49 protein-coding genes and 1 tRNA gene (2 of these 50 running past the window's edge) are annotated in these 57,671 nt (G+C 42.1%); 28 read left to right on the top strand and 22 right to left on the bottom strand.

Annotation, left to right across the window (positions count from 1 at the left end; translation table 11 throughout):
* The 4 genes from L6773_RS08035 to L6773_RS08020 form a co-directional block, all read right to left on the bottom strand.
* A protein-coding gene (locus L6773_RS08035) for a D-alanine--D-alanine ligase family protein (RefSeq protein WP_237853356.1) crosses the window boundary here: on the bottom strand, positions 1-1,155 show its 5' portion. It extends 30 nt beyond the left edge of the window; only the first 1,155 of its 1,185 coding nucleotides appear in the window; its start codon is at positions 1,153-1,155; the stop codon falls past the left edge of the window.
* Positions 1,156-1,443: 288 nt separating this feature from the next.
* Complete coding sequence (locus L6773_RS08030; protein WP_237853355.1) at positions 1,444-2,631, bottom strand: DmpA family aminopeptidase; 1,188 nt, start codon at positions 2,629-2,631, stop codon at positions 1,444-1,446.
* Positions 2,632-3,022: 391 nt separating this feature from the next.
* Positions 3,023-3,916, bottom strand: a complete 894-nt coding sequence (locus tag L6773_RS08025; protein WP_237853354.1) for an MBL fold metallo-hydrolase — start codon at positions 3,914-3,916, stop codon at positions 3,023-3,025.
* Positions 3,917-3,930: 14 nt separating this feature from the next.
* Positions 3,931-4,308: a co-chaperone GroES gene (locus tag L6773_RS08020; protein ID WP_237853353.1), complete on the bottom strand. Its 378-nt coding sequence runs from the start codon at positions 4,306-4,308 to the stop codon at positions 3,931-3,933.
* Positions 4,309-4,698: 390 nt separating this feature from the next.
* On the opposite strand from L6773_RS08020, the gene ggt reads away from it, so the two are divergent.
* Both ggt and L6773_RS08010 read left to right on the top strand, forming a co-directional pair.
* Complete coding sequence (ggt, locus tag L6773_RS08015) at positions 4,699-6,438, top strand: gamma-glutamyltransferase (protein WP_237853352.1); 1,740 nt, start codon at positions 4,699-4,701, stop codon at positions 6,436-6,438.
* Positions 6,439-6,518: 80 nt separating this feature from the next.
* A complete protein-coding gene (locus L6773_RS08010; protein ID WP_237853351.1) occupies positions 6,519-7,439 on the top strand; it encodes an L-lactate dehydrogenase in 921 nt (306 codons plus the stop codon).
* A gap of 150 nt (positions 7,440-7,589) precedes the next feature.
* Here L6773_RS08010 and L6773_RS08005 read toward each other — a convergent pair whose 3' ends face one another.
* A complete protein-coding gene (locus L6773_RS08005; protein WP_237853350.1) occupies positions 7,590-8,063 on the bottom strand; it encodes a hypothetical protein in 474 nt (157 codons plus the stop codon).
* 152 nt (positions 8,064-8,215) lie between these two features.
* Here L6773_RS08005 and L6773_RS08000 point away from each other — a divergent pair, with 152 nt between their 5' ends.
* The 7 genes from L6773_RS08000 (at position 8,216) to cdaA (ending at position 16,677) form a co-directional block, all read left to right on the top strand.
* Complete coding sequence (locus tag L6773_RS08000) at positions 8,216-8,848, top strand: TIGR04282 family arsenosugar biosynthesis glycosyltransferase (protein ID WP_237853349.1); 633 nt, start codon at positions 8,216-8,218, stop codon at positions 8,846-8,848.
* The gene (locus tag L6773_RS07995; RefSeq protein ID WP_237853348.1) at positions 8,845-9,543 is read left to right on the top strand and encodes a TIGR04283 family arsenosugar biosynthesis glycosyltransferase; all 699 of its coding nucleotides are present in this window, start codon (positions 8,845-8,847) and stop codon (positions 9,541-9,543) included. Before L6773_RS08000 ends, L6773_RS07995 begins: the two co-directional genes overlap by 4 nt.
* 215 nt (positions 9,544-9,758) lie before the next feature.
* Positions 9,759-12,971, top strand: coding sequence for a TonB-dependent receptor (locus tag L6773_RS07990; protein ID WP_237853347.1), 3,213 nt, complete (start codon positions 9,759-9,761; stop codon positions 12,969-12,971).
* A gap of 121 nt (positions 12,972-13,092) precedes the next feature.
* Positions 13,093-14,340, top strand: a complete 1,248-nt coding sequence (locus L6773_RS07985) for an alkaline phosphatase family protein (protein WP_237853346.1) — start codon at positions 13,093-13,095, stop codon at positions 14,338-14,340.
* A gap of 151 nt (positions 14,341-14,491) precedes the next feature.
* Positions 14,492-14,830 carry a ferredoxin FdxA gene (gene fdxA, locus L6773_RS07980; RefSeq protein ID WP_237853345.1) on the top strand — a complete coding sequence of 113 codons (339 nt, stop codon included), beginning with the start codon at positions 14,492-14,494 and terminating at the stop codon, positions 14,828-14,830.
* Positions 14,831-14,929: 99 nt separating this feature from the next.
* Positions 14,930-15,784: a dihydropteroate synthase gene (gene folP, locus L6773_RS07975; RefSeq protein WP_237853344.1), complete on the top strand. Its 855-nt coding sequence runs from the start codon at positions 14,930-14,932 to the stop codon at positions 15,782-15,784.
* An 80-nt stretch (positions 15,785-15,864) separates the two neighbouring features.
* The gene (cdaA, locus tag L6773_RS07970; protein WP_237853343.1) at positions 15,865-16,677 is read left to right on the top strand and encodes a diadenylate cyclase CdaA; all 813 of its coding nucleotides are present in this window, start codon (positions 15,865-15,867) and stop codon (positions 16,675-16,677) included.
* A 260-nt stretch (positions 16,678-16,937) separates the two neighbouring features.
* Here the strand turns inward: cdaA and L6773_RS07965 are convergent, their stop codons facing one another.
* Together L6773_RS07965 and L6773_RS07960 are read right to left on the bottom strand one after the other, a co-directional pair.
* Positions 16,938-17,426, bottom strand: a complete 489-nt coding sequence (locus L6773_RS07965) for a copper chaperone PCu(A)C (RefSeq protein WP_237853342.1) — start codon at positions 17,424-17,426, stop codon at positions 16,938-16,940.
* On the bottom strand, positions 17,423-18,025 hold the full coding sequence (locus tag L6773_RS07960; protein ID WP_237853341.1) for an SCO family protein: 603 nt from the start codon (positions 18,023-18,025) through the stop codon (positions 17,423-17,425). Before L6773_RS07960 ends, L6773_RS07965 begins: the two co-directional genes overlap by 4 nt.
* 151 nt (positions 18,026-18,176) lie before the next feature.
* Between L6773_RS07960 and L6773_RS07955 the strand changes: the two genes are divergently transcribed.
* The 4 genes from L6773_RS07955 to L6773_RS07940 all read left to right on the top strand — a co-directional run bounded on the left by L6773_RS07955 (position 18,177) and on the right by L6773_RS07940 (position 26,694).
* Complete coding sequence (locus L6773_RS07955; RefSeq protein ID WP_237853340.1) at positions 18,177-20,117, top strand: autotransporter assembly complex protein TamA; 1,941 nt, start codon at positions 18,177-18,179, stop codon at positions 20,115-20,117.
* Positions 20,117-24,574, top strand: coding sequence for a translocation/assembly module TamB domain-containing protein (locus L6773_RS07950; RefSeq protein ID WP_237853339.1), 4,458 nt, complete (start codon positions 20,117-20,119; stop codon positions 24,572-24,574). Before L6773_RS07955 ends, L6773_RS07950 begins: the two co-directional genes overlap by 1 nt.
* A gap of 542 nt (positions 24,575-25,116) precedes the next feature.
* Complete coding sequence (locus tag L6773_RS07945) at positions 25,117-25,551, top strand: SRPBCC family protein (protein ID WP_237853338.1); 435 nt, start codon at positions 25,117-25,119, stop codon at positions 25,549-25,551.
* Positions 25,552-25,746: 195 nt separating this feature from the next.
* Positions 25,747-26,694: a matrixin family metalloprotease gene (locus tag L6773_RS07940; protein WP_237853337.1), complete on the top strand. Its 948-nt coding sequence runs from the start codon at positions 25,747-25,749 to the stop codon at positions 26,692-26,694.
* Positions 26,695-26,902: 208 nt separating this feature from the next.
* On the opposite strand, the gene L6773_RS07935 is transcribed toward L6773_RS07940, so the two are convergent.
* Positions 26,903-27,811 (bottom strand): LysR family transcriptional regulator, encoded by a 909-nt coding sequence (locus tag L6773_RS07935; protein WP_237853336.1) that lies wholly within the window; start codon positions 27,809-27,811, stop codon positions 26,903-26,905.
* A 102-nt stretch (positions 27,812-27,913) separates the two neighbouring features.
* Here L6773_RS07935 and L6773_RS07930 point away from each other — a divergent pair, with 102 nt between their 5' ends.
* Both L6773_RS07930 and L6773_RS07925 read left to right on the top strand, forming a co-directional pair.
* Positions 27,914-29,380, top strand: coding sequence for an NADP-dependent isocitrate dehydrogenase (locus tag L6773_RS07930; protein ID WP_237853335.1), 1,467 nt, complete (start codon positions 27,914-27,916; stop codon positions 29,378-29,380).
* Entirely contained in the window at positions 29,334-30,020 is a 687-nt protein-coding gene (locus L6773_RS07925; protein WP_237853334.1) for a DUF6671 family protein, read from the top strand. Before L6773_RS07930 ends, L6773_RS07925 begins: the two co-directional genes overlap by 47 nt.
* Positions 30,021-30,063: 43 nt before the next feature.
* On the opposite strand, the gene L6773_RS07920 is transcribed toward L6773_RS07925, so the two are convergent.
* From L6773_RS07920 to carA, 5 genes are all read right to left on the bottom strand, one after another.
* Positions 30,064-30,666, bottom strand: a complete 603-nt coding sequence (locus L6773_RS07920; RefSeq protein ID WP_237853333.1) for a carbonic anhydrase — start codon at positions 30,664-30,666, stop codon at positions 30,064-30,066.
* 34 nt (positions 30,667-30,700) lie between these two features.
* Positions 30,701-31,003, bottom strand: coding sequence for a P-II family nitrogen regulator (locus tag L6773_RS07915; RefSeq protein ID WP_369431519.1), 303 nt, complete (start codon positions 31,001-31,003; stop codon positions 30,701-30,703).
* 2 nt (positions 31,004-31,005) lie between these two features.
* The gene (locus tag L6773_RS07910; protein WP_237853331.1) at positions 31,006-31,962 is read right to left on the bottom strand and encodes a sodium-dependent bicarbonate transport family permease; all 957 of its coding nucleotides are present in this window, start codon (positions 31,960-31,962) and stop codon (positions 31,006-31,008) included.
* Positions 31,963-32,061: 99 nt separating this feature from the next.
* Positions 32,062-34,890 carry a carbamoyl-phosphate synthase large subunit gene (gene carB, locus L6773_RS07905; RefSeq protein WP_369431535.1) on the bottom strand — a complete coding sequence of 943 codons (2,829 nt, stop codon included), beginning with the start codon at positions 34,888-34,890 and terminating at the stop codon, positions 32,062-32,064.
* Between the two features lie 219 nt (positions 34,891-35,109).
* Positions 35,110-36,231, bottom strand: a complete 1,122-nt coding sequence (gene carA / locus L6773_RS07900) for a glutamine-hydrolyzing carbamoyl-phosphate synthase small subunit (protein WP_237853329.1) — start codon at positions 36,229-36,231, stop codon at positions 35,110-35,112.
* A 301-nt stretch (positions 36,232-36,532) separates the two neighbouring features.
* Between carA and epsC the strand changes: the two genes are divergently transcribed.
* The 3 genes from epsC to L6773_RS07885 all read left to right on the top strand — a co-directional run bounded on the left by epsC (position 36,533) and on the right by L6773_RS07885 (position 39,513).
* The gene (gene epsC, locus L6773_RS07895) at positions 36,533-37,378 is read left to right on the top strand and encodes a serine O-acetyltransferase EpsC (protein WP_237853328.1); all 846 of its coding nucleotides are present in this window, start codon (positions 36,533-36,535) and stop codon (positions 37,376-37,378) included.
* 220 nt (positions 37,379-37,598) lie between these two features.
* Positions 37,599-38,477 (top strand): cysteine synthase CysM, encoded by an 879-nt coding sequence (gene cysM, locus L6773_RS07890; RefSeq protein ID WP_237853327.1) that lies wholly within the window; start codon positions 37,599-37,601, stop codon positions 38,475-38,477.
* 40 nt (positions 38,478-38,517) lie between these two features.
* Positions 38,518-39,513 carry a nucleoside hydrolase gene (locus L6773_RS07885; RefSeq protein WP_237853326.1) on the top strand — a complete coding sequence of 332 codons (996 nt, stop codon included), beginning with the start codon at positions 38,518-38,520 and terminating at the stop codon, positions 39,511-39,513.
* A 199-nt stretch (positions 39,514-39,712) separates the two neighbouring features.
* Here the strand turns inward: L6773_RS07885 and L6773_RS07880 are convergent, their stop codons facing one another.
* Both L6773_RS07880 and L6773_RS07875 read right to left on the bottom strand, forming a co-directional pair.
* A complete protein-coding gene (locus L6773_RS07880) occupies positions 39,713-41,287 on the bottom strand; it encodes an MFS transporter (protein ID WP_237853325.1) in 1,575 nt (524 codons plus the stop codon).
* Positions 41,288-41,593: 306 nt separating this feature from the next.
* Positions 41,594-42,358, bottom strand: a complete 765-nt coding sequence (locus tag L6773_RS07875) for a 3-keto-disaccharide hydrolase (RefSeq protein ID WP_237853324.1) — start codon at positions 42,356-42,358, stop codon at positions 41,594-41,596.
* Positions 42,359-42,515: 157 nt separating this feature from the next.
* On the opposite strand from L6773_RS07875, the gene L6773_RS07870 reads away from it, so the two are divergent.
* The 3 genes from L6773_RS07870 to L6773_RS07860 all read left to right on the top strand — a co-directional run bounded on the left by L6773_RS07870 (position 42,516) and on the right by L6773_RS07860 (position 46,073).
* Positions 42,516-42,589, top strand: a tRNA-Pro gene (locus L6773_RS07870).
* A gap of 209 nt (positions 42,590-42,798) precedes the next feature.
* Positions 42,799-45,432 carry a M14 family metallopeptidase gene (locus L6773_RS07865; protein WP_237853323.1) on the top strand — a complete coding sequence of 878 codons (2,634 nt, stop codon included), beginning with the start codon at positions 42,799-42,801 and terminating at the stop codon, positions 45,430-45,432.
* 152 nt (positions 45,433-45,584) lie between these two features.
* Positions 45,585-46,073 carry a YajQ family cyclic di-GMP-binding protein gene (locus L6773_RS07860; protein ID WP_237853322.1) on the top strand — a complete coding sequence of 163 codons (489 nt, stop codon included), beginning with the start codon at positions 45,585-45,587 and terminating at the stop codon, positions 46,071-46,073.
* Positions 46,074-46,256: 183 nt separating this feature from the next.
* Here the strand turns inward: L6773_RS07860 and L6773_RS07855 are convergent, their stop codons facing one another.
* The 5 genes from L6773_RS07855 to L6773_RS07835 all read right to left on the bottom strand — a co-directional run bounded on the left by L6773_RS07855 (position 46,257) and on the right by L6773_RS07835 (position 49,854).
* Positions 46,257-46,802, bottom strand: a complete 546-nt coding sequence (locus tag L6773_RS07855; protein ID WP_237853321.1) for a tetratricopeptide repeat protein — start codon at positions 46,800-46,802, stop codon at positions 46,257-46,259.
* Positions 46,803-47,028: 226 nt separating this feature from the next.
* Positions 47,029-47,676, bottom strand: coding sequence for a deoxynucleoside kinase (locus L6773_RS07850; RefSeq protein ID WP_237853320.1), 648 nt, complete (start codon positions 47,674-47,676; stop codon positions 47,029-47,031).
* A gap of 42 nt (positions 47,677-47,718) precedes the next feature.
* Positions 47,719-48,207: a 2-amino-4-hydroxy-6-hydroxymethyldihydropteridine diphosphokinase gene (gene folK, locus L6773_RS07845; protein WP_237853319.1), complete on the bottom strand. Its 489-nt coding sequence runs from the start codon at positions 48,205-48,207 to the stop codon at positions 47,719-47,721.
* Positions 48,195-48,635 (bottom strand): dihydroneopterin aldolase, encoded by a 441-nt coding sequence (folB, locus tag L6773_RS07840; protein WP_237853318.1) that lies wholly within the window; start codon positions 48,633-48,635, stop codon positions 48,195-48,197. The genes folK and folB overlap by 13 nt, the downstream gene beginning before the upstream one ends.
* A gap of 208 nt (positions 48,636-48,843) precedes the next feature.
* Positions 48,844-49,854, bottom strand: a complete 1,011-nt coding sequence (locus L6773_RS07835; protein WP_237853317.1) for a hypothetical protein — start codon at positions 49,852-49,854, stop codon at positions 48,844-48,846.
* A gap of 232 nt (positions 49,855-50,086) precedes the next feature.
* Here L6773_RS07835 and L6773_RS07830 point away from each other — a divergent pair, with 232 nt between their 5' ends.
* The 4 genes from L6773_RS07830 to L6773_RS07815 are packed head-to-tail and all read left to right on the top strand — an operon-like array spanning position 50,087 to position 52,320.
* Positions 50,087-50,830 (top strand): Spy/CpxP family protein refolding chaperone, encoded by a 744-nt coding sequence (locus L6773_RS07830; protein ID WP_237853316.1) that lies wholly within the window; start codon positions 50,087-50,089, stop codon positions 50,828-50,830.
* 55 nt (positions 50,831-50,885) lie between these two features.
* The gene (locus tag L6773_RS07825; protein WP_237853315.1) at positions 50,886-51,401 is read left to right on the top strand and encodes an RNA polymerase sigma factor; all 516 of its coding nucleotides are present in this window, start codon (positions 50,886-50,888) and stop codon (positions 51,399-51,401) included.
* Positions 51,398-51,850 carry a hypothetical protein gene (locus L6773_RS07820; protein ID WP_237853314.1) on the top strand — a complete coding sequence of 151 codons (453 nt, stop codon included), beginning with the start codon at positions 51,398-51,400 and terminating at the stop codon, positions 51,848-51,850. Before L6773_RS07825 ends, L6773_RS07820 begins: the two co-directional genes overlap by 4 nt.
* Positions 51,851-51,861: 11 nt before the next feature.
* Positions 51,862-52,320 carry a hypothetical protein gene (locus tag L6773_RS07815; protein ID WP_237853313.1) on the top strand — a complete coding sequence of 153 codons (459 nt, stop codon included), beginning with the start codon at positions 51,862-51,864 and terminating at the stop codon, positions 52,318-52,320.
* A gap of 63 nt (positions 52,321-52,383) precedes the next feature.
* Here the strand turns inward: L6773_RS07815 and L6773_RS07810 are convergent, their stop codons facing one another.
* Together L6773_RS07810 and L6773_RS07805 are read right to left on the bottom strand one after the other, a co-directional pair.
* Complete coding sequence (locus tag L6773_RS07810) at positions 52,384-52,758, bottom strand: response regulator (protein ID WP_237853312.1); 375 nt, start codon at positions 52,756-52,758, stop codon at positions 52,384-52,386.
* A gap of 156 nt (positions 52,759-52,914) precedes the next feature.
* Entirely contained in the window at positions 52,915-54,213 is a 1,299-nt protein-coding gene (locus L6773_RS07805) for an NCS2 family permease (protein WP_237853311.1), read from the bottom strand.
* Positions 54,214-54,431: 218 nt separating this feature from the next.
* On the opposite strand from L6773_RS07805, the gene L6773_RS07800 reads away from it, so the two are divergent.
* The 3 genes in view from L6773_RS07800 to L6773_RS07790 are tightly spaced (at most 53 nt apart) and all read left to right on the top strand, a layout consistent with a single transcriptional unit that may run on beyond the window.
* On the top strand, positions 54,432-55,436 hold the full coding sequence (locus L6773_RS07800) for a hypothetical protein (RefSeq protein WP_237853310.1): 1,005 nt from the start codon (positions 54,432-54,434) through the stop codon (positions 55,434-55,436).
* Positions 55,437-55,489: 53 nt separating this feature from the next.
* On the top strand, positions 55,490-56,311 hold the full coding sequence (locus L6773_RS07795; RefSeq protein WP_237853309.1) for a hypothetical protein: 822 nt from the start codon (positions 55,490-55,492) through the stop codon (positions 56,309-56,311).
* A gap of 15 nt (positions 56,312-56,326) precedes the next feature.
* A protein-coding gene (locus L6773_RS07790; protein ID WP_237853308.1) for a hypothetical protein crosses the window boundary here: on the top strand, positions 56,327-57,671 show its 5' portion. Its footprint extends 1,028 nt past the window's final position; the window shows 1,345 of its 2,373 coding nt (coding positions 1-1,345); its start codon is at positions 56,327-56,329; its stop codon lies beyond the right edge, outside the window.

The following is a 57,671-nucleotide window of genomic DNA, read 5'->3' as shown; positions in this document are numbered from 1 at the left end:
TTTAACAGCTTTTTGACTTAAAAGGTTTGTGTCGTAACTCTGGATGCGCCGTGCTTTTTGATTCTGATCTTCAACGGCTATATCAATTAACTCCAATAATAATTCCTTAAAAGTAATATCTGTCTCTTCCCAAAGATAAAACGAAAACGAGCCCGGTATGGTGTTAATTTCATTAAAATAAAATTGATGCGTCTCTTCATTTACTAAAAAATCAAGGCGAGCCAATCCACTGCAAGAGAGTAGCTTAAAAACTTCGATAGATGTTTCCCGGATTGCAGTTGTAAGTTTATCAGGTATTTTTGCAGGAATTTCGCGATCGGCTGATGCCATTCCCTTCGCCTCCTGGTCATTCATATATTTATCCTGGAAGGAGAGAAGTTCTTCTTTTCCCAGAGGACGTTCACATACGCTGGTACGTTGTTCCCTGGACGAGCCCAATACGGAGCAATTAATTTCCATTAACGGGGCAACAACCTTTTCAACCAACAGATGATCATCGTATTTAAAAGACGATTCAATAGCACGAATCAGTGCGTCCCGCTCTTTAACCACCTCAACACCAATACTGCTTCCTAAATGGACCGGTTTTACAATGACCGGGTAATCAAGCGATTCAATATTCTTGATAATGGATAATTGATTATCGATCCAGTTCTTCTCGACAAAATTAACACCTTCAACAACCGGAATACCATGAGTACGGCAGATCTCTTTGGCCATCACTTTATCCATTCCAATGGATGACCCCATCACACTACTTCCGGTACAAGGAATATTGAACATCTCGCAAGCTCCCTGGAAGGCCCCGTTTTCACCTTTCGATCCGTGAAAAGCATTTAAAACCGCATGTATGGGATGTGATTTTGATTTTGAGAACAAACCGGTCTTCTGTTCAATTAACACAGGTTGGCCAAAATCATTTTGACCAAAGAAACAGGCTATACTACTGTTTTCAAGTTTCTTGAGGTCCTCAAAATTTTTCAGGTCAAGTAGGTTTTCTCCGGTCAGCCACCGGCCATTTTTTGTGATATAAAGTGGGGTGACTTGATACTCGGAATCCTGGAGTGCGGCAATGGCCTGGTGAGCCGTAATTACAGAAACTTCATGTTCGGGTGAAGCACCTCCAAATGCTACCAATACAGTTTTTTGATCCATAAAAAAAGAAATCTTGTATGTCTACAGATGATACGAAGTTAGCCTGTGAATTGACAACGGGAGTCGTTGGTTGTTTGTAGTTCGTTGTGTGTTGTTTGTTGCAGTGTAGAATTAATTTACGAAGATAGCGCGATCGTCTCGCTCGTGCTCCTAACAACATGCACAAACAAAGATGTTTGCGCCATCCTTTACTCGTTCCCGAAGGTCCTCCTTCGGAACGTAAACCTGGAAGCTCTTGCTTCCATTCTTTAAACTCTAATAAACTATAACAGATAAAAGTCTCTAACCTTAATCCAAATTGTATCTCTCTAAAATCTCCATCACTTTATCAACAGGTAGTGCTTCCTGTGTATGTCCATTCCAGCCAGTCATGGTTTTGGCTTGAAAGAGGGAATTAAGGATCGCTTCTTCTGTGGCTTCCACAGCGGCGAGAAATAGTGGTGTCATTTCACTGTTTTTCAATTTGTTGATGGAATATACTGCTTCATCATCCTGATGAATACGAACTTCTTTATGAGTCGAAAATGCAATGACGTAATCACCACTTCCGTTTGATGCAAATCCGCCGACCCGGACTACTCCAAGAAATGCACGTTTGGCGAGGCGTTCCAGGTTTCGCGATGTGATCGGAGCATCCGTTGCGACGATGATCATGATTGATCCGTCTGTATCATAACTATAGCCGTCTGACCGCCGGGAGGGTTCTGGTGGCGCAATTGAAGCCAGATCATACGGAATCTCATTTGCCATGTAATGATTTTTGAGTTCTTCCCCTACAGGCGCTCCGTTGATCGTCAGGATTCCACCAAAATTGGACTGAACCAAAACGCCAACGGTATAACCCCCGCGACCTGAAGGTAAAACTCGGGATGCCGTGCCAATTCCTCCTTTAAATCCCAGCGCCCGGGTTCCCGTTCCGGCTCCTACATTTCCCTCTTCAACTGTACCGGTTTTGGCATTTCCGATTGCTGCGTATACATCATCAATGGTTACGTTTCTCGCTCGGATCTCGTTCAGCCAGCCGTCATTCGTCTCACCAACTACGGGATTGACCGATCTTACATTCTCATTTCCGGGTTGATTGAGTACATAATCAGAAATACCATTGGCAACTGTATGAATGCTGAGAGTATTGGTGAGGCCGATGGGCGTTTCTATCTCTCCAAGCTCGCGAACCTGGGTAAAGCCAAGTGCTTTGCCAAATCCATTTCCCACGTATACTGCCGCCGGGACTCGTTCCTGAAAAATATTTCCGTCATGCGGAAGAATAGCAGTAACACCGGTTCGAATGCCATCTCCTTCAATAATCGTTTGATGTCCCACTTTTACCCCGGCTACATCGGTAATTGCATTAAACTCACCCGGAGTTAGAATGCCTGTTTCAATTCCAAGATCACGAGCTCGTTGTGAATGGGCTGAATCGGCGAAGAATAGAAAAATGAGAACTGCAAAAGGGAAAAGTAGTCTATGCTTCATGCAAGTAGTAGATAGATTTTAGTAGACCGTTGATGGAAAGGAACTGCAACTCAAAGTAATTGTCAACTTTATGCACTCCACATTCCTCAAATCGAAACAAAAAACTATCCACCTAAAAACAGATACTTTGGACTAGTTAAAATCACAATTCTCGCCACGACAACACTCCTCTACGTTAATTCCGCACGAAGAACATTGTCCATGGCCGTGTACCCAAACTAAAGGAGCAAGCTGTCCACAGTATATGCATCTTCGCTGCCCATTAGTTTTGGAGATAGAGTTAGAGTCCTCGGTCGAAGAAGCTTTGGCGTAGTTGACTCGCTTGTACTCGTCGGATGATGGCACATATGAAGACCTTTGCGCCATCTCACTGTCTGTGTCTGGTCTTTCTTTATTCTTCTTCAGTAAGTTCACGATAGGCTACATCCACATTTCTTGAGAGTGAAAGAAAATCGCTCGGGCTGATAAAGTTAGGGAATTCATCGAATGATTCAATATCCATCAGTTCCTCTTTGCTATGTCCTTCTGCAATTCCCCGGCGGGTGTATTCCATCAGATGGGAGAGGAAATCTCGCATGTGGAGCAAATCATCGCCGCTTCCGGTTACACCGAATTCAGGGTTTCCATGTCCAAAAATAAACTGTGTGTCAGAATTCGCTTCAGAAACGACATTTTCTAACGTGGTAATCCAGTTTGCAATCAAAGCACCACCACCGCGATCGATGAAAGGATAGAGCCGATTGAACATCAGGTCTCCCATGTGGGCAACATTGGCATTTTCAAACCAAATCACGGAATCGCCGCCGGTATGAGCCGGTCCATAGTGTTTAGCGTGAATAGTTTCATTGCCCATATCCATATCATATTGCTCCTCAAATGTGGTGCCGGGAACGGTTGGTTGATTGTCGGAACCTTCAGCTGACATCCGCATTAAATCCGGTACATTAGCATGACCAATAATCTGGTAACTGTTCTCTTCAAAAACGGAGTTCCCGCCGGTATGATCACCATGATGATGCGTATTAAACAACACCTTTTCGGGCCCGCCACCAAAATTGGAAATGCCGCTTATAAAATTACCGGCTGGATCCGGATATTGAGAGTCAATCGCCACAATCGCATCTTCAGTTGTAAACCAGCCGATGGTTCCACCCTGCATGGTAAAAATACCAACGCCATTTCTGAGTTCAGTAAAGTTAGAGTCCTGTAGAAATTTTAGTTTTGGCAAGAAAGCTGATCCGGCCAAGAGTAGTGCAACCTGTTTTAAGAAATCAATGCGTTTCATAAGTTATATGGATTTTATTCGAGGTGGTGTTCGTCGCGAATCAACAAAAGTATGGCTGCGTGAGGAACGATCAGGAAATTCTCATTTTCAAATTCAATTTCATGTGAACGGCTTTTCAGAAAAATAGCGAGATCGCCTTCTTTGGCCTGCATGCCGATATATTTCGGGTCAGAAGTTTGATCTTTCCAGGGCTCATCTATTTCCTGTGACGGTATTGGGTATCCCGGCCCGGTTTTGATAATATAGCCACTCTGAATCTCTTCTTTCTCTTTCACGGTTGCGGGAAGTACAAGTCCGCTTTTGGTACGGGTTTCCATGTCACGCGGTTTGATGAGAACCCGATCGCCAATAATGATAAATTTGTCAACTGAATTAAGGTATTCCTGGATCATTCAAATGTTGATTGATTTCAAATTAAAACAAAAAGCTGAACAGAAAGTTCGCAAAAAGTGTATTGAATACAAATTTTACGTCCCGGAGTAGCGATTGTATTTTTTCGAAATTGCAAGATATTCAGTAAAGTTGAAATGATTATAGTTTATTTCGAGTATTGAAATAGTATACTATAACGCGTTTACCGGTTCAATGACCTTCAAGCGTCCGAAGGTTCTTGAAGCGTCTTTTTTGGTGATTTTCAATAAGAAGACGTGACGCTTGAAGGACTTCCGCTCTGCCTGTCTGCCGAAGCCTCGGCACAGGCAGGCTTCAGACTCTTCAAGGACACTTCTTTATAAATACTTGAAGCGGTATACTATAAGCATTTTAACAAAACCAAATTTCTAATGATCACCAGCAAAACGTTCCTCTCATCCATATTTATATTAATCAGTTTTGTAACTATCCCGCCCTCTGTATTCGCACAGATCGATCGTGAAGCCGGGCCCATGAATATGACTCGTTCCGAGGTAATAGCGGAAAACGGGATGGTTGCAACCAGCCACCCATTAGCTACACAAATTGGACTGGATATATTGAGGCAGGGTGGGAATGCCATTGATGCCGCTATAGCAGCCAATGCCGCTACGGGTTTGATGGAACCGACGGGCAATGGAATTGGGGGAGACCTTTTTGCAATTATTTGGGATGCAGAAACGGAGCAGTTATACGCCTTGAATGCAAGCGGCCGATCGCCAACGGGGCTTTCATACGAGGAACTTATAGCTGAACTGGAGAACCAAGGAGCAGAATCTATTCCGTCTTATAGCCTGCTTTCCGTTTCTGTGCCCGGCGCTGTAGATGGCTGGTTTGAAATGCACGATCGTTTCGGGTCAATGTCCATGACTGATATTTTAGCCCCTGCCACTCATTATGCCGAGGAGGGTTTTCCAGTTACAGAAGTGATCTCCGCAAGTTGGAGACGAAGTGTTCCTTTTCTCAAAGATCAGCCCGGAGCATTCGAAGAGACATTTACGATAGACGGGGAGGGTCCTGAAAAAGGGGAGATTTTCAAAAATCCGGACTTGGGTAACACCTTTCGACTTTTGGCCAGGCAGGGGCGTGATGCTTTTTATTGTGGCGAAATTGCAGAAAAAGTAGATTCATACATGCGCGAACATGGTGGATATCTCCGATACGAAGATTTTGAAAAACACCACTCTGAATGGGTTGATCCTGTATCGACAAACTATCGCGGATATGATGTATACCAGGTTGGCGGAAATGTTCAGGGAACTGCGGTTTTGCAGATGCTGAACATCCTGGAGGGTTTCGACTTGGCCTCCAAGGGATTTGCCAGTACTGAAACACTTCACCTGCTTATTGAGGCAAAAAAATTGGCGTTTGAAGACCGTGCAAAGCATTATGCAGATCCCGACTTTCAGGATGTTCCGTATGATGTTTTACTCTCCAAAGAATATGCTGCCGAACGCCGTGAATTGATCGGAGATGAAGCTTTGGCAGATCTCAGTTCCGGTGTGGAGCAGCTTGAGGAAGGTGATACGATCTTCTTAACAACAGCTGACAAAGACGGAAATATGGTTTCACTGATTCAGAGTAATTTCCGGGGGATGGGTACGGGGTTTGTCGTTCCGGGAACCGGATTCAGTTTTCAAAATCGCGGTGAACTTTTTTCACTTGATCCGGAACATCCCAATGTTTACGAGCCCGGTAAAAGGCCGTTTCATACTATCATTCCTGGTTTTGTAATGAAAGATGGAAAACCCTGGTATGCTTATGGAAATATGGGAGGTGCATATCAACCTGTCGGTCATGTTAGTTTACTGACTAATATCATAGATTTTGGAATGAACATTCAGCAGGCGGGTGATGCTCTACGGTGGTCGCATTCCGGATCAACCCAGCCAACTGACAGTTTATCTGAAAGGCTGGATGGCCCGGGACAAGTAAGTATTGAATCTTCTATAGATTTCGAGGTAGTTCGTGAGCTGCGAGCGAAAGGACATAATGTGCAGATTGGTAACAGCTTTTTTGGCCGCTACCAGGGAATTATGCGAGATCATGAGAAAGGAGTCTATTTCGGAGCATCTGAATCCAGGGTAGACGGTCAGGCTGCAGGGTATTGATTTTTCAGACAACTCTTGAACGTTTTCATAGCTCAGAGCTTTTTATATAAATGAAATTCTAAAAGAAAGCGAGATTACAGATGAAGACGAAAAGTGTAGGAATCATCGGAATGGGATGGGTCGGTTCTAGTGTAGCCAGCTCGATATTGCAGCAAGGTGTGTGCCGCGAACTCCTGCTGAACGACATCAATGAAGAGATTGCAGAGGGTGAGGCGATGGACCTCAATCACGGCTCGCCATTTTATCCGAGTGCTAATGTAAAGGCGGCAACAGTAGAGGATATGCTTAAATGTGATGCAATAGTAATTACAGCGGGAAGAGGTGGTGAATCGGATGAATCGAGATTAAATTTGTTAAATGAGAACATTAAGATTGTTCGTACTATTTCGAAGCAGTTGAAAGGATATGAAGGAATATTGATCGTCGTGAGCAACCCGGTTGACGTGATTACCTACTATTATCAAAAATTGACTGGAATTCCATCAAATAGGGTTATGGGAACTGGTACTATGCTCGATACTGCACGGTTGATGGATATAGTGGGAGATAAAATTAATGTCGATTCCAAAAGCATTAAGGCAGAGGTAATTGGTGAACATGGTGATTCTGAAGTGGTTCTTTGGTCAAAAGCTCTGGTAGGGAATACGCCACTTCAAAGTTGGGAGGGATGGAGTAAAGAGTATGAAAATGAGATTACCGAACAGGTAAAAAATGCAGCCTATGAAATCATAAAAAGAAAGGGAGCCACCAATCACGCTATTGGAATGGTAACGGCAACACTCATCAAATGGATTATGAGAAATGAAAACAGGATCATTACCGTCTCTTCAGTGGTCAACGGTGCCTATAGCTTGAATGATGTTGCGATTTCACTGCCATGCCTGATATCATCAAACGGAATTGAACGGATACTAGAAAGTGAAATCAGCATGGAAGAGATGGAGAATTTGCGACACTCGGCATCAGTGATTCATGATGCCATCAATTCTGTTAAAAGCTGAGATAAATCGCCGGTTCAAATTCAAAAAAAGCTAATTTGCCGGATATAGTTATAGATAAGTCTCAGCATATTTTTTAGGCCATCGTCTTTTGAAAATGAACGATGTAAATTTTTTTGGACGCTGACAGGTTAATAGAGCTGAAAATATATTTCACAAAAAGTACCGAACACCGATTCCACCATTTACATCAAAATCTGTGCCTGGGACGAGATCAAAGATCGGAGCAACTTCAAAAAACACGCTGAAACGGCTATGAGGTATTACATAATGCAGGCCTAACGGAAATCGTGGGCCAAATTTCGCATCATCTGCTAAAATAGCCCTGGCGCCAATTCCATAGAAAAAGGTGAGAGATCCGCGATCGACACTAAGCTGGTCGTGTTTCAGGTAGTCGGCGTGGACATGAATTTTATCATCTCTTCCCAGCGACCAAGCCAAGGCCCCATCGATCGCTCTTGTGCCCGACTGCCAAACCTGGATGCTTACACCGGTTGGTTCCCCTAAAACCACACCGAGTTCCGTACTGCCGGAGCGATATTGAGCATGAGCGTTGTCCAAAAACGAAAAACATACAAGAATAAGAGCTGATAAAAGAGTCGACTTCAAATAATTGAGATCATTCATGAAGCGAAAAAACTGATGATAATTAATGTGTATTCTGTAACTGAACTTTAACAGGAAATATCATGAAAAGTTTCAGATTTGTGAAATATAGTGCCTATCATTTGACGAGTTTACAGAGAACAAAAATCATCGTTTGAAATGTATATGTAGTAATGGATAAAAAACTTCTTCTTATTTTTGTGAAGAATCCCGAGAAAGGAAAGGTAAAAACCAGGTTGGCCAAAACAGTAGGAAATGATAAAGCCTATAATACCTACCTCAGGTTGTTGGATTATACGATGAAGGTAGCCGCAATGACAGAAGCACAAAAGCAGATCTGGTATTCTTCGTTTATTGATCACGAGGATGGATTCGAAAGTCAGCCGACAGGCCGTCCAAAGCATTCAGGCGGCTCAGTGACCAAATTTGAAAAAAAATTGCAAAGGGGTGAAAATCTTGGTGCACGAATGCAAAACGCTTTTCAGGATGGTTTTAAAGGAGAATACGGGAAAATTGTTATTATCGGGAGCGACTGCCCAGGAATAACCTCCGAAATCATAGAAGAAGCATTCACGGAATTGGATGGAAAAGATGTAGTCATTGGCCCTTCTGAAGATGGTGGTTATTACCTCTTAGGACTTAAGAAAATGATACCCGGAATTTTTGAGGATATTTCATGGAGTACGGAAGATGTGTTCTCCGAGACTGTGAAGGTTTTGAAAAACGAAAAGATGGATTACGGCTTACTTCCTACTTTGAATGATATAGATACCGAAGAAGATTTACGAAAAAGCGATTTTGAATGAGCGATTTTTTCATCAGCATAATCATTCCAACATTAAATGAAGAGGTAAAACTTGGGGGGCTTTTGAAGCACCTTAAAAAAAACTGTTCGGAAATTTCTCACGAGATAATCATTGCCGATGGCGGGAGTGATGACGGGACGGTTCAAATCGCAGAAAGTTTTGGTGCAACTGTTATTCATTGCCAAAAAAAAGGTCGTGCAGCCCAAATGAACGAGGGTGCTGAACATTCAAGCGGAACTATTCTGTACTTTTTGCACGCCGATACATTTCCACCACAGAATTTTTCAGATTACATCAGCCAATCTTTTAAAAAGGGTTACAAATCCGGGTGTTTTCAGTTAGTATTTGATGATCCGGATCCACTCCTTACATTTTACGGTTGGTTTACCCGCTTTAGGCTGACTCTTTTTCGGTTTGGCGACCAGAGTTTATTCGTCGAAAAAACTCTCTTTGAAGAGGTGGGTGGTTTCGATGAATCGATGATTGTTATGGAGGATCAGAAGATCGTGCGGGAACTCAAAAAAGCGGGTTCATTTCAACTGCTTGATGAACGTGTTACTACATCTGCAAGGAGATACAAAGTAAATGGAGTGATTCGATTGCAGGCTGTATTTTTTTTGATTTTACTTCTCTATTACTCCGGAGTAAGCCAAAGTACATTAGTTCATGTTTATAAAGAATTTATAGATAATTAACTCTGTAAGGTTTTTTGACTGCTAATAGATAAAGAGAGAAGTTTTCAGAATTAAAAACGCTTCCACAACTTTTGGTGTTAGAAGGGTGATTGATAATTCAAATACTGGTAAAAAATCGTTAATTTTTAAGCCAAGTTAACAGCCCGTTAACATATGTTTCCTATACTATTTTGTCAGTATTCGAACACTAAAAACTAAAGCTAAAAATAAACTCTATGACACGTCAAATACTATTAATATTAACCCTGTCACTACTTCCCTTGACGCTTTTTGCGCAGGGTACTACATCGGGGTCTATTGAGGGTACTATTACGGACGAGACCGGAGAGTCTTTGCCTGGTGCAAATATTATTGCGGTTCATCAACCAACAGGTACCGAATATGGAACTTCGAGTCGTGTAGACGGCGGATATACAATAAGAAATGTTCGCGTAGGTGGTCCTTACGAAGTAAGAGTCACTTTCATCGGCTTCAACCCACAAATTAAAGAGGTCGGAAATATCGAACTTGGAGAGAGGGTTTCGTTAGATTTCCAACTCGAAGAGGGATCTCTTGAGCTTGGACAAATTTCAGTTACTGCAGTACCTGACCAGATATTCAATTCTGACCGAACAGGTGCCAGTAAAAATATTTCAACGGAACAAATTTCGCGAACACCTACTGTTTCGCGGTCACTTTCTGATTTCACACGGTTAACCCCACAGGTAACAAGCGGAAACAGTTTTGGTGGTGCGAATGACCGGTATAATAACATACTTGTTGACGGTGCTACACTGAATGATGTATTTGGACTTGGTGATGCAACTCCGGGTTCACAAGCTGGTGTATCTTCACCATTAAGTATCGACGCAATTGCCGAATTTAATGTAGACATTGCCCCGTTTGATGTAACCAATAATGGTTTTACAGGTGGACAGGTGAATGCCATTACAAAGAGTGGTACAAATACCTATGAAGGGTCAGTCTACTTTCAAACGAGAAATGAATCATTGGTTGGAACATACATAGGAGAGGATGGAGAAACCGCTAATGATTTTCCGGAATTTTCTGAAAGATATGTTGGGTTGAATATTGGAGGTCCCATTATAAAGGATAAACTCTTTTTCTTCGTAAATGGAGAGTTTCGAAGGGAAACACAACCGATTACAACCGGTATTTTAAATAGTGGTGCTCCGAATACTATTGATTTTTCAGCTGATACTTTTAATGAGGTAAGAAATATATTTCAAAACCAATATGGCTACGATCCCGGTAATTACGAATCACCACTTGACCAAGATCAAAACAACAATAAGCTTTTGGTTAAGTTGGATTATAACATTAATCAAAGCAATAAATTAACATTCAGATATAATCATGTTGATGCTTTGGATGATGATGGTATTGGCCGTGGTCGTTTTTCTTACGATTTCAGTAATCGACAATATCAATTCAACAGTAATCAGAATTCATTTGTAGCACAGTTAAATAGTACTATAGGTAATAACAGCTATAATGAAGCCCGTGTAGTTTATACTCGAATTCGTGATTCAAGAGATGTAAAAGCAGAAGCATTTCCACAGGTTGAAGTGAGTATTCCTTTTGAGAATGATCCAGGTGATTTTGGTAGCATTGTTGCCGGAATTGATCGTTTCTCTCAGGCCAATGCTTTAGATCAGGATTTGATTGAGATCACAAACAACTTTACATATATAAGTGGAAATCACGAGTTCACGATTGGAACAAACAATCAAATTTTTACATTCGATAATCTCTTTGTTCAAGATGCTTTCGGTACATATACATTTTTTAGTATTGAAGATCTTAGAAATGGAGATCCTGTTGAATACCTCCATAGTTACTTATTACCAGGTGGTAGTCCAACAGCTAACTTCACTGGAATGCAATTTGGTCTTTACGTACAGGATAAATGGTCTGCGACGGATAACTTAAAAATCACGTATGGTTTGAGAGCAGATGTTCCAATTTTACCCGACGATCCTACTTTTAATCCTTTGGTACCAGATGCTTTCCCTGGATACTCAACTGATCGAGTTGCAAGCGGAAATATTCTTTGGAGTCCGCGATTTGGATTTAACTGGGACTTAAGTGGCGGTGAAAGAACAACACAGTTCCGTGGTGGTGTAGGAATCTTCTCAGGGACACCTCCTTTTGTTTGGATTTCTAACCAATATAGTAATACCGGTAACGATTATGGACGTGTAGATGCTTTCAATTTTGGAAGATTTGATGGTCTTTTTTCACCAGATCCAAATAATCAGCCAACGCCGGGAGAAAGTGATGTCCTTGAGCCAATAGAGACTTCTGAAATTAATTTGATTTCAGAGGATTTTAAATATCCTCAATCATTAAAGGTGAATCTTGCTCTTGATCAAGAATTGCCAATGGGAATTGTTGGAACTCTTGAGGGTGTTTATTCTAAAGGTATCAATGATGTAGTGTTTAAAAATCTTAACATCGAACAAGTTGGGGAATCTGCATACGGGCGACCAATTTATGGAGATATTTTCTTCAACGAACGATTTGGAAATGCTTCCGGACGCCCCTCACGTATTGACGAAAACTTTACAAATGCACTCCTTCTGAGTAATTCAAACGACAATTACCAGTACAGTATCACAGGATCGCTTGAGAAACAGTTCGATTTTGGTTTAGATGTAGATTTCTCGTACACATATAACCGAGCACGAAATGTTAATAATGGTACATCAAGCCGTGCAATTTCAAACTGGCAGTTTAATGAAAATGTGGATGTAAACAATCCTAAAGTTGGTACTGCTGATTTCGAAAGAAGGCACCGAATTCTGGGTGTTGTTTCCTACCAATTTGCATGGTTAGAACGATTAGCAACTACCATCTCGTTGATTTATGATGGCCGATCCGGTACACCATATAGCTGGATCTATAATGGCGATGCAAACGGTGACGGTCGATTTGATAACGACTTGATCTATGTACCAGCCAATGAGAATGAAGTTGTTCTTACAAGTAATAATTGGAGTGAATTTGATGGATGGATATCCAGCAAGGAATCTCTCAGCGACTACAGAGGTGGTTTTGTTGACAGAGGAACAGCTCGTGAGCCATGGACAAATTTCCTTGATTTGAGGATAAGTCAACAAGTTCAGACATTTTCAGGACAGTCGATTGAATTCAGCGCGAGTATGTTTAATGTACTTAACTTCCTCAACGAAGAGTGGGGTGTTCGAAAAGGTGTAAGCTTTAACAACTACAGAGCATTTAACTTTCAACAATATGTTGGTGAAGACTTTATCGCTGAGAATCCCGAATTTGGTTTGAGCTCTGGTGATATTGGAAAACCAGTCATTAGCTTTAATCCTGATAATGTAACTGAAGAAAGCCTTTACAGCATCAGTGACTTAAGCTCACGGTGGCAAATGCAATTTAGCGTTCGTTACAACTTCTAATTTATTGTGACGGATATACGTTTTATAAGGCCCTGTATGGTTTGCAGGGCCTTTCTTTTTTGATTATCTGCTACTTTACTTTATTACAAATAAAAAAATCAGTACATATCTATACTTAATCATGCTTCATAAAACCAGGTTTAGGTTACTGGTATTAATCATTGGCTTGTTTTTTGTGTCTTGCAGGCAGCAGCTGGCAGTCAGCGATGATCAAGAGCAGACAAACCCGGTAATGCTCGTCTCATTTGATGGATTTCGATATGATTACCTAACAAAAACAGACACACCAAATTTTGATCAGTTGATCAGTAACGGGGTGAAAAGTGAGAGTTTGATCCCGGTTTTCCCCACGAAAACCTTTCCCAATCACTATGCAATTGTTACGGGTCTCTATCCTGAAAACAATGGGATTATCAGTAATAATATGTTAGATCCTGAAACGGGAAAACGATACTCTATTCGTAATCGAGATGCAGTAGAGGACCCGATGTGGTACCAGGGTGAACCGATCTGGAATACCGTCGAGAAGCAGGGAAAAAAAGCGGGGATCATGTTTTGGGTGGGCTCGGAAGCACCCGTCCAAAATATGAGGCCTACCTACTGGAATCGATATGACGGCAGTATCCCCGATTCTGCAAGGGTCGATTCAGTTGTTCAATGGTTATCAGGCAATGAGACAGAAAAAGTAGATTTTGCTTCCCTCTATTTTAGTTTCACGGATTCTCAAGGACATCGCGTCGGCCCTGAGTCTCCACAGATTAATGGTGCGATTCAAAGAGCTGATGATACCATGGGATATCTTGTAGAAGAATTGGAAGCAGCTCAACTGTTTGAACGGACAAATATCATTATTGTGTCCGATCATGGCATGGCGCAGGTTTCAAGAGATCGGGTCGTGGTTTTGGATGATATCGTAGATATTGAGCATCTGGAGATTATTGACCTTGGTCAACTAGGAATGTTGAATGTAGATGACCCACATCTAGAAAACGTATATAACAGCTTAGAAGCGAATCAAAACCATTACAGAGTTTATAAAACGAAGGATATCCCGGAGCGGTTTCATCTGAAAGAACACCCGCGAGTGACAGACCTTTTATTGATCCCGGATATTGGTTATACAATTACGACTAGTGAATTTCTTGATCGGAATCCAAATTATCCATCTGGAGGAGCCCACGGATATGATAATCATGAAAAAGAGATGCATTCTTTTTTCATTGCTCATGGCCCCGACTTTGAAAAAAATAAGACTGTAGACTCATTTGAGGTCGTACACATCTATGAGTTGATGTGCGAGATCCTGGGATTGGACCCTGCCGAAAACGATGGAAATCTTCAAGAAATTGAGAATTTGTTGATCAAGTAACCGATTATTTCAAACAAGATTTAACATTGCAATCGATGAAGGATATATTTGAGGAAAATCGGGTTACTTGCTATGTTTGAATTGCATTTTAATTCTATTTGAAATACCATAACACCTTATTTACAACAATTAATTCTAATATCCCTGTTAAATGGCGTACGTAGTTACAGAACCATGTATTAATTGCAAATACACAAATTGCGCGGCTGTTTGTCCCGTTGATGCTTTCCGTGAAGGGCCAAACTTTCTAACCATCGATCCGCTCGAATGTATCGACTGCGATGCTTGTGTACCGGAGTGTCCGGTTGAAGCCATTTATCCAGATGATGAAGTTCCTGAAGAATGGGAACACTACATTGAGCTAAATGAGCGTCTTGCTGAGAACTGGCAAGAACATATCATCAATGAAACCAAAGATGAGATGGAAGACGCTGATGAATGGGCGGAAAAAGAAGGTAAGCTGGACTTATTGCAAGAGCACTGGGATTAAGAGTCCGGGTCTTTAAAAGCGCTCATATCAAGTCGCATTACCCTGTACTCCATTTCATTTTCCGGTTAAATTCCACTTCTTATAATTGAGGTATACACAATGGAGGAAACAATAGGCAACCAATCTGTACTGTCATTAAGAGAATCTAAACTTTCTCTTGAGCAGCCGGTTGTAATGGGTATACTAAATGTTACACCGGATTCATTTTCTGACGGAGGAAGATACAATTCTGTTCAGCGGGCAGTTGATGCTATTGGGAAAATGGCTGAGGAGGGTGCAGCTATTATCGATATTGGTGGTGAATCAACCCGTCCGGGCGCCGATCCTGTGTCAGAATCAGAAGAGATCAATCGGGTGATTCCGGTACTGGAACAGGTTTTAGAAGCTTTTCCTAAAACTTTTTTTTCGATTGATACAACGAAATATAAAGTGGCTGAAAAATCGCTGGAGCTTGGTGCACATATCATTAATGATGTCAGTGGTCTGCAAAAGGAATCGCGGCTGGCCGATCTCTGTGCAACCTATCAGGCCGGGTATGTGTTGATGCATTCACAGGGTGATCCCCAAACGATGCAAAAAAATCCTCAATATCAGAATGTTACTGAGGATATTTACTCATTTATGGAAAATGGCATTGAACAATTAAAGCGAGCCGGAGTATCATCCATTATGGTGGATCCCGGAATTGGTTTCGGCAAAACACTTCAACACAACCTGAAGCTCATAAAAGAGCTTAAAAAATTCATTACATTGGGTTATCCGCTTCTTGTTGGTGCGTCAAGAAAGTCGATGATTGGATCGTTACTGGATGGCCGACCGGCAGACGAAAGGTTGGCCGGTACGCTGGCTGTTCATTATCACTGCCTGTTGCAGGGTGCGAAGATATTGAGAGTTCACGATGTACAGGAAGCGGTCGATTCCGTGAAGATATTTGAGTCACTAAATAACGAGTAATAAGTATCAAGTAGTAAGTATTGAATTTTTTACTTACTACTTGATACTCAATACTCACTACTAAAAATTAGATAGATCAATTGATCCCGATTGGATTCATAGAATTTGGCATTAAAGACCTGCTTGAAACGCTGGTTATTGCCCTTGTTTTGTACTACCTGTACAGGTGGATTCGGGGAACGTTTGCCATCCAGGCGGCACTGGGTTTGCTCTTTATTATCCTTTTGAATGCAGGTGTGGGATTGCTCGGTTTTACTACTTTAAATTTTCTTCTCAGAAGTGTTCTCGATGTAGGGGTTTTAGCGGTCTTTATCATTTTTCAACCTGAAATTCGAAAGCTGTTGTACAATCTTGGGCAAAACACGTCGCTCGATCGATTTCTGGGACGGACCGGGTCTGTGGATATGGTATCGGAAGTAATTGAAGCAGTTCGGAATATGGCTCAAACCAAAACCGGTGCACTGATTGTTTTTGCAAGAACTTCATCTCTCCAGGATTTGGTCGATGTTGGTGTAAAGTTGGATGCGAGGGTAAACGCTTCACTCCTTCAAACTATTTTTCAAAAAGATACTCCTCTGCACGACGGCGCGGTGATAATCAGGAATAATCGAATTGTTGCGGCGAGCTGCTACCTCCCTATTTCACAAAATCCAAACATTTCATCCGTTTTTGGAACACGTCACAGGGCTGCAGTGGGAATCAGCGAGACGAATAACGTTTTTGTTGTAGTTGTTTCTGAAGAAACAGGCCGTATATCCATTGCAAAAAACGGGGCACTTTCCAGTGGCTTATCCATTCAAAAACTGCGCTCAGAAATGGAGGCTTCACTCGGTGAAGTAAAAGAGGAGGGAGTTGGTTTTAGTGCAGAAAAAGCGGATTTGGAGATGAATTGATATTGAGTTGGCGACTCAACTGAGTGTGAGCAATAGTGAGATCTTCTGGATAGTGCGAAAAGCTTGTCCCGACGGTTCCTGTCATGTGGCCACAAGCGAGACGCTTGCACTATCAGTGATTAAATGCACTTAAGCTTTTTTAGGTTCTCATCTACTATTGTTGGCTTAAGCCAACAGAATGATGTGGCTAAAGCCATAATTTTTTAATGCTTTCTTACCGTCAGCTAAAGCAGACGGTAATAGATTCTCAGAAGTCCTAATTACCGTCGCATCGACTCAACAGGAGCAGTAAGAGTTATCTCTGTACCGTTCGTAAACTCAACGGAAAATTCAACACTATCACCCTCTCTCAGTTCACGATTTAATTGCATCAGCATTACGTGTAGACCTCCGGGTTTAAGCGTAAGTGCTCCTCGTGCCGGTGCGGCCACTACTTCTGCCGGACGCATTCCCATCATGCCCTCTTCTTGTTCGTAGGTTTCATGTACTTCAACCATTCCCGCTACGGGAGATGAAATGGACAGAAGTGTATCGGCCACAGAGGAACCATTCAGAATATTCATGTAAATGGCTGAGACTCCATCCACCTGTCCGGGTCTTGCCCAGGCGTCTGCTATTTCAATTCCGTCGGCGGGAAGTTCAAACTCTTCAGTATTGTCGGTTGTTTGTTCACCCTCTTCGCCCGCGCAGGATATAAATGAAATCAGCAGGAAAGTGATGATAAATAGTTGAGTAATTTTGTAAATCATAGTTTGTTTAAATCTTCAATGATAATGTTGACGGGAGTCATACTTCCCCCATAATCAAAGATAAGTTCTGAGTTCTCATTAATCAGTAATATTTTATCAGAATGATTGAGGAAATACATTCTCTCACCGTCTTCTGACTCTTCAGAGTAGGACTCTTGTATTCGAACACTTACACGATCCATAAACGAAGCGATTGTACTGGAGTCTGCCGTAAGGAACTGAAACGGTTCATGATCCATTTCAAATGCCTTGGCGTACTTTTTTAACACCTCTGGTGAATCTCGCTGGGGATCAAATGTGACGAGGGCAAATTGAACATCACCGGGATTCTCCATTTGTTGATACACATCATGAACATTTGCCGTTATAAATGAACAAATATCAGGACAATTGGTATAAATGAATCCCATAACGAGGGGCGCACCTTCAAAATCATCGGGAAATGTAACTTCTTCACCATTTTGATTGGTCAGTTCAAAAGAACGATCACTAAAATCGTCGAGCGTTTCATTCCCACAACTAATGGTTGTTACGAAAAGAAAGCCGATAATCGTGATTAGGCCAAGCCATCGCGGGAATAATTTTGATTGTTTAATCATAGGTTCTAAAGCTACTTGCAAATTGTGAATGCGTTGTGAAGAGAAGTTGCGTGCCAAAAGGGGTACTTGTTATTAGAATAATTGAATATGCCTTTTAAATTGAAAGATGAATGCTCAATATTCTTATTTTTAAGAAATATATATCTGAAATTTGCTGTCATATTTAAAAAAGAACACAATTACAGCCGGTAAAGTTACAATTTTATGGTTGATGGTTTTCATCACTGTGAATGATCTTTATGCATTTCAGCAGGAGGAAGCACCTGAAAGATCTCCTGTGGTATGGAGTGTGGAGATAGAGGGTAATGAAACCTACCGTAATATTGTGCTGATGAATGCCATAGCCAACGAGAGTCCCTCCCTTGTTCAAAAAATATTCAAACGTTTTGATAATTTCCTGTATACGGAGAATGAAGTTCGAAGGGATCAAATTCGATTGCGAAGATATTATGAACGCAGGGGGTTTCACAACGTTGAGGTGGACTATCATGTAACGGAAGGGGATAAGGAGTGGAAAAAGAATATCCTATTCACCGTAATAGAAGGGGTGCCACTTTCTATTCACTCCACTGAGGTGAACATACAGGCCGACAGCTCTATCAGCCGGGAAATTAGGGAGACCCGGGATTTTGAACGTGCCATATCCAGGCATCAATACCGTGAGGGAAGAAGATTTGAGCCCATCCGGCAACCTGATGTAGAAGGAGCTTTCCTCCAGGCTTTAGGAAATTTGGGTTATGCCTGGCCTGAAATTGAGATTCAAACCGCTGTTGATTCACTTGCCGGATTGGTAGATGTTAAGATCCGGATCACACCAAATTCTAAAACCTATTTTAGGGAATTCCAGGTGGAGGGTGAATTGAGTATACCCAAGAGAATGCTTCTCCGACAATCGGGATTACGTGAAGGAGACCTATATACGAGAGATGAAATCCAAAATGCACAGCGAAATATCTTCAATCATCACCTTTTTAGATTTGCAACCATCACTTTGCCGGAACAGGAGTACGATTCAACACTCTCAACATTGATCCGGGTTCGCGAATTTGAACCGCGAACGATCGAGGCATCAGTAGGTGTAGGTATGGAAGAGATCATCAGGGGACAGGCTCAATGGGAGCACAGGAATATAAATGGAAGAGGGCACCGATACAGTGCAAACGCAAGAGCTTCATTTATAGAACAGCGGCTGTCAAGCGATTACCTGGTGCCCTATATCTTTAACTCAAAAAGCCGAAACGTGACCTCACTTTTTGGTTTGCACCGGCTTGAAGAAGCGTTCGAGTTGTTCCAGGTGGGTTTGAACAGCAGCTTAATTTACCAGATCGACCGCAATAAAACAGCCTCGCTCTCTTATGAATATTCATTGAACGAGGAGCTTTCGAGAGATCAACAGGTGGATCTGCCGGATACTGTACTTTCATATGACAAATCATCCTTTGTGCTGTCTGGTTATTACAGTGAGGGTTATTCACGTGGACAAAGAGGGTGGGTATTGCAACCATCCATAGAGCTTTCCGGTACATTTGGCGAATCGACATTTAAATTTCAGAAATTAAATCTAGATGTTCGGAAATACACACAGATCACAAATTCATTAACACTCGCAAATCGTGTGAATGGCGGTGTTATTTTCTATACACAACCCGACAGCCTGCCGTCAAATATCCGGTATTATTCAGGGGGTACAAACTCCGTTCGCGGATGGGGCCGCCAAAATCTGGGACCCAAAGCTCCCGCATTTACCGAGAATGGGGCATTCGATTCCTTTATTCCGCTGGGTGGCCGTGCAACATTTCTTTTTAACATCGAGCTGAGACAGACTTTAGACCGTATCATTCCAAATTTTGGAGTAGCCGCTTTTCTTGATGGAGGCCAGGTGTGGCAAAATATTGCATCGTTGCCAAGCCGCCCACTTCAATTTGGTGCAGGTGGAGGCTTTCGATATCAATCTCCCATTGGTCCCGTCAGGGTGGATATTGCCTATAAACTCAATCCCACTGAGGAAGATTTACGGATCTACAATGGTTGGGATTATGGATCGGCGTGGGACAGAATTGGAATTCATTTTAGTATTGGCCAGGCATTTTAATGAGTGAAAATAAACCACATAAAAAACGAAGATACAGGGGATGGATAATAGCAGCAATCTTGCTGTTTATTCTTCTGTTTAGCGGTCGATTACTGCTTAAATCTGATTGGCTGTTTGAAAAGGTCCGTGGTATTGCTGAAGAGCAGATCAATCAGCAACTAAATGGAAATCTATCTGTCAACAAGATAGAGGGTGACCTTCTGAGTGGATTTACTGTCAGGAATATAGCACTGGATGACAGTTTATCCGAAAACATTGCAACCGTCGATTCAGTTAAAATTCAGTATGATCTTTTCTCGGTTCTATTTTCACCCCACACCATTGAATCAGTAGAATTATTCGGATCAAATATTTTTGTGGAGCAGCAGGCGGACTCATCCTGGAACGTTTTGAATTTGATACCTGAAAGAGATGAAACCGTTACTGAGTCAGAACCTTTGTACTGGTATGTGGAAAATATTTCACTAACAGGAACAAATATTGAAATTCACTCTGAGCAGTATCTTCCTGACGACCGTCTATTTGTGGATGATATTTCTGCAAGTCTTTCCGCCGGAATCCTGGAGTCGGGCATTTCGGGGAATCTTCGGGATCTTGATTTTTCTATTCGGGAAGGAAGGTTACCCCAACCTGTGGATATATACCTGGCCGGTGCGGCTCAAGATGGACGCTATACACTGGATTCAATTGTCATTAACACCGGCCGATCGGTTTTACGAGGGTCTGCCCGGTATGGTGAGGATGGCGAAATTGAGCAGGAGGCAGAACTTTCACCTCTATCCTGGCGGGATATTGCTGAATATTCAGCTGAGGCACCCATCGAACAAAACCTTGAAATAGAATTGGGTGCAACCGGTACACTTGAAAATTTAGAGTTTGATGTAGATGCCTCCGGTAATGGACTGCAGAGATTTCATATTCAGGCGATCGCCAGTTTACAAGAATCGATGAGCTTGCAAGAGCTAAGAGTTGAATTTGAGGAGTTGGATGGCCCACTTTTAACGGGGCTTGAAAATACACCCTATATACAATCTCTGAATTTTTGGGGAGAGGGATTGATGTTGCTTGATTCATTTGATGATTCTGAATGGCAGGGTTCTTTGGATATCGTAAATACAGAGTATCAAAAGTATGGGGTTGATCAATTGAGCATGGCCTATAGTCTTGAAAATGGTGAACTAAATATGGATGGAACATTAGCTTACCAAAATGAAGAGATCTCTATTGCGGCAGAAATTGATTCACTTTTTGGATCACAACCCGGTTGGAAATTTTATATAAATTCGGGTCAATTTAATCCCGGACTGTGGTTACAGGATCAAACATATGCCGGCAACCTGGATATTAAAATAGACGCGATGGGTATGGGGTTTGATCCCCAAAATTTCTCAGGATCATCAGATATAATTATTTCAGGCAGTGAAATTTATAGTCAGCAATTTTCGAGCTTCAGCTTTGCAGGGAGTATTGACCAAAATCAGGTTCATGGCCGGTTGAGTGGCCAACTTCAGGAAAGTAGTGCAATTATGGATTTCAACATAGACGATTGGCAATCTCTGCCGGAATATGAATTTAACCTGGAGATGAGCCGAATGAACCTTGCCGAATTGAATGGCCTGGGGGACTTTCCAACATTCCTGAACGGAACAGTAGAAGGGAGCGGTACATCATTCGATCCTGAACAGATGACAATTTTGGCGACCGCCAATTTTGATTCAAGTATTGTGAATGGTGAAGAGATTGAAGAACTAAGTACAGATTTTAAAATTGAGGATCAATTCGTAATTGTTGATGATGGGTCTCTTGTGAGCTCTATAGCGGATGCATCCTTCACCCTTGATCATCACTTATTTGAACTCACTAACAGTGCAAACCGACTAAATTTCGTCGCAAACCTTAAAGATTTGCAACCGCTTGCACCTCTTTTTGCAATAGAAACTCTCGAATCGGAGGGAACAATAAGTGGGAACCTGGGCAGAAACGCAGGAGGCATGCTGGAGTTTAACGGCGACTTAAACCTAGAAAATGTGGTCGTGGATACATTATTTACTGCTCGACAAATTTCGGGAAGAATGGTGTCTTATATCCTGGATGATCCCGAGGTTGATCTGAATGTGAAGTTGAGTGAACCGGCTGTTTATCAAAAAAGCGTTCAGGACATGCAAGTTTATATGTATGCAAAAAAACGAGACCTGCTAACAGAAGGTAACCTGAGCCTGACAATAACCAATGGAAATGACAGTTCCCTGAAACATAGCGGCACCTTTATGGTTGATTCAACGAAATCAACACTCACAACGAATGAAGTATCTTTTCAAACACAGCTCAGAGAGTTAAATCTGGAAAATCCATTTAATATCAACTATTCAAACAACATGCTTCAGGTCGATACGCTTACGATTTCAACAGATAATGGAGAGGCATATTTAGAATTTTGGGCACCAAGAATTGATTCGCTTTACCAACAGGCCGGTTTAAGTGCACAGAACTTGAATATTGGTGTCCTGCAGGAAACCATCCTTAAAGAAAGTTATTTCAACGGATATTTAAACGGCTCCATATCCGTAGATAACAGCCCGGATCATCTTGAGGCATCCATGACCGGAAACCTGACAGAGCTGAATTTGCATGGGGGAGAGATGGATTCACTGAATATCAATATGGATATAAAAGATGAGTGGCTTACCGCATCCCTTGAAAGTTGGTATCAAAGCAGGCAGTTGGCTGAGGGATCTTTGCGTGTGCCCTATCTTCCCGGTGATCCTCTAACTTTCGACGACCAGTTTTTTGAGCATCAGATTGAGGGTGAATTTAATGTTAATGAGTCTCAACTGAGTTACTGGCTATCTTTCCTGCCGGAAGGTAACCCGCAGCAGACTGAAGGAACTGTTTCCCTGGAATCTAGTCTCGGAGGCATCGCCGGCAGTCCGGATTTAGAAGGACATTTTAACATCTCCAGCGGCCTCTTTTCCGGCATTCGGGTTGATACGGTTGGAATGGATATTGCGTACTTACACGAAAATGAGCATATAAAATTCAGCGGATCGATTGTAAGAGATCAGCGAGAAATTCTTGATTTCGATGCAGACTTGCCGTTCCTGGTTGATTTGAAGAGAGCGGAGGTTTACATCCCCACTGGCGATGATGAGATTTTTGTAGACCTTAAAACCAATAATTTCGATTTAGCGCTACTCAATAGTTACGTAAACAGGGAGTTGGTACGCGGGGTTTCCGGCAGACTGGAAGGGGCTGTTACATTAACGGGTGCCATGAACAACCTTCAGGCCGAGGGTGATATGCAACTGGCAAAAGGTTCGATGCGAATTATACCGGCCGGAATTACGCTATCAGAGATCTCTTCAAACCTTCTCTTTAAGAGAGAAACAGTTGATCTGCAACAGTTTACGGCAAGAAGCGGGTCGGGAAGTCTGAAGGCGAACGGTCGGGTTCGAATGCAAGGCCTGGAGCCGGAGGAGGTGGACATCACAATCATGGCGAATCAGTTTAGTTTACTCAATACATCGGATTATAGAGCCATAATCAATATGAATGCCACAATGAGTGGAATGGCTACAGCCCCCATGTTAAAGGGTCAGCTTACATTTTTGAATGGATTTTACTACCTGCAGGATTTTGGAGAAACTTCGGTTGAGTCGGTGGAGCTGGATAATCCAAACCAGGAAGAGTTGTCCAGCGAAATTTTTGACGCGTTGGAGATGGAGATGACCATTGGATTTGAACGCGAATTTTTTATTCGGAACCGTCAATACCTGGATATGGAGGTTGAACTGGGAGGGGAAGTGGATCTTGTAAAACAACCCGAGCAGGATTTGCAGATGTTTGGTTCACTCGAGGGAGTTGACGGTTATGCCAGGCCACTTGGCAAGGAGTTTGAGTTGGAAGAAGCTCTGGTTTCATTTTACGGACCTGTGAATAATCCCGAATTGCAGATTCGAAGCCGTTATACACCACCGCAAGCCGCAGGAGTTCAGATCTTCTACATTATTGAGGGGACACTCGAAGAACCTGAATTTCGGTTTGACAGCCAACCCGAATTGGAACTTCAGGATATCATCAGTTATACACTATTCGGGCGACCATTTTATGAACTCGAATCGTGGGAGCAGGTCGTAGCGGGTAGCAGTAACAGTCCATCAGCTGCAGATTTTGCCCTGGAAGTTGTGTTAGACAGGGTTGAGATGCTTGCTTCCCGGCGGTTGGGGATTGATGTGGTTGAGATCGATAATTCACAATCCGGTTCAAATAATACCGTAATTAAAACCGGGTGGTATCTCAATCCGTCTACATTTTTTGCCATTTTAAACGAGATTGACGGAACCAGTCCTAAAACGCTTTTTACATTGGAGATAATGCTCAGGGAAAATCTTGAATTGATCATTACCCAGGGAGACGACACCCGCCAGGGAATTGACCTTCAGTGGAAGAAGGATTATTGATTTGAATTTTATTGTACAACGGGCAGCTTGCCCGTTCACAGTAAACCAAGAAATAATTATTTATATGCAGTAAAAGTGCTCGATCTGATGTCCAAAAATTCCATTTCGCGTTCCATAAAAAAAGCTAAAGCTTCTCACTGGTTCAAGTTTGTAACTTGGACCCTGAAGCACAAGTTGCAAACTTGCGCTAGTTCCGTTCAGCCATTGTCTTTTTAAGCTGGTGAACTCTGTGATACTTTATCAACGAGTGTATTAAGGATTCAGAAATTAGGGCAGTCTTTTACCACAACGGCTCAAAGAAGTCACATGAGACTCAACGTAGTGCCTGCCGTGAATTCTCTGTGTCGCCGTGGTTTCCTTTCCGGTATGCTCTACTGCGGGTGTCGTCTTTTTTGAGGGTTATCTTTTTCACCTGCCGAATACCACGTTCTATTGCTTTAAAGTTCGGCAGGCGAGATGGACTCGAGAGACGATGATTCTTAAAAGGTATATTGATTCAGAATATGTATCGTTAGAGAAATTAGAACGCTAATCCTATTACGATGAGTACAATTAAAGTTACTCGGCAGGTCGAAGCTCCAGCGGGAGGAGTATTTGAAACTATCTCTGACATCCGGAATTTCTCAAAAGCAGTACCCGACATTGTTGACGTGAAGTTTTTATCTGAAATAAAATCGGGAGTGGGCACCAAATTTAAAGAAACTCGCGAATTTAATGGAAGAGAAGCAGCAACTGTACTGGAAGTGACAGAGTTAGTTGAAAACGATCATATCCGAATTGTATCCGACACCCAGGGAACCATCTGGGATTCTCTATTTACCGTCAAAGAAAAAGATGGGGGTTGCGAACTTACTCTTGAGATGGAAACCCGTCCCTATAAATTTTTTTCAAAACTTATGGTTCCTCTCATGAAAGGGTTTGTCAAAAAAGCACTGGAAAAAGATATGGATGCAGTGAAAGATTATTGCGAAAACTAAATTTTAACAGTTTTTTTAATAAAGCTACTCTTAGAATATTAAACTAACGTCAGTTCAAGATAAAAATGAATAAACTGACGTTATGTAAAAAACTTATTTCGAACGAACGTTAAATTAAATGTGAATTATTAGAATCCTGACAAATAGTTCAATCAATGTCTATTTTCTTTATTCGTTTGACTGAGATCAAATTAAATGATGCAAATTTTTCAATTTAAAGCTGTTCAGTGGATGATAGCCGCTTTTGTTGTAATACTGCTATTTATGATGGGTACGGGTCAGTTTGATGGCGGGCCGCAGGTTAAAACTCCATGCTCCGAACCAATTACTTTTCATGTAGGCGATATTGACGAGCGTTTTTCAATCACAAAAGAGGAGTTAATAAGTTTAATGAAAGAAGTGGCACAGGTTTGGTCAGATGCTGCCGATACAACAATTATTCAATATGATGAAGAGGGAGAGATTGCACTGAACCTGGTGTATGCGGAAGAGCAACAACTGATCGATCGCGAGAGACAGTATAGAGACCGGTTGGAGAACGAAGAGTTTAGTATAACTGTGCTGGAGAATGAATACACTCGCATGAATGAGGAGTACGAGCTGGAAGTACAAAAGTATGATGAGGATTCACGTGAGCTTCAGGAATCGATCGATCGTTTGAATGAATGGGTCAGACAAAAGAATGAGCAGGCTGGATTTAACAAGGAAGATCTGAAACGATTCGAACGTCGAAAAGCAGAAATTGATCAGGTAAAGTTGGATCTTAAAAGAACTGAACGGACATTAAAACGGAAAGCGGCTGAATTAAGTGACAAGATCACATTTTTGAATTCAAAAGTTGAAGCAAAAAATCGGCTGGTGGATGAGTACAATCGTCAGTTTACGGGGACAAGAAAATTTACACAGGGAGCATATGAATGGACAAACAACAGCCGTACAATCAACATCTATCACTTCCTGGACAAAAATGAACTTCGGTTGGTTATTGCCCATGAGTTGGGGCATGCGCTGGGGATCACACATGTATCAAACCCTGAATCTGTAATGCACGAACTGATGGAGCAGCAAAACCGGCGAGACCTTGAACTGACGGAAGAGGATATACGGGCATTGCAAAGTGTGTGCATGAATCAACTGAATTGAATAAATATGGTTTGAGTCAAGAGTTCTTTTATCTAAATAATCGTGATTCTTAAAGGGAACTACTGAGACCGCCAAAAAAGTACAATTTTAAAGACTGTGGATCTCCCAAAAACTTCATTTTGAAAAAATATCTATTTCAGTCAGTTTGAAGTGACGGTCGATGAAAGGAAAACAAGAGATGATTTTAGCCGCAAAAAAAGTATGTTTCTTAGTTTGAAGGTAGTATGTCTGTGAGGTTGTCTTGCTGCAGGAAATCAAGAAAATTCTTAATAACACGCGTATTTACTTTACTCTTTCGATATAAAGTATGCCAGTGAGTTGTAACCGGAAATTCTTTTAAATGGAGTTCATCTATTGTTCCTGTGTCTAACTCAGAGTACATGCTTAATTTAGAAATGAGAGAGATTCCAATTCCGGCCATAATTGCCTGCTTAACCGCTTCGTTGGTCCCAAGCTCCATGGCAATTGTGGGTTCTATCACGGCTTCTTTCAATAACCTCTCCATCACCATGCGCGTACCGGAGCCGGGTTCTCGAAAAATAAAAGTCTCATCTTTTAAATCCTTCAGAGTTAGATTTTTTTTGTTTAAAAGGGGATAATCGGGAGGACAAGCCATGACTAAAGGATTGATCAAAAATGGATTGGAAATGATCGTCGAGTCGTCCGGGAGTTGTGTTAATATTGCCAGTTGAAACTTATTGTCGTATAAATGCTGAAGTACTTCATCTCGATTGGTCACCTTCAGGGTAATCTTCACTTTTGGATACTTCTTTTGAAATGCACCTAATAGATAAGGTAGAAAATATTTTGCAGTAGACGCCGCCGATATCGATAAATTCCCTGTAAGCCCTCCCTTCAACTCCGATGTATATGCTTGGAACGCCTCTTCGTGTTCCTGGATAGTTTGCTGCATGGAATAGAGCCGTTCTCCGGCTTCTGTCAGGTACAATTTTTTCCCGATGATCTCAATCAAAGGAATATCAACGGATTCTTGCAACTGCTTCATTTGAATGGAAACAGCCGGTTGTGTCATATGCAGCGATTCTGCCGCTTTTGTGATACTCCTGCACTTTGCTACTTCAGCAAAGACTTTAAGTTGATGTAATGTGTAATTCATACATAAAGTATAGTTTATGAAAGTTATTAAAACAATTAATTAATATTAATCCAAAGAATGAAATACATTTAAAGGATAGAAAACTAATTAAAACAAAAAGGTATGCAGCCAGGAAAACAGCAAATTACCGTGGCCTACGGCGATGGCATTGGGCCCGAGATTATGCAATCAACTCTTGACATTCTACGGGAAGCAGGGGCGCAAATCAACCCGGAGGTTATAGAGATTGGTGAAGAAATTTATAAAAAGGGATTGAAAGCCGGAATTGAACCCGATTCCTGGGAGGTGATCAGAAAAAATAAAGTGTTTCTGAAAGCACCGATCACAACTCCACAGGGAGGGGGTGTGAAAAGCCTGAATGTTACGATGAGAAAGACCCTGGGACTGTTTGCCAATGTAAGGCCTTGCATGTCGTATCACCCATTTGTTAAGACCAAGCATCCGGACATGGATGTGGTGATCGTGAGGGAGAATGAAGAAGATACCTATGGTGGAATTGAACACCGGCAAACTTTTGAGGTGTATCAATGTCTAAAACTGATCACATTGCCGGGAACAGAGCGAATTGTCCGATATGCTTTTGAATATGCCAGAACGAACAACCGGAAGAAAGTGACCTGTTTTACGAAAGACAATATCATGAAACTTACAGACGGACTTTTTCATGATGTGTTTAAAAAAGTAGCTGCTGAATACCCGAATATTGAATCAGATAATATGATTGTAGACATCGGGACGGCACGGCTCGCAGATACGCCGGAGAATTTTGATGTGGTCGTAATGCCCAATCTTTACGGCGATATCGTTTCGGATGTGGCGGCACAAATTGCCGGGTCGGTGGGACTTGCAGGTTCGGCAAATGTAGGGACGGAGTGTGCAATGTTTGAAGCGATTCATGGTTCTGCACCCGATATAGCCGGACAAAATGTAGCAAACCCGTCCGGGTTATTGCATGGCGCTTTAATGATGTTGGTTCATATTGGTCAGCCGGCGGTTGCCGAACGTATACATAATGCATGGTTAAAAACACTGGAGGACGGTCTTCATACACCGGACATTTACCATTCCGACAGATCAGAAAAGAAGGTGGGAACAGATGAATTTACAGCAGCTTTGATTAAGCGATTGGGAGAAAAACCTGTTCAGCTTCAACCGGTCATTTATACCAAAAAAGCACCAAAAATGGATGTAGACCTGAAATACAGCAGGGGAACAGAAAAACCGGCGCATTCTGAGAAGAGAGAGCTGAAAGGCGTAGATGTATTTGTGTACTGGGAACCTGATGAACCGGAGAAACTTGCTCAACTCCTAAAAGGAGGAACAAATGGCAAGTTTGAGCTGACAATGTTCACTAACCGCGGGACTAAAGTTTGGCCTGACGGTGTTGATGAGACGTTTTGTACGGACCATTGGAGATGCAGATTTCAATCAACCAATGGCGGTATTAAACAAAAAGATCTCTTGAACTTGCTGCAGGGTCTTGACCAACAAAAAATAGATATTATTAAAACTGAAAATCTTTATGAATTCAATGGCATACGTGCATACTCTCTCGGGCAAGGCGAATGATTCTTTTAAAGGAAGACAGGCTGTAATTGTAACAGAAGATTCCGGAGATCAAACAGTTGTAAAGTTACTAAAAACGGAGATTGGCCTAGAAGTTATCAAGACAATTCCGAATCGTAATTTTTCTGATATGTACTCATCAGTTAAACTTCCGATGCAATACAGGAGCCGGGAAAAACTTAAGAAGCTCGCACAAAATGCAATGGTAGAAACAAATTCATCAATCGGAATTGCAACTACCATTTACATTGGAAAAAATTCGGTAGCACCATTCCTGGACATTCATGCAGAATCATTGGTTTTTTTGGATGATAAGCTAAACCTGGAGCTTTTTGAGCGTTCGAATACCGGGCAGTCTACTTCAAAGTCAGGAAACAGTGAAAAACGAGCGGCAAAAAAATATCAAAATCTGTTCAAAAGATTAGCTTTTCGGTTAAAGCAGGTTTGCCCGGAATGTTCAATGCCGGGTTGGGGTATTACATTCGAAATACAGGGGCTGAAATGCTCTGAGTGTAGATTGGCAACGAAGGAGGTTCAAAGCCATATTTGGTCCTGCACAGTCTGCAGACACTCTGAAGAGATCAAAAGGCCTGATGGATTAACATATGCAGATCCTAAGCACTGTTACTCGTGTAGTCATTAGTGAGGGGGGGAGGAATTTTGGGTGGATAAATTCCAATGTAGAGTTATCCATCCTTTCCAACTGTAACATCCAGGTCTTTGATTAATCCTGTTTCCATGTTATAGATCCAGCCGTGAACCCAAAGTTCGCGACCATCGGCCCATTCTTTTTGGACAAACGGATTTTCACAAACGTGGTGTACCTGTTGCTGTACATTCAGTTCGGATAGACGATTTACTTTTTCGGCTTCGGTGGGAAGAGTATCTATATCTGAACGATTCATATCGTAAAGATCCTTTATATTCCGGAGCCAGTTGTCGATAAGGCCGAGTTTTTCATCACCCATTGCGGCTTTGATTCCACCACAACCATAATGCCCGCATACGATCACGTGTTCAACCTTTAAAACCTGGACAGCATACTGCAGAACAGACTGGCTGTTCATGTCGGAGTGGAGTACGAGATTGGCAATATTCCTGTGGACGAAAATGTCACCGGGGTGCTGTTTTACAATTTCAGTTTCGGGAACTCGGCTGTCTGAACAACCAATCCACAAATAGTTAGGATGCTGTCCTTTGGATAGATCCTCAAAAAATTCAGGATTCTCTGAGCGAACACGTTCAGCCCAGGATTTATTGAATTCCAGTAAATTTTGTAAAGAATCCATTTAGCGGCTTGCCGTTTTTGGTACTAAAAAATGGTTAAATATACTTGTCGCCTCGTACAACGCGGACCGTTTTTGAATAAACAATTACCGCATAATTCTCGAAGTATAGTTCTGATATTTCATCGATAATTTTATTAGCGGTTTCCTTGTTTACGATAGTTTCGATTTTAACATTCTTCCCTTCCCATTCACTGGCCCTGATTCCTCGAGAACCTTCTCCCTCAACATCGGTAATGGTATGTCCTTTTGAACCCCTCTCTTCGATCATTTTAAGAATATCATCTTTTAAAAAACGCTCAGAGATAATCGTAACTAATTCTAATTCCACCAAACTCATGTTTATCCTCCAATCCAAAGTGATATTGCGTAATATAGTGGAATTCCAATGGTGATGTTAAATGGAAAAGTGATTCCAAGAGAAGCAGTTAGATAAATTGTAGGACTGGCCTTGGGAAGGGCAATTCGAACGGCTGCCGGAGCTGCAATATAGGAAGCACTTGAAACCATTGTGGCAAATACAACCGTACCTGCAAGGCTGAGTCCCGACCAAAAACCAATGAGAATAGCAAGGAATCCATGCAAAATGGGGACAAGGATACCAAAAGCTACGATAAAGAATCCAACTTTTTTCAGGTCTCGGAATCTCCTGGCAGTCACCATGCCTAATTCAAGAAGAAAGAGAAATAAAGCCCCCTGGAATCCATTCACAAAAAAGGGCTCAATTGATTGGAATTTAACAGGGCCGGCAATGAATCCAATGATTAAACCCCCGAGCAGCAATACAATACTTCCACCGGTAACAACTTCGTGCATGGCCTTTCCGAAGGATGAATTGCTACTTTTTTGCAATAGAGGGATCATCAGCGCTACAATAATACCGGGGATTTCTAAAAGGGCCAGCAAGGTGGGCATAAATCCCTCAGGTTCCAACCCCTCAGTTTGCAGGTAACTTATGGATGCCAGGAATGTAACCATGGAGACAGATCCATAATGAGCGGCTACCCCTGCTGAATTATCCAGGTCTACCTTGCCGAGATACCGAATAATGACGAACGCGATGATGGGTGTAATAATCCCCATAAATATGGTTGCCGATGCAGGTAGAATAAATTCGGAAAATGGGGTTTTACTAAGCTCAACACCTCCCTTCAGGCCAATTGCTACTAATAAGTAGATGGAGATGGATTTGTAGAGAACTTGTGGAAATTCAAGATCACTTTTTATGGCTTTCACCATAATGCCCATCACAAATGCCATTACGACAGGTGAAGTAAGGTTTGTGATAATTGTATCCATGAAAGACAATTAGGAGTTTTAAAACTTCATCACCGGGATGAAGTTATTTCATGAAGTTTATATTTCTTCGTTTTTGATTGGGTATGAATGTCGACGATATTATTTACTTAAATACAAGTTTTTAAACTCGAACGGTTTCTTGAAGTGCTCGTCGTTGAAGTTTTCCATGAAGTAGATACTTTCGCCGGTTGATTTCATTTCCGGTCCGAGCTCTTTCTTCACTTCCGGGAACTTATCAAATGGGAATACCGGTTCTTTAACTGCCCAGTTTTTGAGCTTGGATACCAGATCGAATTCCGTGAGCTTAGCTCCAAGCATCACTTTTACGGCAATGGCTGCTTCCGGGCGTTGCGTTGCTTTGGCCAGGAACGGAATGGTTCGTGTTGAGCGTGGATTGGCTTCCAATACGTACACCTTTTCATCTTTCACGGCATACTGAACATTCAGAAATCCGATGATATTCATGTTCTTCGCGATCCTGTATTGGTACTCCTCAATTGTTTTGATCACTTCATCACTAAGGGAATAGGGAGGAAGAACGGCTGTTGAATCACCTGAGTGTACACCGGCAGGCTCAATATGCTGCATAATCCCTGCGATGTGAAGTTGCTTGCCATCGAATACGGCATCTACGTCTACCTCCACAGCTTTATCGAGATATTTATCAATCAGGAAGTCATTTTCAGGGTGAGTTTGTAGAATTCGATCAACATATCCTTTCATCTCATCCTCTTTTACGGCAATTCTCATGCCTTGTCCGCCAAGAACATAACTTGGCCTTATCAACACGGGATAGCCAATATTCCTTGCAATCTCAATTGCATCTTCTACGTTTCGGGCCGTTCCATATTCAGGGAAGGGTATATCGAGTTTCTTGAGAAATTTTGAGAATTCGCCGCGATCTTCCGCAAAATCGATCATTTCAAATTCAGTTCCGAATATCTTGATCCCGGCTTCAACAAATTTCTTTCCAAGTTTAAGTGCCGTTTGGCCTCCAACTTGCAGAATAACTCCTTCCGGTTGTTCATGCTCATAAATATCCAATACTCGTTCCCAGAACACGGGTTCAAAGTAGAGCTTATCGGCGATATCAAAATCAGTGGAGACAGTTTCCGGGTTGCAGTTCACCATAATCGCTTCATAGCCCATATCCTGTGCAGCCATCACGGCATGAACGCAGGAATAATCAAACTCAATCCCCTGCCCAATTCGGTTTGGGCCACTGCCGAGAATTAATACCTTCTTCTTGTCAGAAACCTCGCTTTCATTGTCGCTATCGTATGTAGAGTAGAAGTATGGAGTTTGAGCCGGAAATTCGGCAGCACAGGTATCAACCAGTTTAAAGCTTGGTTTGATGCCCATCTCGAGTCTCTTCTTCCGAACTTGGTTTTCGGTCACTTTCTCTCCGGCCTTACTTAAAAGCCAGGCAATTTGTACATCGGAAAAACCGGCTTGTTTTACTTCCAGGAGATCTTTTTTGGTGAAGGATTCGAGAGTGTGTCCTTCCGTTTTATTTTCAAGACTCACCATGTAGCGGATCTGCTGTAAAAACCAGGGATCAACTTTTGTGATGTCCGCAATCTCTTCAACCGAAGCACCGAATTTAAAGGCATTTCGGATGTTGAGGGTTCGGTCCCAGTAGGGTTTGATGAGACGTTCGCGCACTTCTTTTCTGTCTGGCTCGGCATAACCATCGGCGCCTAAACCGGATCGCCCTATCTCAAGAGATTGCCATGCTTTGTTCAAAGCTTCGGGAAATGTCCGGCCGATGGACATCACCTCTCCAACCGCTTTCATCTGCGTTGTGAGTTCTTCATCCACGTTGTGGAATTTCTCAAAATTGAACCGTGGAATTTTCACAACTACGTAATCTATAGACGGCTCAAAACAGGCGGATGAAACCTGAGTGATTGGATTTGGAAGTTCATCCAGAGTGTACCCTACGGCAAGTTTGGTAGCAATCTTTGCAATGGGATATCCTGTTGCTTTAGAAGCCAGTGCGGATGATCGACTCACCCTCGGGTTGATCTCAATCGCCACAACCCGGTCACTTCCCGGCTCAACAGCAAACTGAACATTACAACCACCGGCAAAATCGCCAATCGAATTCATCATTTTGATGGCATTATCCCGCAGGATTTGATACTGCTTATCCGTCAGTGTCTGATGGGGTGCCACGGTCAGAGAATCACCTGTGTGAATACCGCAGGGATCCACGTTTTCAACCGGACAGACAATCACAACGTTGTCATTATCATCCCGGAGCAACTCCAGTTCAAACTCTTTCCAGCCGAAAATACTTTCCTCAATCAATACCTGGTGTACGGGGCTCATTTCAAGTCCGCGCAACACTTTTCGCTCCAACTCATCTTCATTCCATACGATTCCGCCACCGGTTCCGCCAAGTGTGAAGGAAGGGCGAATGACGATCGGAAGGCCGCCCAGTTCTTCGATAATTTCTTTAGCATCGAGCAATGAATTGGCTGTTCGGCTGCGACACTGATCAATCCCAATCTTTTCCATCAAATCCCGGAACTGCTGACGATCTTCGGTAATGTCTACCGCATCCATATTTACGCCAATCACTTTGACGCCGTTGTCTGTCCAGAAATTTTCATGCTGGAGATCCCGGGCAAGGTTCAGGCCGGTTTGACCTCCCATCGTTGGAAGAACAGCGTCCGGTTTTTCCTTCTCAACAATCTCTTTGATTGATTCTGTAGTCAGTGGCTTCAGGTAGATCGAATCGGCCATCATAGGGTCGGTCATAATCGTGGCCGGGTTCGAGTTGATGAGTACAACTTCATATCCATCGTCTTTCAAAGATCGGCAAGCCTGGGTTCCAGAGTAATCGAATTCACAGGCCTGGCCAATAACAATAGGTCCGGAGCCGATGATTAAAATTTTGTGAATGTCGTTGCGGCGTGGCATCAGTAAGTTGGTTGGTTTAGTGTTGAATTTTCGTTTTGGTAGAATTATGTACGTGGGGAGGTAACGGACAAGCTGTCCGTTGTACGTACGCCGGACAGCTTGTCCGGCTCTCAGAATCATCATAATGATTAATTCCCACAGGTTTGCACTTAAAAAAAGAAAAGCGGTCAGATTGAGGGAAAAGAACAGAAGTTAAAGTTTCTTTATATCTGAAACTCATTAAGCCGGTTCTCCTTTTGCTTCTTTAATCATATCTAAAAATTGATCGAACAAGTATGCCGAATCATGGGGGCCGGGAGATGCTTCCGGGTGATACTGAACGGACATTCCGGGGAAGTTTTTAAACTTTAATCCTTCAATGGTTTTATCGTTCAGATTGATGTGAGTAACCTGCACTTTCGAATCGTCCAGTTTATTTTCATCAACGGCAAATCCGTGATTTTGGGTAGTGATTTCCACTAAACCTGTCTCAAGGTTTTTAACAGGTTGATTGGCTCCCCGGTGGCCTACAAACATCTTTTTCACTGGAATGCCTTCAGAGAGTGCCATTAGTTGATGGCCTAAACAGATTCCAAACAGGGGTTTCCCACTATTTTTGGCATATTCTACAATGGGTAATCCGTAGGAAGAGGAGGCATTAGGATCGCCCGGGCCGTTACTAAAGAAATAGCCGTCTGCATTCCATTCTTTAATTTCTTCAACATCCGTCTCGGCAGGGAATATTCGAAGCGTACAACCCCGTTGGTTAAAGTTATTGATGATATTCTGTTTAATCCCGTAATCGAATGCTGCAACCTTAAAGGGTCCGTCTGCCGGAATGGTTTGAGCTTCTTTTCGTGTCACTTTTGTTGCCAGTTCCAGTCCGGCCATATCGTCCCAGTCTTTGGCTTTTTGAATGAGTTCTTCTTCATCCAGGATTTCAGAACTGATCACGGCGTTCATCACACCTTTTGTTCTGATGTGTTTTACGAGCATCCGGGTGTCTACATCAGAAATACCTACAAGTTTATTTCGTTCGAGGTATTCCTGAAGGCTTCCATCGGCCATCGGGTTACTGTAATCATCGGAGAATGCGCGAACAATGAGCCCGGAAATCATAACCTTTCGTGCTTCATCGTCGCGGCTCATGGTTCCGTAATTACCAATATGCGGGTAGGTCATCATCATAAGCTGACCATAGTAGCTGGGATCGGTAAAAATTTCCTGGTAACCGGACATACTGGTATTAAAACAGAGTTCTCCTCCGGTAGTACCGGTAATTCCCACTGATCGGCCGTGTACAACGGTTCCGTCGGAGAGTGCAAGAATGGCTGGTTTTTTTTCTGGTGCTGCTGGAGTCATATCGGCTTACTGGTTACAATTTGGTGAGAATAAAAGCTGAAACCCAAAAAAAATCCGACAACGGAAACCGCGTCGGATTTGAAGGTCGGAAATATGGTAATAAATTTGGTCAGTTGAAGCGTGTTCATCAGCCCTTTTTAAAAGTTTAAGAAATGTAAGGAGTTTAGGCTTTTCTTGAAAGCTCAATTTCAGAGAAATTTTTTAATACTACATTTTTTAGGCTAAGGGTTCATTGAATTATCCGAGAAGTGTTTTGTGTTGTGGAGTTGCTTAACTTTAAAGCAAAGATTAGATCAAACCAATGAGATTGAAGGACTTAGATTTTTTTTACGACGAACTTCTGAAAGCCAATATCGAGGCATCCGAGTGTCCGCCTCCTGAGATGGTAATTCGATTTTTTGAGGATATCCTGGAACTTCTTTTCCCGGAGTTTTCATATGAACGCCTACTTGACAGGCAGGCGATTGTTGAGAAATTCAACGATAAAAAAAATACACTTCGGAAGATATTGGAGCATAACAGGGAGTGCATTAAGAATGATACGGGTGGTGTTGAGGATCAATTTTTTGGAAAACTCCCTGAAATCCGAAGAAGATTAGTTAATGATATTGATGCTATCTTTAAAGGTGATCCGGCCGCAAAAAACAGGGCAGAAGTTATAAGAACATATCCCGGATTTTATGCACTTGCTGCTCACAGGATTGCGCATCAGCTATTGGAATTGGGTGTGCTGTTAATTCCAAGAATTATTTCGGAATTTGCCCATCGTCAAACCGGAATTGATATTCATCCGGGCGCTCAAATCGGGGAACATTTTTGCATCGATCACGGTACGGGCGTGGTAATTGGTGAAACGACCGTAATCGGCTCTAACGTCAAAATATACCAGGGTGTAACACTTGGAGGGCTCAGTGTAAACAAGGAAGATGCAAGCAAGAAACGTCATCCAACGATAGAGGATAATGTAGTTATTTACGCAGGTGCGTCTATCCTGGGCGGAGAAACCGTGATTGGTGAAGGTAGTATCATCGGAGGAAATGTTTGGCTTACCCGAAGCGTGCCGCCGAATACAAAGATTTACTATAAGGCAAGCATGACCGATTCATCCGGTGAAACCGATATGATTACGTTTAAACAGGAAAGCTGAGGGTGAGAAATTCCAATGATCAATTTTCAAACTCTAAGCCAAAGGTTGCCTGAAATTAAAGTGATTCTGAGCAATAGCGGTCAGCCTTCAGCTATCAGCAGCTTTTGCTGAGATTACATACTGACAGCTGAATGCTGAAAGCTTAGAGCATGAAATTTGATGCTTGTTACATGGAATTCTCTGGAACTGAAATTAGAAGTACCAAAAAACGATTGAAGCCATGAACATCGAAGATCTGATAGGAAATACGCCGATGGTAAAACTGGAAAAGATTCCGGTTAAAAAAGACGTGACTATTTTCTGTAAACTTGAAGGACACAATCCCGGCGGGAGTGTGAAAGACCGCGCAGCGTTGGGTATGATCAACGGTGCATTGGAGCGAGGTGATGTAAAACCCGGTGATACTTTAGTTGAAGCGACCAGTGGAAATACCGGCATAGCCCTTGCGATGATTGCGGCTATGAAAGGGCTGAAGATGAAACTGATTATGCCCGAAGATGCTACCGAAGAGAGAATTAAATCGATGAAAGCCTTTGGGGCTGAAGTCATTTTAACGCCTGCCGAAAAAACGATAGAGTATTCTAGAGATTTGGCTGAAGAGATGGCGGAGGAACATGGCTATTTCCAGCTCAATCAGTTTGCCAATCCCGATAATTATAAGATGCACGAGCAAACCACCGGTCCCGAAATCTGGAGAGATACAGATGGCAGGATCACACACTTTGTATCGGCGATGGGCACTACCGGCACCATTATGGGGGTGTCCAGGTACCTGAAATCTCAAAATCCGGATGTTCAGATTGTTGGGACTCAGCCTACGGAAGGGTCTTCCATTCCCGGAATTCGACGCTGGTCGCCCGAATTCCTGCCTGATATTTTTGATGCGGACCGTGTCGATCAAACCGTTGATGTGAGCCAGGAAGAGTCCACAAAAATGGCCCGCCGGATGGCCAAAGAGGAGGGCATTTTTGCAGGAATGAGCAGTGGCGGCGCACTAGCTGCAGCTCTAAAAGTGGCTGATCAAATTGATGAGGGAGTGATTGTCTGTATTACTTGCGACCGCGGGGATCGGTATTTGAGTTCGCCGTTGTTTGAATAATAATCGATTCAATATCTACAAAAGCTAATTCATATTTCATATGAAACTTTATAAAAACGTGTTGTTGGTGCTTATTACAGTCGCATTCATCTCCTGCAATCCGGCTGATAATGAGAATAGTCAAAGAGAAATTATTGATTTTGAACCTGTTCAAGAATTTATCCTCGATGCTGATACCGGCAATGAGTTGGACGATCTATATGCAATTGTCCGGGCGGTGGTTGATGAGGAGGTTACGGTTACGGCGCTTACGTCGGCACATTTTAACAACCCACAATTGGTAACCGATTCGTTGTGGCATATCTATCCAACGGAGAATATCAATACGGTTCAGATCTCACAGGATATCAACGAGAATCTTCTTGAGACGCTGGGTAGAACTGAGATTCCTCATCCCATTGGTGCAGATCGAATGGTTGGATATGCCTGGGGATATTATGAAGGTGCTCAAGTTCCGGAATCACCGGCAATAGATTTCATTATCGAACGAGCCAGGGAACATAGTCCAAGTGAAAAATTGAATGTTGTAACTGTTGGAGCTGTGACCAATGTGGCAGCGGCATTGTTACAAGACTCCTCAATAGCAGAAAATATCCGGTTATTTGCTCTGAGTATGCGATACAATGAAGAATTCAACGCTTGGGATAAAAACTCTTTTAATGCCCGAAATGATATCAATGGATTGGACCTGATTTTGAATAATGAAGATCTTGAGTTCTATGTGATACCCGGAAATGTCTCTCGTACATTAACATTTCAAAGGCAAGAAACACTTGAAAAATTAAGCCGATGGGATCATCCAACCGTAGAGATTCTTGAACGGCGGTGGGATGAAGTCAGCGCCGGTGATAGCTGGATCATGTGGGACCTGGCGTTGGTTGAAGCTATGATTCACCCGGAATGGGCTACGTTTGAAAAGGTTGCCGCACCGCCGGAAAACGGGGGTCGCGAGATTATTATGATTTCAGATATCGATGAAGATCAAATGAGGGAAGAGTTTTGGCGTTTGATGCAGCAGCATTTTGGAGAAGAGTAAAAACCCCCAATCACAGTTCGAGCTATGATTGGGATTTGATGATAGAGCTTGGATTACACCTATAAAAAGCATTGTGCGTTTAAAAATAGACCTTATAAAGTGCCAACTGGGCTCTCAAGGTTTTATGGAAAGCAACGCTGTCAGGACCTGCGGGACGCTGACAGGTTGCTTAAAATTCAAACGCAAAAAACGCAAAAACTTATTCCAAAGTTTGAATTTTATATCCACCGCGGCGCTTGTCTCTGATAAACCAGATGATAAAGACAATGCCGGTAAAAAATGCCAGTGGTGAAACCCAGAGAAACGCCATGCGCCCACCATAGTTGTCAGCGGGAGAGAGCACAGTGCTTGCCTCATTAATGAGTTCTTGTTCCTGTTCCAGGCCGGAATCTATAAGAGCTCGCAATGCGTTTCCTGTCAGATTACCTGCGAACTCGCCATTTTCCTGGTAATATGCCAGGGCTTCCTCGGATCTTTCAAGTACATTTCTTACTTCGGCTTCGCGATATCCGAGCGCGGCTAATGCCTCCGTATTACCGGCAGCTTCTTCGGCCAACTCTACATACTCGGGAAACTCTTGTTCAACTTGTTCAAGCACTTGTACGGTCGCTTGTTCATCAAGTGCATCGGGCAGATAGCTGTCTGCAATTTCACCGATCACGGCATTCGCAACACCGCCGCCAATGAATCCCATACCCAGCAGCAGAACAATACCAAGGGAACCGGCCTTGGGGAACTGCTCACTCATCAAGCCAAGCATCGTTGGCACGAAAAAGGCGATTCCAGCAGCGTACATGGCACCGGCCAGCATCAACAGAACAATTCCGGTTTCAATAAAAGCGAACATCAACAAGCCAAACCCGGTTAGGAATGAAGCAACAAGAAGCATTCCGGGAGGAGTGAGTTTTTCGACAAATGGTTCTGCATAGAGGCGAAGCAGAAACATCAAACCGCTTATCCATACCAAAACCAAAATTCCGTGAAGTCCTGCGGATTGCAAGACGTCTGGAATCCAGCGCATCGGTCCCATCTCCATCGCAAGAGTTAAAATAGTGAGAAAGATGATCCCTAAAACAGGGAGGGTTGTGAACGTGTACTTAAATATTTCGCTGGTAGGAATACCGGCTTCGGCTGTCTCCGTTTTTGGAAATTTTCGCGGGAAGAGTAACCAGCCGTAGATCAGAATCGGGATGTAAACAATGGCAATCTGTGTTGTCCAGTGGCCAACGTCAATAGCTCCTAAATCTCCAATTTGAGTCATCACCCATCCCAGCAGGCCACCTACCACTAAACCAGCAGGATAGAAACTGTGGAAGTGATTCATTTTGGTGGTTTTATTATCCGGGTAGAGTGCAGCTGTAAGAGGGTTTCCGGCTACTTCAATCATACCGTTTCCAACGCCCATCCCTATGGCACCCAGAAATAGAATCCAGAAAGCGGATGGATCCCCCTGGAAGAAGTAACCGATCAGAAACAGTGTAACACCGGAAATATGACCAATGAATGCACCGATAGCGGCTTTTTTTAAGCCAATTTTTTCCAGTAGTGGCCCGATAACCAACAGGGAGATAGACATTCCCCACAATGCTGCACCGCCAATATACCCCACATCAGCGTTGGTTAGGATAAATTCATTCTTAAGCTGGCCAAGAATATTACTGACCAGGATAAAAGAGAAAGCTGTTGGAAAAAGTGCCAAACAGATCCCGGCGAATAGTTTTTTACGTTCTATATCATCTTTATTCATATCTACGTAGTCCCCATGTTTGTTCATGTTTGTTATTTATCAAAGCAGATTTAGATCTGAGATGGAGTTGGAAATTTACTCCAGATAGTCATCGAAGTAGTTCTGCAGATGCTTTTTTAGAGATGCACAAGCACCAAGAGAACTTATTTACTCGGGTGATAGTATTGGTTGACATCGACCCAAAACGTGTATTTGAAACATGAGCGTAGTTTCAAAAAGTTTATTTGAAGGTACCGATCACCCATTCCGCCCATTAATCTGCATATTTAAATTGATTCGTGCAAATTCTTTGATGTAGCAGATATAATTTATTGGCATCAGAGATCTATTGACTCACCGCATTTTGCGGTTTATAAAGGCCTGTGAATTATTCTCCTTTAGATTGGGGAAATGAACATAATTAGAAGGAGATGGCTCGATAGTTTCCGTTTTGATTCGAATATTCCGAAAACGGACCTGGTAATCTCCGTGTGGTACGGTAGGGCGTGAGTTACCATGCAGCTGTAGTGCGATAAATCCTTTCGTGGTTTCGTCATCTACGAGGTGGGCTGTCGGTACACCATTCACCCAAATTCGGTTGGTGTTCCCAATTGCTTCGATCCTATATCTGTTCCACTGATTATTTTTAAACGCCTTTTTGGCGGGCGAATCCTGGTCTTCAAGAATGTAGAGCCATCCTCTTCGTGCTTCATCATAAATTCCACCGCTCCATTTTTGCGGAGTGACATCCACTTCCGCCTGGTAACCGTGCACTCTGCCGTCCCTGTACTCCTCCGTACTAAGACTGCGAAACTGGATGCCAGAGTTGTGCATCAACAGATCCGCTTTTACCTCCAGCTCAAGAACAAAATCTCCGTACTGTTCTTTCGTTGCTAGGAATCCATTGGGTAAGCCGGCAATGCACGTTCCTACAATCACTCCGTTTTCAACTTCCACTTTATGCTGACCATTCAGCAGTTGCCAGCCGGTCAGATCTTTTCCGTTAAAAAGTGTCTGCCAGTTTTCATCTGAGGTATCATTTTGGGCAAAGGCAGATGTTTTTATAGAAACCGAAATCAGTATCAAGCAAAGACCGAACGAGCAAAATTTTTGTAACATATGCTTCTCCAGGGGATTGTTATGGCAAGCAAAGACTAAAGAACTTGTTCTTAATATGAAAGGGGAAGTTTTGTGTGAGGTTTTTCTTGGATCGAATAGTAGACAAAAACTTGAATTGAGTTTTAAGTTGAATGATGTGTATCTTTGAAGTCTGTTTCGGGACGTGGCTCAGTCCGGTAGAGCACTCGGCTGGGGGTCGAGGGGTCGCAGGTTCAAATCCTGTCGTCCCGACATTTAAAAGCCTTCATATAGCATTTTGTGCTATGAAGGCTTTTTTTAGTTTTGGCATTTCTAATGTTTTGACTTTAAAGTGAAGTAAGGCACAGCTAAACTTATTGCATTATTACTGAGCCTCAAAACAAATTTTAACGATTTTTTCGCATCATAAGCTCTATTATCTTGTCTGTGAATATTTCTTAAACCAAAGCATCAAAACCAATATGCCCCGTTTCCCCATCATTTTTACTTTACTACTGTCTCTGTCACTTCAAATTGTTCAAACGGCAGATGCCCAGGAGCGAACCTTCGAATTCGATCCCAATCTCGAGTATGATTCTCAGATTACATCTCCGGCTGAATTTCTTGGTTACCAACTTGGCGATGAGTATACACTTCATTCCGAGGTAGTTCGGTATTTTCAGCAGCTTGATGAGGAATCAGACAAACTCACACTTCACAAATATGGTGAAACATATGAGGGGCGGGGGCTGTATTATGCGTTAATTACTTCAGAAGAAAACCAAGACTCAATTGACGAAATTCGGAATACCAATCTACGTCTGGCGAACCCGGATGAACTGGGTGAGGAAGAGCGGAATCAGATGATAGCTGAACAGCCGGTGTTGGTTTGGTTAAGCTATAATGTACACGGAAATGAGCCTTCCAGCAGTGAATCGGCCATGCAAACAGCCTACCGAATGGTAGCTGGAATGGACCAGGAAACGGTTCAGATGCGAGAGGATGCAATAACAATAATCGACCCGATGATCAATCCCGACGGGCGTGATCGATATGTGTTTTGGTACAAATCGGCCAAAAGTCATGTACTAAATGATGATCCATACGACTATGAACATGACGAAATCTGGCCGGGTGGTCGAACGAATCACTATTGGTTTGACCTGAACCGGGACTGGACCTGGCTGGTGCACCCGGAATCACAAGGGCGAATTGCAGCGTATCGGCAGTGGTTGCCGCAAGTTCACCTCGATCTGCACGAGCAGGGATTCAACAGCAACTATTTTACTATGCCCGGCACCACTCCGCGTAACCATGAACTGCCGGATGATTATGAAAAATGGGCCGATGTTTTCGGCCGGGGCACGATTGAAATGTTTGACGAGCACAATATCAATTATGCCACTCGTGAAGCATTTGATTTCTTCTATCCCGGGTACGGATCTTCTTATCCAAGCCTGATGGGCGGAATTGGGATGCTGGCTGAGCAGGGTGGTCACAGCCGAGGCGGACGAGCTGTGGAAACAGAAGACGGGTATGTTCTCACACTTCGACAACGAATTTTTGATCACTACACCAATTCCATTGCTACGATCCGGACAGCAGTCCATAATCGAGAAGGTTTGCTCGATTACTTTTCAACATCGTTTTCTCAGGAAGCAAAACAGGGGGATGTGGAGGCCTTTGTTCTGCCTGATAATTCCAATGATTATACCTATGAGTTAGTCAATATTATGTTACAGCATGGAGTAGAAATTGAACAAGCTACCGAAGATTTCTCCGTTGATGAAGCTTACAGTTATTGGGATGGAGAATCATCCAATCGATCTTTCAATTCCGGTGATTTCATCATCAAAACGGATCAACCCAAACATATCTTTATCAATACGCTGTTTAAGCGACAGCTCGAAATTCAAGACTCTGTAATGTACGATATGTCCACATGGTCGGCTCCTATGGCGTACAATTTAGATGCAGCATGGACGAATGACGAGATTGATGTAGACACGGAATTGGTTACAGATCCACAAGTCTATCCTTCCGGTGTGAGCAATCAAGACGCCGGGTATGCTTATGTAATTGACTGGAATCAGCGATTTGCTCCCAATGCGTTATCAAAATTATGGGATGCCGGATATAGAGTTCGAAGTGCGGTCGAGCCATTTACCTTTGAGGGCCGAACCTACAGCCGCGGCAGCCTGATCGTTTTGATCGGACGGAATTATGCGAAGAGGGATCTGATTGCGGATGATATGAAGCGAATTGCTGAAGAGACATCGGTTGAAGTTGTAGGTTTTGATACAGGCCGAATGGATGAGGGAATTGATCTCGCCTCACGAGATAGTGAACCGGTCGCGAAGCCTAAAGTAGCTCTGATGGTAGATAGTCCGTTCAGCTCGTACACAGCCGGACAGATCTGGTTTCTCTTTGATAGATGGACCGATTTTGGGATCTCAAGGATTCGAACCGATGCATTGATGAGAATTGATCTTGATGAGTATGATGTGATTGTAATGCCCGGAAGCTGGGGTGGTGTTGGCGGTGCGATCGATTCAACAGCACAGGCAAAACTGAAGAGCTGGGTTGAATCGGGTGGCACATTAGTGGCAACCGAAGGAACCTCTGCCTTTTTCAGTAATGATCAATCCGGTTTTACGAATGTTGAACTCGTAAAGGATGAAGAGGAAGAGGAGGATGAGGAATCCATGCCAGAAATTGATCCTGAGGCTTATACACGATACGAAGCTCGTGAAGATACTTCGGGTCTCAAACGAATTCCAGGTTCGGCTTTCCAGGGTATGATTGACGTTTCGCATCCGCTTGCATTTGGGGTTGGAAATCAACTCTATTCTCTGAAATTTTCTGATGATGCATTCGTGCCTTCAACCGATTGGCAAACCGTGGGATATTATTCAAAAAATCAGGAAACACTTTTGGCTTCAGGATATGCGTCAAAGGAAAATATTGAAAAAGCCGCAGGACAGGCCTTTGCAGGTGTTGACGAAATGGGCTCTGGAAAAGTGGTATTCTTACTTGATAATACCCAGTACCGGATGTTTTGGGTTGGCCCCGCACGCATGATGCAAAATGCGGTTATGTTGCTGCATGATATGTAAGGGCTAGACCGTTTAAGGTTTAAAGTCTGATGTTTAAGGTTTTTATAAGACTTTGAACCTTAAACTTTGAACTTTATACCGGTACTCTGATTAGTCAATTTTTATAACACTCTTAGAAGCGATTCTTTTACTCTAAACCAAATTCTTAGATTATGCCATCATTCGATATTGTAAATGAAATAAACGCCCAGGAAGTTGATAATGCGGTAAATAACACACTGAAAGAAGTATCCACCCGGTACGATTTTCGGGGACTTCACACCGAGGTGGAGTTTGCCAAAAAAGAGAACCGGATTGATATCGTTGCGGCAGAAAGTATGAAACTAAAAGCCGTAAAGGATATGCTCATCAAGCATTTCATCAAACGAAAACTGGAACCAAAAGTTTTGGAATACGGAAGTGAAGAAGGGACCAGCCAAGGTCACGTGAAAGTGAGTGCGACTATTAAAGAAGGAATAGATCGGGAGACGGCCAAGAAAATCGTCAAGGAGATTAAAAGCCTGAAATTAAAAGTTCAACCTGCCATCCAGGATGACCAGGTTCGGGTATCCGGCAAAAAGATTGACGATCTCCAGGAAGTTATCCGGCATCTCAAAAAGAAAGACTTCGGAATTCCTCTTCAGTTTGTGAATATGAAGTAGGGCGAAGCCCATGGTTTTAGGTTTAAAGTTTAACGTTCAAGGTTGTCAAACCTTAAACAATAGACCTTAAACATTAGACCTTGAACTTTAAACCTTTGTTCGAGACACCCTATCCTCGATAAATCGAGGACTTCCCCCTGTCTGCAGAAGCTTCAGCACAGGCAGGCTCAAGGGAAGAGTTCTCTAATCTTCTTCCAATAGCCCCTTTACATAGGCGTTGTCGGGATCCATTTTGAGGGCTTGCTCGTAATAGGTTTGAGCTTTTTGGTCGTGGCCGCCTTTCTTCATCAGGTCGCCCATCAGGATCCAGTTTTCAACATCCTGTGGTTCGCTTCGGATGCGGTCTAACAGGTATGTGATCGCTTCCTGGCCGTTGCCGCTCATCAATTTATAGAGAACCAGGTTTCGATGAGCCGATGGCAGGTTGTCGAGTGATATAGCTTGGTCGAAATCTTCCTTGGCTTTCTCGAGTTCGTCAGTATTCAAAAATGCATAACCGCGAAGATTGTACAGTCGGCCGGAATCAGTTTCCAGCTCAATCGCCTCGTTGAGAGACTTAATGCTTTGCTCCCATTGGTTCAGTTTCTGCATCACTTCGCCTTCAAGCGTAAAGCCCTCTGGAGCTTCAGGCCTCATTTTTTGAAGCCGCCGTGCGATATCCAGACTTTTATCGAGGTCTTTCTCATGAAGGAGTTCATATCCTTCTTTGTGTTTCTCTTCAAAACTCATGAATTATCTTCTTTTTTAGTTTTCTCTGTAATGTCTTCAAATTCCGCGTCTTCAATATCTTCTATTCTACGCTTCCGGGAATTTGAATTACTTTGATTGTTAGGTTGATTCGTAAAATCACCAAATCGAAATTTTATCGAAGATCGTTTATTTTTTCTGTTTTTTGGGCCTTGAATTAGCCGAAATACGATATAAATAAAAAGCAGTATGAGTAACCAGCGTATCATTATGAATCGGGAATAATCTGTATGTGAGTATTGTTTCTTATCGGTTGTTCAAATATCTGCTCTTCTAAATACACAAGATGATCCGGATTGTGGAGAAAATCGACATTTGTGGCATTGATAATAATTAAAGGTGCCTTCTCATAGTGATAAAAGAAATGATTATAGGCATCGCTCAACTCTTGCAGATAATCGGGCGTTATGTTTTTCTCGTAATCCCTTCCACGATTTTCAATGTTCTCCATCAATCGATCAACCGAACTCTGAAGATAAATAACAAGATCGGGCTTTGCAGATATTCCGGTCATTATTCCGTAAATATTATCATATAAAGCCAATTCATCCTCATCCAGGTTCAATCTTGCAAAGATACGATCTTTTTCAAAGATGTAATCAGATATTATAAATTCATCAAACAGCTCTTTATTGGTCATTTTTTGCTGCTGTTTGAACCGGCTCGCTAAAAAAGCAAGCTGTGTCTGAAAGGCATAACGTTTTCGATCCTCATAAAATTTGGGTAGAAATGGATTTTCCTCAAACTTTTCCAAAACAAGCCGGGCATTATTCCTTTCCGACAACAACTGAGCCAAGGTTGTTTTACCGGCGCCGATCACACCTTCTATTGCAATAAAATCAAACTGGTTGGGCATCTTCGCTATGTTCTTTGTTGATCCGTTTGTAGCCTATTTGATTTACCAATCGTAATTTGTTTTTTGTAGATCCATTTCAGGTGCCTTATTGACAAGAGTACCGATATTTTGCTGTTCTTTCGGGTCGTTCCAATCGCTGTCAATCTCTTGCAGGGGCAACAGAACAAACAGCCGATTTTTAAATTCAGGATGTGGAATAATAAGGCCTTCATCTTGAATCACCAAGCTGCCAAAGGCTATCAAATCCAGGTCTATTACACGCGGGCCCCATCGAACCGGATTTTTCTCACGCCCACAAGTCTGTTCAAAATCCTTCACACTTTTCAATAAAACTTTTGGCTCCAAAGAAGTGAAAATTTTAGCTGCACAATTTAAAAACGTATACTTCGCACCGCCTATCGGCTCTGACTCCCAAATTGACGACTTTGTAATTTCACCCTCCGAAAGTGATTCGAGAAATTCACCCGCTTTCTGAATATATGAGAGCCGGTCGCCCATATTACTGCCAACTGCAATGATTACCGGTTCCATCTCATCGTAATTTCAGCATATTCAGCGGGCACACCGATAGGGGGATTTAGTTTACGAAGGGAGATTGTCAGTTCTTTTGTGATCGTTGATCGTTCAAATATTTCATTTCCAATTCGACTGCATAGGCTTTCTATCAATTTCTCAGATGGCCCTTTAAATACCCGTTGTGCTACCTCTTTTACAATTTCATAATTAAAGGTTTGATTGAGGTCATCATCTTTAATCGCCTCTTTAAAATTACCTTTGGCGATTACATCCAGTTCAAAATGATTTCCTTCCCGGCGTTCTTTATCGTAGTAGCCGTGTTTAGCGTAAAATTCAAGAGATTTTAGCGTAATGGTATCCAAATGCAATGGGTTGATTGATTTCTGCTGTGTAAGATAAGGAGATGTAGTTTGAGTGTCGAATGCAGAGATGAGAAATTCCAAGTACAAAATTTCAAATATCAAACATTCATTATTTACTTACAGGATAGCGCGAGCGTTCCGCTTGTGCTTGCAATAGGGGCACCCCTAGGATTCGGGGCGCCATCCGAGACGCGCTCACACGTAAATCGATATTCAGCAGTCAGTCTGTAATATGAAAAGGTTTCTCATAATTTATATAACCAAAACAGTGTAACGATTGGATGAAATTTCAGGCTGAATCAGAATCTTGTTGATCCAGGTTTTTTACCTCATCAACCTGATCCAGTTTCAGGTAATCGGTCAGCTCTTCTTGCAGATCTTCAGCGATAGAATCCGGATGAGTTATTTTTGTATAAAATACGGTAAAGTAGATCACTTTCACGGAGGTAACCATCCGCTCGAAGAAGGTACTGAACAGTTTACCTATGAAAATGGCAGCGACCAGCGGTATCCAGGAAAAAACAATTCCGTTTAAAGGAAAATCGGGATTATTGAAGTTGAACTCTTGAGACGGCATAGCATCTCCAAATAAAACACCGGCTCCAAGAGAAAGAAGTATTAAGATAAAATACACGGGCCCTACAACTCTTCGAACCACTTTACCTAAGAAATCAATGCCAAATACACCGACAAGAGTTTCCGGTACCTGGTCTTTTAAATTTTTCATTTTTTCAACTGCCGGTTTGATATCCAGCTTGTCGATTGCAACCGAAGGGAGCAGGTAGTGATTGATTAAATCCCAAACTTCTCCCAGTCCGGAGATAATGAGATTAATGATACCACTCATTAGGCCCTGTTTACCCGTTGATTTTGATTTATTTGCGATCGCCATCCCGATATCAATCCAGGCCATTTTACGAACTTGAGACTTGAGCTCTTTTGAGATCGAAACGCTTTCTTTATAAGAGGGATCGTGGCCTGTGATGGCTTCATAAACAATCCAGCTCATTCGGATCTCCTGTTTGTTGAAATAGAAATACTTGTAGAGAAACAGGAGTATAGCGAAGAAGAAGAGAAGTCCGGCAAATGGAAGATCATACCAAAAGCTAAAAACGAAATAGAAAAAGAATGTGACCATCAGTGCTGAATAAATCATCATTCTGTAAAACGGCTTTATGATATCATCATCCCTGCCAATTACAACAAAGGTATTTTTAAAGAGATGGAAAACGGAGGTCATCCGGTTTTTGAAAGATAGTTTATCGAATGATTGAGCTGTTTTGTGAAAATCAAAACTCATGCTGAAAGTTATGGTTAATTAAGGGTTGTTAAGATTTTGATTGAGCGTAAAAAAAGAGCCGGCAAATATAGTAAATAAAGTCTGATCACGGCCCTGTAATCTAAATGCGAAAGAATTGGTCGAATAAGCCCGAATATGAAAATTTTTTTGAACTTAATTTCAAACGGTTACAAAATCTTTACGTCTAATAAACAAGAGAAACAAGAAAACACCAACAACAGAGGCGAGAATTATGAAAACTATAAAAAAAGCAATTTTATTAGCGTTATTTGTATTGATGAGTACACTTTCACAAGTGGTGGCCCAACCGATGAACCGGGCAGGGCTCAATGCTCCTGGAATTCAGTATTTGATTACAGAGTATGGTGATGAGTTAGAATTGACCGACGACCAAAAGAGTGAACTGATTGCTCTGCAACTTGAACACAGAAATGAGTGGAGAGCTGATAACAGGGAAATGTTTCAAAACAGGAGAGGTGACTTTCGAAGAGGAAAACGTGACGGACGACAAGGCCCGAGAGGTCAGGGATTCAGAAATGCCGATCCTCAGTTTATGCAAGCCCGAACAGAAGCCCGGATGGAAATGAGGCAGGAAGTGATGGACATTCTAACCGGTGAACAGCAAAATCTGCTTCAATCCAATATGATTGAAAAAGCTGAGAAAGCTCATGAATTTCGTACATTGCGACATCAGTCTATGGTAGATGAAGCCGGTATTGAAGGCGAGAAAGCTGATCAGGTTTTAAATTTGTTGAATGCCCAAAGCGCCAACAGGTTAGAACTGGATAAGCAAAGAGTTCAAAATCCAACAGAGGTTGCTCAAGAGTTGTGGACAGATCATTTCGAGAAAATGAGAGAAACCAATGACCAACTTCAAAGCATATTGACGGTCGATGAATATCAGGAATTACGTCAACATATGGGATTTGGCAGACGTGAAAACGGAAACCGCGGGCTTCGCAGATGGAGCCAATAATTCGGTATGGAATTGTCCGTGTGGTACGGAATGGAAACCGTGGAGGCGTTAAGGGATGGGCAGAGATGATTGGTTTGAAAAACAGATCGATGAGCTTTATCCCCGCCTCCACCGATCCATGAAAGCGTATCTTGCGGGTTCAGGTGTTGAAGCGGAGGATATTTTGCAGGAAACATTTTTGAAGGCTTATAAAAATATCGACCAGTTTGAAGGCAATGCCAACATGTATACCTGGCTCTATTCAATTGCAAGGAATAAGTGCATTGATGAGTTTCGAAAGCGAAAATATGAATCAAATCGGAGCTCCATTCCTGTTGAAGAGTATAACATTGAATCCGACGAATTTAAATCAAAGGATCAGCAGGAAGATACTGAACTGCTGAAAGAAGCAATCTCCGAATTACCGGAGTTATTGCGAAGCATTGTTGTTATGAAATCGATAGACGGACTTACATATCCTGAAATTTCGGATGTAACAGGAGTTAATGAGCAAACTTTAAAAAACAGAATGTTCAGGGCTCGAAAGCAGTTAGCAGACATTTTAAAAAAGATGGGGGTCAATCAATCATGAAAAGAGAAGAACTGGAACGGTTGATTATAGACGCCTCCGATGGCGTGTTAAGTTCGAAGCAGATACAAAAGCTGGAAGTTGAACTTCAAAATCATCCCGACCTATTAGAAGATTACCGGGCAATCATGAACTTGCCGGATTTAACCAACTTGTATCAAATAGATTCAAAACTAAGTCAGCACAAATCATCCATCCGGTCAATCAAACAGGGAATTCGGGATCTATCCGGCCCCGGAGAATCCTTTGAGATGGTTACCCTGGATTGGTTCAGGCGCTATGCACTTGCTGCCTCAATCGCCATTTTTGCAATCACATCGGTATTCTCAATGGTTCAATCGCAGGATACAGAAACCGATTCCGAATTAATCGCGGAAGAATATTTTTACCCGGCAGATGAAAATACAACAGACAGTTATGTTCTCTACCTGGAGGAAATGGCTGAAGAATAAAATTCAATGATATGAATATTAAAAGTAAAGCATTGTTGGCCTATGTCGTGATCTTTCTTGCAGGAGGAGCATCAGGCTATTTTTTAAATGAGGCTGTAAGTCCGGGATTTACATCAGAAAGTTTTGAGCGGGGGCCCGGAATGAATGACGATTTACCCTCTCCCGGAGAAGAGGAGATCCCACAAAAAATTAAAGACTTCTTCATTGACCGACTGGACCTTCGTGACGATCAGATAGATCCATATTTTACCGTTCAGTCTGAGCATATGCAGAAGGTATTTGACGTGCTCAGAGAAAACAGAAGGAATGAAAGAGACACTCTGCGCCAAATGCATTCAGACTTTATTAATGAAATTGATGAGATCCTGACAGCCGATCAAATAGAGAAGTTAAACAGTTTTGCTCATCCTGATTCAGTACAGCAACGCCGAATGGAACGGCAACGACACAGACAGGGGAGGCGGAGGTAACGGAGACCATTTATTGACTTCCCCCCTTGTTTCAAAAAATGCGACGATTTTGATGACGGATATTTAAGCTTCAACTACAGGGTCCAAAAGCTTATCTATTGAATTCAATAATTCAGCTTTTGAAATTGGTTTTGTGAGAAGGTCAGAAGGATTCATTGACAGCGCTTCATCGTGAAGTTCAGATTTGGTTAAAGCTGTAATGAAAATAACCGGCGTTGAATGAACTTGTCTCACCGTTTTCATAGTTTCAATGCCATTTATGTCACCATTGATAAAAATATCCATCAGAATAATATCCGGCACGTCAACTTTTAATTGTTCAAAAACTTCCTCACCAGACCGGCAAACACCAGTAACTGTATATGCCTCACTCTCAAGCATCTTTTTTACAACCGTAGACTGAATGTGACAGTCTTCGACTATTAATACACGTTTCATAGAAAATTTATTAAATCTGACAGTAGAATTTTTTTGTCTTGATGCAAAAAACCAACGTATTTAAATATTAATTCTAATGTAATAAAAGCGTTTAAAATTTCACAAAAAGTAAAAGCAAAGTAGAAATATCTTAAAAAGTAATAATATCTTTCATTTTTAACAGAGACTTTCAATCCACAAATTCCCGGCTGATAAAATCGCAATAACCCACATCACTGGATGAATTTCATCGAAATTGCCTGAAACAGATTTCAAAAGAGTCCAAAACAAGAAGCCAAATGTAAGCCCCATGCTGATGCTGTAGGTGAGCGGCATCAGGATGATGATCATAAATACGGCCACTGTATCCGCCCAATGTTCCATCGGGATTTTGGTGATATTTTTGAACATAAATATTCCAACCGCTACCAAGGCGGGAGCTGTTGCATAGGAAGGTACAATACCGATAATTGGAGTGAGAAAAAGGGCAGCAAGGAACAACATAGCAACTGTGAATGCAGTTAAGCCGGTTCGCCCTCCATCCTCAATTCCCGAAGCCGATTCGATATAGGTCGTTGTTGTACTGGTTCCCATCATTGCTCCAAAAACTGTTGCGATCGCATCAGCGCTAAGCATTTTATCAATTTTTTGAATGGTTCCATCCTCCTCCACAAGGTCCGATTCATAGGAGCAAGCGACGAGTGTACCAACAGAATCAAACAGGTCCACAAACATGAATGAGAATATCGCTCCGATGAGTCCCCATGAGAGTGCGGCTGAAATGTCGAGTTGAAATGCAGTCGGTTGAATGGATGGAGGCATTGAGTAAAAGGATTCGGGCAGAGAGGCTTCACCGAAAAATATTGCCAGGAGCGTAGTGGAAAGAATCCCGATAAGAATGGAGCCTTTCACCTTTTTGGATTCCAGGATCAGAATGATTGTCAATCCCACCAGGCCCATTACTGCTTCTGTAGAAAAATCACCAAGGGCAAGCATCGTGGAATCATCAGGTACAATGAGGTTCATATTTTGGAACCCGATGAAAGTAATAAACAAACCGATCCCGGCCGGTATGGATAATCGAAGTGAAAGTGGAATTGCATTGACAATTTTTTCACGAAAACCAACGAAAGTTAAAATCAGAAAAGCAACCCCTGAGATAAAAACAACCCCCAGGCCCGTCTCCCAGTTGATTCCCTCTCCAACCACAAGAGAGTAGGCAAAGAAGGCATTCAGCCCCATACCCGGCGCCATGGCCAATGGAACTTTTACCCAAAGTGCCATGAGCAGAGTTCCAAATGCTGCAGCTAATGCTGTGGCAGTAACCACGGCATTAAAATTCATCCCGGCATCTGATAAGATCATCGGATTCACGAACAGGATATAAGACATCGTAAGGAAGGTGGTAATACCTGCTCCAATCTCTTTTGAGATAGACGATGTTTCAGAATTGAATTGGAAAATTCTAGTTAGCATGAAGGATATTTAATCATGGAATTTCAATTTTACGCTCAACTTTTTAAAAGATTTAAGATAGAATAGTCAAAATAATGAATCATAAGCCAAATAATATTAGATATTTAAACAGACGATGTATTCCTTCTATTTTTGCATGTTCTATTTTAGAATGATTGCATTTTTTCGTATTAATAACTTTGTTCAAAAGGGGTAGTTAACAATATCAGTTTGTGTTTATGGGACTTAAAGAGACGATTTCTAATTGTTTGGGCGAAGAAGTTTCAAGAAAAGATTTAAAAAAGTTGATTAAAAAATGCCATAGCATGGCGTTGGCATATCTTCGAATGAAGGCAGCTTCCAATAAATTATACATGATTCGAGGCGAAAGGCTGGAAGACTTAGCCTGGGATTTTATTGCAGAACTATTCGAGAAAGACGATAACGACTGCCTGGTAAAACTTCAGGAATACTTTGATGATATAAGTTTGGAAGATCTCAATCATTCCGAGCTGATTATAGAACTTCGAAAACTTGTATTTACAAAAGTTGAGGATAATATTTTTAGGGCAGTGGGGGAAAAAGATCCGTCACTTCGTAAAATCATTCGAAATTTAAAACTGGCCATCAGAGATTGTGATAGCGACCATAGGGTTAGCTATGAGCAGGGATTTATCATTGTTGATAAGCACGATAGAGATAATTTACCGGTGATGCCTTCTGAGTTTATGCAAATCAGGTTATCCTCTCGGTTGGAAGATAAAATGCAAATTCCTGATATACTGGCCGATGCTATTGATGTGCTTTTAAAACAGGATAGATATCAAAAGAAAATATCCCTCGTTTCTTTGGCATCAGTTATTCGGTTGACTTTTGTGAATTTTCATGAAACGACAACAGAAAAAAAACAGCTTAATGCAGATGAGTCGATAATTACCACAGAATTTCAAGAATTTTTGGATGAAAGTGTTGAAATGGTTCGAACAAGTACGGGATTCTCTTATGTACGGAAAGGAAAGATAAGCGAGGATCAATTGGATATGTATATGAACGCTGCAAAAGATATTGTTAATGACTACTTTAACAGCGGCAAATCTGAATCGTCGCAATTCGAATATTTAAAAAACTATATGCCTGAACTAGAGTATGATGATTTCAGATCTAACAATCGCCAGGTTTTGGAATATCTGGTGAAGCTCATTAGAAAAGACCTGATTGAAACATTTAAGGAGGACTGGTCTTAAATATTTTGCAGAGTTAAAGATATGCGAGGAATTTTATATAAATTAAAGACTATTTGAATATTCCTACCGAAAAAAATATCGAAACATACATTCTTAATCGGACAGCTTTAACCGAGAAAGAACAAGAATGGATACAGGATTGGATTCAGAAGGATGAAGAGGTACGCCTTCTTGCGGAATGGTTCCGGGTATTTTATAAAAAGATGGACCATATTGAATCTGTTCAAGAGAGGCCAGATCTTTTAACATCAATTATAGAGTTGGAACCTGCTCCTCAAAAATCTAAATACTCAGGTAACGTCTTTGTACTTGCAGCTCAAACTCCTGTTGCAGATCGAAGGAAAAAGACCCTGAAAACAATTCGTACATTTGTTTCAGAGGAACATAAAACTCTCATCAGGATTTTACATAACAGCTCTAAGAATCAATTCAAGCTGCATGTAATTTCTGAGTTTCTACAGGATGATGATATCGTACTGATCGATGTTGGGGATCAAAATAATAAAACTCTTGTTAGTGATCCCGGTGGAACATTCGTAATTCCGGATCAAGTTTTTCCTGAGAATACAATTAAAAACTGGCAGAAGTGTGAGCTGCACCTGCCAATCTCAAAAATCAGAGTTTTTAGTAATGGTGAGCAGGGTACATTGAACTTTGATACAACAGAAGCACATTTTGAAAGAGAGGAACTCAGCTTACAAAAGAGTGGGGATAAATTGCAGGTCTCATTTAATTGTTCAGTAGAGAGAATCCCGGACAAGATGGTAATTTACGTTGGTGAAAAATCCTCAATGTGGCCTGTTGAAAATGGAAAATGCACGATAGCGATTCAAAATTTATCAAGCCCTGTTTCCAGTCTTTTCTTCTATAAATGATTTATTATCGCCACCATGCCAGATCCGATTCAAGTAGAGAGGGATTTCCAAGAGTTAATGGAGTATTTTGATTCTGTTCCTTCTATTCGTCGCAGGCACCAACTTTTCTTTGATTTTTTATCCTCACTTGAAGGAGAGTTCAGAAAATATGAATCGTATATCCTTCAGCTGTTGGATGACTTACCTGAGTTTTCTAGCCATTTGTCCTGGAGTGGGATCGACCCGGTTGATATTGAGGGCAACCTTTCTATGTTGGAAAGAATCCAATCAGAAATAGAATTATCAGAAAAGAGTGATCACTATTCCAACATCAAAAGAAATCTCCATGAGGTATCTTTACTGCTGCAAGTTTGCCTTGGAAATATTGAAAAAGCAGATGCGTATCTTCATAAATTAACCGGTGTTTCATTCTCAGGGCCAAGCACTTCTATGCAAGCAGACAAAGAATGGAATCAACCTATCAACCGACTCCATGAAAAGCTTGAAGCAGTACTGAAACAGAACCAAAAGCGGTCCATTGAGCAAATAAAATCACTTCAGAGATTATTTAAAGAGACATCAGCCCTTATAGAATGCAAGGACTGGAATATACTCGTGCCCGTTGCTGAGAAATATGATAAAGACCAGGGCAAAAACAATGGATTTGGCCGTTTACGAAGTATGACTATGGAGCTTTATGGTGAGTCGGAATCAAAAACAAATGATGAGCTGATTTGGGCGACCCATATTTATGGTGCAGAAGTTCCCTCTTTAGGACAGACTACAGTTCCTGTCAACGCATCCAGGAAGTTGTTTGAACTTTCAGGATTCGAGCGAACAGCTGGGAGATACTATCGTGGTGGGTTAAGATTCGAAATTTCAGCCGCCATACACAATGGGAAATCAGCCAATCTTGCCATAGCGGCTTTGTGGTACTCGATTTTGTTGAAAGCAAGCGGACAAAGAGAACGTTACAGAATTCATTCCAATATCGCTATAACAGGTGATATTGATGAAAATGGGATCGTTCAATCTGTTGATGAAACCAGTATACACCTGAAGGCAAAAGCCGTTTTCTTTTCCTGGGCATCTATAGTTGTAATACCGGCTTCGCAAAGGACACCATTTGAGGATGAAATAAACAGGTTAAAAGAGAGATATCCTCAACGAACTTTGGAGGTGATAAGTGTAAGTCGGTTGGCGGAGATCTTTTACGATCGCAGGGTGGCTGAGCATACAGTCCAGGGGCGAATCCCCTACATGATGAACCGCTTAAAAAATGAACATTCCAATTTTGTACTTATTCCAATAATAATCGTTTTATTGTTGATTGTTGCCCGGTTGATTTATGGTCCGATAGACAAAAATCCACAGAATATAA

The sequence above is a fragment of the Rhodohalobacter sulfatireducens genome (genome assembly GCF_022012475.1).
GTDB classification, from domain to species: domain Bacteria; phylum Bacteroidota; class Rhodothermia; order Balneolales; family Balneolaceae; genus Rhodohalobacter; species Rhodohalobacter sulfatireducens.
The sequence above is the reverse complement of the archived record's forward strand: the minus strand, read 5'-3'. Positions and strand labels throughout refer to the sequence as shown.

What these genes read in the sequence shown, in the direction of transcription:
- L6773_RS08030 (WP_237853355.1), bottom strand. Translation starts at nt 2,631, where the DNA reads ATGAAGCATAGACTACTTTTCCCTTTTGCAGTTCTCATTTTTCTATTC.
- L6773_RS08025 (WP_237853354.1), bottom strand. Translation starts at nt 3,916, where the DNA reads ATGAAACGCATTGATTTCTTAAAACAGGTTGCACTACTCTTGGCCGGA.
- L6773_RS08020 (WP_237853353.1), bottom strand. Translation starts at nt 4,308, where the DNA reads ATGATCCAGGAATACCTTAATTCAGTTGACAAATTTATCATTATTGGC.
- ggt (WP_237853352.1), top strand. Translation starts at nt 4,699, where the DNA reads ATGATCACCAGCAAAACGTTCCTCTCATCCATATTTATATTAATCAGT.
- L6773_RS08010 (WP_237853351.1), top strand. Translation starts at nt 6,519, where the DNA reads ATGAAGACGAAAAGTGTAGGAATCATCGGAATGGGATGGGTCGGTTCT.
- L6773_RS08005 (WP_237853350.1), bottom strand. Translation starts at nt 8,063, where the DNA reads ATGAATGATCTCAATTATTTGAAGTCGACTCTTTTATCAGCTCTTATT.
- L6773_RS08000 (WP_237853349.1), top strand. Translation starts at nt 8,216, where the DNA reads ATGGATAAAAAACTTCTTCTTATTTTTGTGAAGAATCCCGAGAAAGGA.
- L6773_RS07995 (WP_237853348.1), top strand. Translation starts at nt 8,845, where the DNA reads ATGAGCGATTTTTTCATCAGCATAATCATTCCAACATTAAATGAAGAG.
- L6773_RS07990 (WP_237853347.1), top strand. Translation starts at nt 9,759, where the DNA reads ATGACACGTCAAATACTATTAATATTAACCCTGTCACTACTTCCCTTG.
- L6773_RS07985 (WP_237853346.1), top strand. Translation starts at nt 13,093, where the DNA reads ATGCTTCATAAAACCAGGTTTAGGTTACTGGTATTAATCATTGGCTTG.
- fdxA (WP_237853345.1), top strand. Translation starts at nt 14,492, where the DNA reads ATGGCGTACGTAGTTACAGAACCATGTATTAATTGCAAATACACAAAT.
- folP (WP_237853344.1), top strand. Translation starts at nt 14,930, where the DNA reads ATGGAGGAAACAATAGGCAACCAATCTGTACTGTCATTAAGAGAATCT.
- L6773_RS07965 (WP_237853342.1), bottom strand. Translation starts at nt 17,426, where the DNA reads ATGATTTACAAAATTACTCAACTATTTATCATCACTTTCCTGCTGATT.
- L6773_RS07960 (WP_237853341.1), bottom strand. Translation starts at nt 18,025, where the DNA reads ATGATTAAACAATCAAAATTATTCCCGCGATGGCTTGGCCTAATCACG.
- L6773_RS07950 (WP_237853339.1), top strand. Translation starts at nt 20,117, where the DNA reads ATGAGTGAAAATAAACCACATAAAAAACGAAGATACAGGGGATGGATA.
- L6773_RS07945 (WP_237853338.1), top strand. Translation starts at nt 25,117, where the DNA reads ATGAGTACAATTAAAGTTACTCGGCAGGTCGAAGCTCCAGCGGGAGGA.
- L6773_RS07940 (WP_237853337.1), top strand. Translation starts at nt 25,747, where the DNA reads ATGATGCAAATTTTTCAATTTAAAGCTGTTCAGTGGATGATAGCCGCT.
- L6773_RS07935 (WP_237853336.1), bottom strand. Translation starts at nt 27,811, where the DNA reads ATGAATTACACATTACATCAACTTAAAGTCTTTGCTGAAGTAGCAAAG.
- L6773_RS07930 (WP_237853335.1), top strand. Translation starts at nt 27,914, where the DNA reads ATGCAGCCAGGAAAACAGCAAATTACCGTGGCCTACGGCGATGGCATT.
- L6773_RS07925 (WP_237853334.1), top strand. Translation starts at nt 29,334, where the DNA reads ATGAATTCAATGGCATACGTGCATACTCTCTCGGGCAAGGCGAATGAT.
- L6773_RS07920 (WP_237853333.1), bottom strand. Translation starts at nt 30,666, where the DNA reads ATGGATTCTTTACAAAATTTACTGGAATTCAATAAATCCTGGGCTGAA.
- L6773_RS07915 (WP_369431519.1), bottom strand. Translation starts at nt 31,003, where the DNA reads ATGAGTTTGGTGGAATTAGAATTAGTTACGATTATCTCTGAGCGTTTT.
- L6773_RS07910 (WP_237853331.1), bottom strand. Translation starts at nt 31,962, where the DNA reads ATGGATACAATTATCACAAACCTTACTTCACCTGTCGTAATGGCATTT.
- carB (WP_369431535.1), bottom strand. Translation starts at nt 34,890, where the DNA reads ATGCCACGCCGCAACGACATTCACAAAATTTTAATCATCGGCTCCGGA.
- carA (WP_237853329.1), bottom strand. Translation starts at nt 36,231, where the DNA reads ATGACTCCAGCAGCACCAGAAAAAAAACCAGCCATTCTTGCACTCTCC.
- epsC (WP_237853328.1), top strand. Translation starts at nt 36,533, where the DNA reads ATGAGATTGAAGGACTTAGATTTTTTTTACGACGAACTTCTGAAAGCC.
- cysM (WP_237853327.1), top strand. Translation starts at nt 37,599, where the DNA reads ATGAACATCGAAGATCTGATAGGAAATACGCCGATGGTAAAACTGGAA.
- L6773_RS07885 (WP_237853326.1), top strand. Translation starts at nt 38,518, where the DNA reads ATGAAACTTTATAAAAACGTGTTGTTGGTGCTTATTACAGTCGCATTC.
- L6773_RS07880 (WP_237853325.1), bottom strand. Translation starts at nt 41,287, where the DNA reads ATGAACAAACATGGGGACTACGTAGATATGAATAAAGATGATATAGAA.
- L6773_RS07875 (WP_237853324.1), bottom strand. Translation starts at nt 42,358, where the DNA reads ATGTTACAAAAATTTTGCTCGTTCGGTCTTTGCTTGATACTGATTTCG.
- L6773_RS07865 (WP_237853323.1), top strand. Translation starts at nt 42,799, where the DNA reads ATGCCCCGTTTCCCCATCATTTTTACTTTACTACTGTCTCTGTCACTT.
- L6773_RS07860 (WP_237853322.1), top strand. Translation starts at nt 45,585, where the DNA reads ATGCCATCATTCGATATTGTAAATGAAATAAACGCCCAGGAAGTTGAT.
- L6773_RS07855 (WP_237853321.1), bottom strand. Translation starts at nt 46,802, where the DNA reads ATGAGTTTTGAAGAGAAACACAAAGAAGGATATGAACTCCTTCATGAG.
- L6773_RS07850 (WP_237853320.1), bottom strand. Translation starts at nt 47,676, where the DNA reads ATGCCCAACCAGTTTGATTTTATTGCAATAGAAGGTGTGATCGGCGCC.
- folK (WP_237853319.1), bottom strand. Translation starts at nt 48,207, where the DNA reads ATGGAACCGGTAATCATTGCAGTTGGCAGTAATATGGGCGACCGGCTC.
- L6773_RS07835 (WP_237853317.1), bottom strand. Translation starts at nt 49,854, where the DNA reads ATGAGTTTTGATTTTCACAAAACAGCTCAATCATTCGATAAACTATCT.
- L6773_RS07830 (WP_237853316.1), top strand. Translation starts at nt 50,087, where the DNA reads ATGAAAACTATAAAAAAAGCAATTTTATTAGCGTTATTTGTATTGATG.
- L6773_RS07825 (WP_237853315.1), top strand. Translation starts at nt 50,886, where the DNA reads ATGGGCAGAGATGATTGGTTTGAAAAACAGATCGATGAGCTTTATCCC.
- L6773_RS07820 (WP_237853314.1), top strand. Translation starts at nt 51,398, where the DNA reads ATGAAAAGAGAAGAACTGGAACGGTTGATTATAGACGCCTCCGATGGC.
- L6773_RS07815 (WP_237853313.1), top strand. Translation starts at nt 51,862, where the DNA reads ATGAATATTAAAAGTAAAGCATTGTTGGCCTATGTCGTGATCTTTCTT.
- L6773_RS07810 (WP_237853312.1), bottom strand. Translation starts at nt 52,758, where the DNA reads ATGAAACGTGTATTAATAGTCGAAGACTGTCACATTCAGTCTACGGTT.
- L6773_RS07805 (WP_237853311.1), bottom strand. Translation starts at nt 54,213, where the DNA reads ATGCTAACTAGAATTTTCCAATTCAATTCTGAAACATCGTCTATCTCA.
- L6773_RS07800 (WP_237853310.1), top strand. Translation starts at nt 54,432, where the DNA reads ATGGGACTTAAAGAGACGATTTCTAATTGTTTGGGCGAAGAAGTTTCA.